The organism is Arthrobacter sp. NPDC080086, assembly GCF_040702285.1.
In genome coordinates this window covers 1-55,728 of sequence record NZ_JBFBKP010000008.1, presented here as the reverse complement: position 1 = coordinate 55,728, position 55,728 = coordinate 1, and the positions used below count along the sequence as shown (strand labels likewise).

Annotated in this window: 53 protein-coding genes and 1 pseudogene (1 of these 54 only partly in view); 35 read left to right on the top strand and 19 right to left on the bottom strand. The window is 70.7% G+C overall.

All coding sequences use genetic code 11. The annotated features are described in order from the left end of the window. The 3 genes from AB0305_RS05185 to pyrE form a co-directional block, all read right to left on the bottom strand. A protein-coding gene (locus AB0305_RS05185; protein ID WP_364136344.1) for a hypothetical protein crosses the window boundary here: on the bottom strand, positions 1 to 175 show its start. 368 nt of this gene lie to the left of the window's left edge; the window shows 175 of its 543 coding nt (coding positions 1–175); its start codon is at positions 173 to 175; its stop codon lies off the left edge, out of view. A gap of 84 nt (positions 176 to 259) precedes the next feature. Then, a complete protein-coding gene (locus tag AB0305_RS05180) occupies positions 260 to 1,033 on the bottom strand; it encodes a GAF and ANTAR domain-containing protein (RefSeq protein WP_364136342.1) in 774 nt (257 codons plus the stop codon). A gap of 107 nt (positions 1,034 to 1,140) precedes the next feature. Beyond that, complete coding sequence (pyrE, locus tag AB0305_RS05175; protein ID WP_364136340.1) at positions 1,141 to 1,725, bottom strand: orotate phosphoribosyltransferase; 585 nt, start codon at positions 1,723 to 1,725, stop codon at positions 1,141 to 1,143. 156 nt (positions 1,726 to 1,881) lie between these two features. Here pyrE and acsA point away from each other — a divergent pair, with 156 nt between their 5' ends. From acsA to AB0305_RS05130, 9 genes are all read left to right on the top strand, one after another. Then, positions 1,882 to 3,705, top strand: coding sequence for an acetate--CoA ligase (acsA, locus tag AB0305_RS05170; RefSeq protein ID WP_364136338.1), 1,824 nt, complete (start codon positions 1,882 to 1,884; stop codon positions 3,703 to 3,705). Further along, entirely contained in the window at positions 3,702 to 4,730 is a 1,029-nt protein-coding gene (pdhA, locus tag AB0305_RS05165; protein WP_364136336.1) for a pyruvate dehydrogenase (acetyl-transferring) E1 component subunit alpha, read from the top strand. The genes acsA and pdhA overlap by 4 nt, the downstream gene beginning before the upstream one ends. After that, entirely contained in the window at positions 4,727 to 5,707 is a 981-nt protein-coding gene (locus tag AB0305_RS05160; protein WP_364136334.1) for a pyruvate dehydrogenase complex E1 component subunit beta, read from the top strand. The genes pdhA and AB0305_RS05160 overlap by 4 nt, the downstream gene beginning before the upstream one ends. Positions 5,708 to 5,714: 7 nt before the next feature. Further along, positions 5,715 to 7,196, top strand: a complete 1,482-nt coding sequence (locus AB0305_RS05155; RefSeq protein WP_364136332.1) for a 2-oxo acid dehydrogenase subunit E2 — start codon at positions 5,715 to 5,717, stop codon at positions 7,194 to 7,196. A gap of 23 nt (positions 7,197 to 7,219) precedes the next feature. After that, complete coding sequence (locus tag AB0305_RS05150; protein WP_364136330.1) at positions 7,220 to 7,462, top strand: phosphopantetheine-binding protein; 243 nt, start codon at positions 7,220 to 7,222, stop codon at positions 7,460 to 7,462. Positions 7,463 to 7,480: 18 nt separating this feature from the next. Next, a complete protein-coding gene (locus AB0305_RS05145) occupies positions 7,481 to 7,753 on the top strand; it encodes an SHOCT domain-containing protein (RefSeq protein WP_290256792.1) in 273 nt (90 codons plus the stop codon). Further along, positions 7,750 to 8,319 (top strand): sulfocyanin-like copper-binding protein, encoded by a 570-nt coding sequence (locus AB0305_RS05140; protein WP_364136328.1) that lies wholly within the window; start codon positions 7,750 to 7,752, stop codon positions 8,317 to 8,319. Before AB0305_RS05145 ends, AB0305_RS05140 begins: the two co-directional genes overlap by 4 nt. Positions 8,320 to 8,387: 68 nt before the next feature. Further along, positions 8,388 to 8,828, top strand: coding sequence for a DUF6153 family protein (locus tag AB0305_RS05135; protein ID WP_364136326.1), 441 nt, complete (start codon positions 8,388 to 8,390; stop codon positions 8,826 to 8,828). Between the two features lie 129 nt (positions 8,829 to 8,957). Next, positions 8,958 to 9,584: a DUF305 domain-containing protein gene (locus AB0305_RS05130; RefSeq protein ID WP_364136324.1), complete on the top strand. Its 627-nt coding sequence runs from the start codon at positions 8,958 to 8,960 to the stop codon at positions 9,582 to 9,584. A 3-nt stretch (positions 9,585 to 9,587) separates the two neighbouring features. On the opposite strand, the gene AB0305_RS05125 is transcribed toward AB0305_RS05130, so the two are convergent. Next, a complete protein-coding gene (locus AB0305_RS05125) occupies positions 9,588 to 10,841 on the bottom strand; it encodes an FAD-dependent oxidoreductase (RefSeq protein ID WP_364136322.1) in 1,254 nt (417 codons plus the stop codon). A gap of 207 nt (positions 10,842 to 11,048) precedes the next feature. On the opposite strand from AB0305_RS05125, the gene nadE reads away from it, so the two are divergent. After that, positions 11,049 to 11,870 (top strand): ammonia-dependent NAD(+) synthetase, encoded by an 822-nt coding sequence (gene nadE, locus AB0305_RS05120; RefSeq protein ID WP_364136320.1) that lies wholly within the window; start codon positions 11,049 to 11,051, stop codon positions 11,868 to 11,870. 7 nt (positions 11,871 to 11,877) lie between these two features. Here the strand turns inward: nadE and AB0305_RS05115 are convergent, their stop codons facing one another. Continuing rightward, the gene (locus tag AB0305_RS05115) at positions 11,878 to 12,651 is read right to left on the bottom strand and encodes an IclR family transcriptional regulator (RefSeq protein ID WP_364136318.1); all 774 of its coding nucleotides are present in this window, start codon (positions 12,649 to 12,651) and stop codon (positions 11,878 to 11,880) included. Between the two features lie 224 nt (positions 12,652 to 12,875). Between AB0305_RS05115 and AB0305_RS05110 the strand changes: the two genes are divergently transcribed. From AB0305_RS05110 to AB0305_RS05095, 4 genes are read left to right on the top strand one after another with little or no spacing between them, the layout of a single operon-like run. Continuing rightward, on the top strand, positions 12,876 to 13,598 hold the full coding sequence (locus tag AB0305_RS05110; protein WP_290256799.1) for a CoA transferase subunit A: 723 nt from the start codon (positions 12,876 to 12,878) through the stop codon (positions 13,596 to 13,598). A 34-nt stretch (positions 13,599 to 13,632) separates the two neighbouring features. Next, positions 13,633 to 14,328 (top strand): CoA transferase subunit B, encoded by a 696-nt coding sequence (locus AB0305_RS05105; protein ID WP_364136316.1) that lies wholly within the window; start codon positions 13,633 to 13,635, stop codon positions 14,326 to 14,328. Beyond that, positions 14,325 to 15,509 (top strand): acetyl-CoA acetyltransferase, encoded by a 1,185-nt coding sequence (locus AB0305_RS05100; RefSeq protein WP_364136314.1) that lies wholly within the window; start codon positions 14,325 to 14,327, stop codon positions 15,507 to 15,509. The genes AB0305_RS05105 and AB0305_RS05100 overlap by 4 nt, the downstream gene beginning before the upstream one ends. Continuing rightward, a complete protein-coding gene (locus AB0305_RS05095; protein WP_364136312.1) occupies positions 15,496 to 15,744 on the top strand; it encodes a hypothetical protein in 249 nt (82 codons plus the stop codon). The genes AB0305_RS05100 and AB0305_RS05095 overlap by 14 nt, the downstream gene beginning before the upstream one ends. A 150-nt stretch (positions 15,745 to 15,894) precedes the next feature. On the opposite strand, the gene AB0305_RS05090 is transcribed toward AB0305_RS05095, so the two are convergent. From AB0305_RS05090 to AB0305_RS05080, 3 genes are all read right to left on the bottom strand, one after another. Further along, entirely contained in the window at positions 15,895 to 16,440 is a 546-nt protein-coding gene (locus AB0305_RS05090; RefSeq protein WP_364136310.1) for an NAD(P)H-dependent oxidoreductase, read from the bottom strand. 91 nt (positions 16,441 to 16,531) lie between these two features. Next, a complete protein-coding gene (locus AB0305_RS05085; RefSeq protein WP_364136308.1) occupies positions 16,532 to 17,392 on the bottom strand; it encodes a 3-hydroxyacyl-CoA dehydrogenase family protein in 861 nt (286 codons plus the stop codon). A gap of 11 nt (positions 17,393 to 17,403) precedes the next feature. Further along, positions 17,404 to 18,615, bottom strand: a complete 1,212-nt coding sequence (locus AB0305_RS05080) for an MFS transporter (RefSeq protein WP_364136306.1) — start codon at positions 18,613 to 18,615, stop codon at positions 17,404 to 17,406. 94 nt (positions 18,616 to 18,709) lie between these two features. Between AB0305_RS05080 and AB0305_RS05075 the strand changes: the two genes are divergently transcribed. From AB0305_RS05075 to AB0305_RS05055, 5 genes are all read left to right on the top strand, one after another. Then, the gene (locus AB0305_RS05075) at positions 18,710 to 19,282 is read left to right on the top strand and encodes a TetR-like C-terminal domain-containing protein (protein ID WP_364136304.1); all 573 of its coding nucleotides are present in this window, start codon (positions 18,710 to 18,712) and stop codon (positions 19,280 to 19,282) included. Between the two features lie 39 nt (positions 19,283 to 19,321). Then, positions 19,322 to 20,377, top strand: a complete 1,056-nt coding sequence (locus AB0305_RS05070) for a zinc-dependent alcohol dehydrogenase family protein (RefSeq protein WP_364136302.1) — start codon at positions 19,322 to 19,324, stop codon at positions 20,375 to 20,377. 122 nt (positions 20,378 to 20,499) lie between these two features. Beyond that, positions 20,500 to 23,313, top strand: a complete 2,814-nt coding sequence (locus AB0305_RS05065; protein ID WP_364136300.1) for a PEP/pyruvate-binding domain-containing protein — start codon at positions 20,500 to 20,502, stop codon at positions 23,311 to 23,313. Between the two features lie 93 nt (positions 23,314 to 23,406). After that, positions 23,407 to 24,426, top strand: coding sequence for an alpha/beta hydrolase (locus AB0305_RS05060; protein ID WP_364136298.1), 1,020 nt, complete (start codon positions 23,407 to 23,409; stop codon positions 24,424 to 24,426). A gap of 45 nt (positions 24,427 to 24,471) precedes the next feature. Further along, positions 24,472 to 25,419: an alpha/beta hydrolase gene (locus tag AB0305_RS05055; protein WP_364136296.1), complete on the top strand. Its 948-nt coding sequence runs from the start codon at positions 24,472 to 24,474 to the stop codon at positions 25,417 to 25,419. Here AB0305_RS05055 and AB0305_RS05050 read toward each other — a convergent pair. Further along, complete coding sequence (locus AB0305_RS05050) at positions 25,403 to 26,152, bottom strand: glycosyltransferase (protein ID WP_364136294.1); 750 nt, start codon at positions 26,150 to 26,152, stop codon at positions 25,403 to 25,405. The genes AB0305_RS05055 and AB0305_RS05050 overlap by 17 nt on opposite strands. 155 nt (positions 26,153 to 26,307) lie before the next feature. On the opposite strand from AB0305_RS05050, the gene AB0305_RS05045 reads away from it, so the two are divergent. Both AB0305_RS05045 and AB0305_RS05040 read left to right on the top strand, forming a co-directional pair. Continuing rightward, complete coding sequence (locus AB0305_RS05045) at positions 26,308 to 26,511, top strand: cold-shock protein (RefSeq protein WP_009357211.1); 204 nt, start codon at positions 26,308 to 26,310, stop codon at positions 26,509 to 26,511. Positions 26,512 to 26,860: 349 nt separating this feature from the next. Next, a complete protein-coding gene (locus AB0305_RS05040) occupies positions 26,861 to 27,466 on the top strand; it encodes a PAS and ANTAR domain-containing protein (RefSeq protein ID WP_364136292.1) in 606 nt (201 codons plus the stop codon). A 48-nt stretch (positions 27,467 to 27,514) separates the two neighbouring features. On the opposite strand, the gene AB0305_RS05035 is transcribed toward AB0305_RS05040, so the two are convergent. Beyond that, positions 27,515 to 29,491, bottom strand: coding sequence for an amino acid transporter (locus tag AB0305_RS05035; RefSeq protein ID WP_290256815.1), 1,977 nt, complete (start codon positions 29,489 to 29,491; stop codon positions 27,515 to 27,517). 386 nt (positions 29,492 to 29,877) lie between these two features. Here AB0305_RS05035 and AB0305_RS05030 point away from each other — a divergent pair, with 386 nt between their 5' ends. The 8 genes from AB0305_RS05030 to AB0305_RS04995 all read left to right on the top strand — a co-directional run bounded on the left by AB0305_RS05030 (position 29,878) and on the right by AB0305_RS04995 (position 40,276). After that, entirely contained in the window at positions 29,878 to 29,976 is a 99-nt protein-coding gene (locus AB0305_RS05030) for a potassium-transporting ATPase subunit F (RefSeq protein ID WP_290256816.1), read from the top strand. Positions 29,977 to 29,983: 7 nt separating this feature from the next. Next, complete coding sequence (gene kdpA, locus AB0305_RS05025; RefSeq protein ID WP_364136290.1) at positions 29,984 to 31,651, top strand: potassium-transporting ATPase subunit KdpA; 1,668 nt, start codon at positions 29,984 to 29,986, stop codon at positions 31,649 to 31,651. Further along, positions 31,648 to 33,774, top strand: coding sequence for a potassium-transporting ATPase subunit KdpB (gene kdpB, locus AB0305_RS05020; RefSeq protein ID WP_364136288.1), 2,127 nt, complete (start codon positions 31,648 to 31,650; stop codon positions 33,772 to 33,774). The genes kdpA and kdpB overlap by 4 nt, the downstream gene beginning before the upstream one ends. 9 nt (positions 33,775 to 33,783) lie before the next feature. Next, positions 33,784 to 34,413 carry a potassium-transporting ATPase subunit C gene (locus AB0305_RS05015; protein WP_364136286.1) on the top strand — a complete coding sequence of 210 codons (630 nt, stop codon included), beginning with the start codon at positions 33,784 to 33,786 and terminating at the stop codon, positions 34,411 to 34,413. A 12-nt stretch (positions 34,414 to 34,425) separates the two neighbouring features. After that, a complete protein-coding gene (locus tag AB0305_RS05010; protein WP_364136284.1) occupies positions 34,426 to 37,086 on the top strand; it encodes a DUF4118 domain-containing protein in 2,661 nt (886 codons plus the stop codon). Then, complete coding sequence (locus AB0305_RS05005; protein WP_364136282.1) at positions 37,083 to 37,757, top strand: response regulator; 675 nt, start codon at positions 37,083 to 37,085, stop codon at positions 37,755 to 37,757. Before AB0305_RS05010 ends, AB0305_RS05005 begins: the two co-directional genes overlap by 4 nt. 65 nt (positions 37,758 to 37,822) lie before the next feature. After that, a complete protein-coding gene (locus tag AB0305_RS05000) occupies positions 37,823 to 38,332 on the top strand; it encodes a MarR family transcriptional regulator (RefSeq protein ID WP_364136280.1) in 510 nt (169 codons plus the stop codon). A 183-nt stretch (positions 38,333 to 38,515) separates the two neighbouring features. After that, entirely contained in the window at positions 38,516 to 40,276 is a 1,761-nt protein-coding gene (locus tag AB0305_RS04995; RefSeq protein WP_364136278.1) for a diguanylate cyclase, read from the top strand. A 27-nt stretch (positions 40,277 to 40,303) separates the two neighbouring features. On the opposite strand, the gene AB0305_RS04990 is transcribed toward AB0305_RS04995, so the two are convergent. After that, entirely contained in the window at positions 40,304 to 41,437 is a 1,134-nt protein-coding gene (locus tag AB0305_RS04990; RefSeq protein WP_364136276.1) for an acyl-CoA dehydrogenase family protein, read from the bottom strand. 266 nt (positions 41,438 to 41,703) lie between these two features. Here AB0305_RS04990 and AB0305_RS04985 point away from each other — a divergent pair, with 266 nt between their 5' ends. The 3 genes from AB0305_RS04985 (at position 41,704) to AB0305_RS04975 (ending at position 44,934) form a co-directional block, all read left to right on the top strand. Next, entirely contained in the window at positions 41,704 to 43,458 is a 1,755-nt protein-coding gene (locus tag AB0305_RS04985) for an AMP-binding protein (RefSeq protein ID WP_364136274.1), read from the top strand. A gap of 5 nt (positions 43,459 to 43,463) precedes the next feature. Beyond that, entirely contained in the window at positions 43,464 to 43,979 is a 516-nt protein-coding gene (locus AB0305_RS04980) for a MarR family transcriptional regulator (protein WP_364136685.1), read from the top strand. A 97-nt stretch (positions 43,980 to 44,076) separates the two neighbouring features. Continuing rightward, entirely contained in the window at positions 44,077 to 44,934 is an 858-nt protein-coding gene (locus tag AB0305_RS04975; protein ID WP_364136272.1) for a LuxR C-terminal-related transcriptional regulator, read from the top strand. A 48-nt stretch (positions 44,935 to 44,982) separates the two neighbouring features. Here the strand turns inward: AB0305_RS04975 and AB0305_RS04970 are convergent, their stop codons facing one another. Next, positions 44,983 to 46,386, bottom strand: coding sequence for an MFS transporter (locus AB0305_RS04970; protein WP_364136270.1), 1,404 nt, complete (start codon positions 46,384 to 46,386; stop codon positions 44,983 to 44,985). 167 nt (positions 46,387 to 46,553) lie between these two features. On the opposite strand from AB0305_RS04970, the gene AB0305_RS04965 reads away from it, so the two are divergent. Further along, complete coding sequence (locus AB0305_RS04965; RefSeq protein ID WP_366171954.1) at positions 46,554 to 47,186, top strand: class I SAM-dependent methyltransferase; 633 nt, start codon at positions 46,554 to 46,556, stop codon at positions 47,184 to 47,186. Positions 47,187 to 47,202: 16 nt separating this feature from the next. Here the strand turns inward: AB0305_RS04965 and AB0305_RS04960 are convergent, their stop codons facing one another. The 7 genes from AB0305_RS04960 to AB0305_RS04930 form a co-directional block, all read right to left on the bottom strand. Continuing rightward, positions 47,203 to 48,609 carry an EAL domain-containing protein gene (locus AB0305_RS04960; RefSeq protein ID WP_366171952.1) on the bottom strand — a complete coding sequence of 469 codons (1,407 nt, stop codon included), beginning with the start codon at positions 48,607 to 48,609 and terminating at the stop codon, positions 47,203 to 47,205. Between the two features lie 215 nt (positions 48,610 to 48,824). Further along, complete coding sequence (locus AB0305_RS04955; protein WP_364136264.1) at positions 48,825 to 49,328, bottom strand: hypothetical protein; 504 nt, start codon at positions 49,326 to 49,328, stop codon at positions 48,825 to 48,827. Between the two features lie 55 nt (positions 49,329 to 49,383). After that, entirely contained in the window at positions 49,384 to 49,914 is a 531-nt protein-coding gene (locus AB0305_RS04950) for a MarR family transcriptional regulator (protein WP_290256831.1), read from the bottom strand. Between the two features lie 187 nt (positions 49,915 to 50,101). Further along, positions 50,102 to 50,878 carry an enoyl-CoA hydratase gene (locus AB0305_RS04945; protein WP_364136262.1) on the bottom strand — a complete coding sequence of 259 codons (777 nt, stop codon included), beginning with the start codon at positions 50,876 to 50,878 and terminating at the stop codon, positions 50,102 to 50,104. Further along, positions 50,875 to 51,855: a 3-hydroxyisobutyrate dehydrogenase gene (mmsB, locus tag AB0305_RS04940; RefSeq protein ID WP_364136260.1), complete on the bottom strand. Its 981-nt coding sequence runs from the start codon at positions 51,853 to 51,855 to the stop codon at positions 50,875 to 50,877. The genes AB0305_RS04945 and mmsB overlap by 4 nt, the downstream gene beginning before the upstream one ends. Then, positions 51,848 to 52,930, bottom strand: a complete 1,083-nt coding sequence (locus AB0305_RS04935; protein WP_364136258.1) for an enoyl-CoA hydratase/isomerase family protein — start codon at positions 52,928 to 52,930, stop codon at positions 51,848 to 51,850. Before AB0305_RS04935 ends, mmsB begins: the two co-directional genes overlap by 8 nt. Then, positions 52,930 to 54,429, bottom strand: coding sequence for a CoA-acylating methylmalonate-semialdehyde dehydrogenase (locus AB0305_RS04930; RefSeq protein ID WP_364136256.1), 1,500 nt, complete (start codon positions 54,427 to 54,429; stop codon positions 52,930 to 52,932). The genes AB0305_RS04935 and AB0305_RS04930 overlap by 1 nt, the downstream gene beginning before the upstream one ends. Before the next feature lie 155 nt (positions 54,430 to 54,584). On the opposite strand from AB0305_RS04930, the gene AB0305_RS04925 reads away from it, so the two are divergent. Beyond that, the gene (locus AB0305_RS04925; RefSeq protein WP_364136254.1) at positions 54,585 to 55,391 is read left to right on the top strand and encodes an exodeoxyribonuclease III; all 807 of its coding nucleotides are present in this window, start codon (positions 54,585 to 54,587) and stop codon (positions 55,389 to 55,391) included. A 31-nt stretch (positions 55,392 to 55,422) separates the two neighbouring features. Next, a pseudogene (locus AB0305_RS04920) lies at positions 55,423 to 55,728 on the top strand (hypothetical protein); the annotation flags it as partial.

Sequence of the window (55,728 nt, the reverse complement as noted above, 5' to 3'; positions counted from 1 at the left end):
AGGGCGAGCGGGAGAGATCCACGCGGATGTGCCAGGTGAAACCGGAGCGGCGGATGCGCTGGATCAGCTGCAGGAGGGCCGGACGGGTTTCGCGGTTAAGGGTGCCAATAACATCGATCCGGACGATGTCGAGACCGACGTCGAGCTTTACGTGAGCGTTCAGGGATTGGTCCATAGGTACTCCAAAGAAGGTATCTTTGGCCGACGGCTCAACCTCGCTCAGACTATCGGCCGAATACTAGCGGCACAAGTTCCCGGATCAGCCCGCGGCTTGCCGGCCCGGCTCCTGATAGTGGGTCCGGGTGCCGGAACCACCCACGGACTTCACCAGCGAGGTCGCCACCTCACGGAGTTTGATGTTCCCGTGGTTGGAGGCGTCCGTCAGGATCCGCACCGCGGTCTCCTGGTCGCAGCGGTTCTGGGCCATGACGATGCCGATGGCCATGTCGATCACCGTGCGGGACTCCAGGGTGGCGCGCAGGTTGCTGGCGCTGTCCGCATGCAGCGAGCAGCGCACGGCCATGCGCAGCGCCTGGCTGATCTGCCGGGTGTAGTGGCGGGCCTTGTCGGCTGCCTCGCCGTCGAACTTGCGCGGGACGTCGGAGTAGAGGTTCAGCGCCGCCTGCGCCTCGCCCTGCAGGTGGAACGGGACGGAGAGCACCGAGCGCAGGCCGAACGAGGCGACGGCGTCGGCGTATTCGGGGCCCCAGCGCTCCTCGTCCAGCAGGTCGGGGACGTAGACCTCGCGTTCCTCCTGCGCCGCCGTCAGGCAGGGACCCTGGGCCAGCCGGTACTGGATCTCGTCGATCGCCCGGGCGTCGTCGCTGCTCCAGCCGATCGTGGCGGCCTTCCGGTCGCGCAGCAGGGTGATCCCGCAGAGCGCGTCCTCGCCGTCGCCGGCCACTTGGTGTGCGGAGAACCGCGCCAGGTCGTTCAGGAACTCCTCGAAGTCACTGCTGTCGAGGATGAGGTCCTGGACCTGGTCTACCAGCGTTCCAAGGTCGGTCTGGGTGTGGTCATGGGAAGGGGGCATGGGCGGTGTTCTCCGGCTGCAGGCGCCGGCATGCCGGCGCGGGTGTTGAGGAAATGATAAGTCGGGCCCCAAACCCGGTCCAGAGGATTCCGCTGCAGGGAAAACCCTTAGTCCAGGCCCAGTTCGTCCTTGCCGAAGGCAAACAGGTAGGGCACGCCGGCCTCGGCCTCGATCTTTTCCTTGGCACCGGTGGCCCGGTCCACGATCACGGCGACGGCCACCACGTTGCCGCCAGCCTTCCGCACACCCTCGACCGCGGTCAGCGCGGAGCCGCCGGTGGTGGAGGTGTCCTCCAGGACCAGGACATTGCGGCCCTCCACGGAGGGGCCTTCCACCTGGCGGCCCATGCCGTAGGACTTCTGCGCCTTGCGGACCACGAACGCGTCCACCGGGCGGCCGGCGTCGACGGCGGCGTGCATCACCGCGGTGCCCACAGGGTCTGCGCCCATGGTCAGGCCGCCGGCGCACTCGAAGTCGATGCCGGCGTCGTCGAGCAGGGACAGCATGACCTGGCCCACCAGGCGGGAGGCCTCATGGTGCAGGGTGATGCGGCGCAGGTCGATGTAGTAGTCGGCCTCGGCGCCGCTGGAGAGGATGACCTTGCCGCGGACGACGGCGAGTTCCTTGATCAGTTCCAGGAGGCGGGCGCGGGCGGCGGCGGCGTCGGCCGCGGTGTCAGTGGAGGCTGTCATGGCACCCAGTTTAGTGGCAGTACAGGCTCGGACGTGCCGCCCCGACCGGCCCCACGCGGCGCCGCTCGGCCCCCGCATTGTCCGCTCCCGGCCCCCGCTCTGGCGCCGGGACTAACGGCTCTTGGCACCGGCGGGGAGCGGGCGTCCGATGTAACCATGACGGCAGGAACCGCGCCCTCGCTCCGCTGGCCGGCCATCGGGAAAGATCCCGACAGCTTCCGGGTCCGCCCCCATCTGGCCGATTACGATGCCGCCCGCGCCGCGTTCAGCTGGGACGAGGCCCGGCGGCAGCTCTCGGGGCTGCCGGGCGGCCGGGGCCTGAACATCGCGTACGAGGCGGCGGACCGGCACGTGGCGGCCGGGCTCGGCGGCCGGGAGGCGCTGCGGTTCATCCGGGCCGACGGCGGCGCCCACGCGCTGACCTACGCGGACCTGGCCGAGCGGAGCAACCGGTTCGCCGCGGCACTGCGGGGACTCGGCGTCGGCCGCGGCGAGCGCGTCTTCTCACTCCTGGGCCGCAGCCCCGCCCTCTATACCGCCATGCTGGGCACGTTCAAGAACGCCAGCGTCTTCTGCCCCCTGTTCTCCGCGTTCGGCCCCGAACCGGTGCGGCAACGCCTGCAGCTGGGCGGTGCCCGCGCCCTGGTCACCACCCGGGCGCTGTACCGGCGGAAGATCGCCCCGCAGCGGGACGCACTGCCGGAGCTGCGGCACGTCCTGCTCGCTGACGCGGACGGCCACCCGGAACCGGGCACGCTGGACCTGGCCGCGCTGCTGGCGGAGGCGCCCGCGGACGAGGAGATCGCCGCCACGCAGCCGGAGGACATGGCGCTGCTGCACTTCACCTCCGGGACCACCGGAACGCCCAAGGGTGCCATCCACGTCCACGACGCCGTCACCGCCCACCACGCCACCGGCACCTTCGCCCTGGACCTGCACCCGGAGGACATCTACTGGTGCACCGCGGACCCGGGCTGGGTCACCGGCACCTCCTACGGCGTCCTCGCCCCGCTCAGCCACGGCGTGACGAGCATTGTGGACGAGGAGGAAATGGACGCGGACCGCTGGTATCGGATCCTCGCCGGCGAGCGCGTCTCGGTCTGGTACACGGCGCCCACGGCCCTGCGGATGCTGATGAAGGCCGGGGCGGAGCGCGCCGCCGGCCATGACCTGTCCGCGCTGCGGTTCGTCGCCAGCGTGGGCGAGCCGCTGAACCCGGAGGTGGTCCTCTGGGGCCGGGAAGCCTTCGGCCAGCCCGTGCACGACAACTGGTGGCAGACCGAGACCGGCGGGATCATGATCGCCAACTTCGCCGCGACGGAGATCCGGCCCGGGTCGATGGGGCGGCCGCTGCCGGGCATCGAGGCGGCCCTGGTGCTCAGGGACGAGGCGGACAGGCCGGTGGTCCGGGACGGGGCCGCGGTGCTGGTCACGGACCCGGATACCATGGGCGAACTGGCGCTGCGGCCGGGCTGGCCCTCGATGTTCCGCGGCTACCTGAATGAGGAGGAGCGGTACCGGAAGTGCTTCGCCGGCGGCTGGTACCTCACCGGCGACCTGGCCCGGTGCGACGCCGACGGCTACTACTGGTTCGTGGGCCGCGGCGACGACGTGATCAAGTCCTCCGGGCACCTGATCGGCCCCTTCGAGGTGGAGAGCTCGCTGATGGAGCACGACGCCGTCGCCGAGGCGGGGGTGATCGGCGTCCCGGACCCGGTGGCCGGGGAGGTAGTGAAGGCGTTCGTGGAGCTCCGCCCCGGCGTCGAACCCTCCGAGGAGCTGCGGCTGGACATCATCGCCTTCGCCCGGAAGCGGCTGGGGCCGGCCGTGGCGCCGCGGCTGCTGGACTTCACCACGGCGCTGCCGAAGACCCGCAGCGGCAAAATCCTCCGCCGGCTGCTGAAGGCCCGCGAGCTGGGCCTGCCGGAGGGCGACACCTCCACCATCGAGTCCGGTCCGGCGTCCAGGGACCCGGCGTGAGCGGCCCGGACGCCGTGGAGCTGCTGCGGCAGATGCTCCGGGTGCGCCGGCTCGAGGAGAAATGCGTCGAGCTCTACAGTGCCGCCAAGATCCGCGGGTTCCTGCACGTCTACATCGGCGAGGAGGCGGTGGCCGCCGGGGTGCTGTCCGCGCTGGGTCCGGAGGACGCCGTCGTCGCCACCTACCGCGAGCACGGCCATGCCCTCCTGCGCGGGGTGTCCGCCGGCGCCATCCTGGCCGAGATGTACGGCAACGTCGAGGGCTGCTGCCGGGGCCGGGGAGGGTCCATGCACCTGTTCGACGCCGCCACCCGCTTCTACGGCGGCAACGCGATCGTGGCCGGCGGGCTGCCCCTGGCGGTGGGCCTGGCGCTCGCGGACAAGCTGGCCGGCCGGCCCCGCGTCACCGCCTGCTTCTTCGGCGAGGGCGCCGTCGCGGAGGGAGAATTCCACGAAAGCATGAACCTCGCCGCGCTCTGGCAGCTGCCGGTACTGTTCTGCTGCGAGAACAACCTCTATGCGATGGGCACCGCGCTGGGCCGCTCCGAGTCGCAGACGGACATCGCACTCAAGGCCGCCGGCTACGAGATGGCCGCCTGGGCGGTGGACGGGATGGACGTGCTGGCGGTGGAGGACACCGCCCGCCGCGCGGTGGACGCGGTCCGGGCCGGCGGCGGGCCACACTTCCTGGAGCTGCGCACCTACCGGTTCCGGGCCCACTCGATGTTCGACCCGGAACGCTACCGGGACAAGGCCGAGGTGGCGCGGTGGCAGGAGCGGGACCCGATCACACTGTTGCGCACATCCCTGGCGGGTTCCGGCGATCTTCCCGACGCGGACTGGGAGCAGCTCCAGGCCGACGCCGACGCCGAGATCGCAGCCGGCGTCGCGTTCGCGGAGGCCGGGACGCCCGAACCGGTCGCGGACCTGGAACGGTTTGTCTACAGCGAGGCCGGCGCTTCCGGGGGTTCCGAAGCCGGCGCTTCGGGGAGTTCCGGCGCCGATACTTCCGGGAGCCGGCCATGAAGTCCAGCTACCGTGAGGCCCTCCGCGCCGGAATCCGGGACGCGCTGCAGCGGGACAGTCGGGTGTTCCTGATGGGTGAGGATGTGGGCGCGTACGGCGGTTCGTTCGCCGTCAGCCTGGGCCTGCTGGAGGAGTTCGGGCCGGAGCGCATCCGGGACACCCCCCTCTCCGAGTCCGGGTTCGTGGGCGCCGGGATCGGGGCGGCCCTGGGCGGGATGCGTCCGATCGTCGAGATCATGACGGTCAACTTCAGCCTGCTGGCCCTGGACCAGTTGATGAACAACGCCGCCTCGCTGCTGCACATGTCCGGCGGGCAGTTCCACGTCCCGCTGGTGGTCCGGATGACCACCGGGGCGGGCCGGCAGCTCGGCGCCCAGCACTCGCACAGCCTCGAGGGCTGGTACGCGCACATCCCGGGGCTGCGGATCCTCGCCCCCGCCACCCTGGAGGACGCCTTCGGCATGCTCTGGACCGCGCTGGGGGACCCGGATCCGGTGCTGATCTTCGAACACGGCTCGCTCTACAACGTCCAGGGCGAGCTCGCCGAGGATGCCGGCGCCGTCGACATCACCACCGCCGCCGTCCGTCGGCCCGGCACGGACATCACCCTCATCACCTACGGCGGGACGCTGCCGCTGACCCTGGAGGCGGCGGACCGGCTCGCCGGGGACGGGATCGACGCCGAGGTGCTGGACCTGCGCACCCTCCGCCCGCTGGACGAGGCCACCATCCTCGCCGCGGTGCGACGGACCCGCCGCGCCGTCGTCGTCGATGAGGGTTGGCGCAGCGGCAGCATCTCCGCGGAGATCTGCGCCCGGCTTGGCGAGCAGCTTTTCTACGAGCTCGACGCCCCGGTGGCCCGGGTGTGCAGCGCCGAGGTGCCCATCCCGTACTCCAAGCATCTGGAACTGGCGGCCCTCCCCTCGGCCGAGCGGGTGGTGGCGGCCGCGCGCGGGGCGGTGGGGGCGCGTGGGTGACTTCCTGATGCCTTCCCTGGGGGCGGACATGGACCACGGGAAGATCGTCGAATGGCTGGTCAAGCCCGGGGACTACGTCCGCCGCGGCGACCTGGTGGCCGTGGTGGACACGGACAAGACCGTCATGGACATCGAGTCCTTCCAGGAGGGGGTGGTGTCGGAGCTGCTGGTGGGGCTGAACCAGACCGTGCCGGTGGGAACACCCGTGGCCCGGATCACCCAGACCCCGGCCGAGGTCCCCGGGCCGACGCCGGAGGCTCCCCCGGCGTCCGTGGCCCGGCCTGGCGCTGTGATACCACCCCCCTCAACGCCGCCGGTCCGCTCTTCCACGGAACCGGTACCTGCCGCTAGGCCGCCGGCCCCGGCACCGGTCGCGCCGCCGGTCCGGCACCTGGCCCACCGGCTCGGCGTGGACACGGACCGGATCCACGGGACCGGCCGGGACGGCGCCATCACCCGGGCCGACGTCGAACACGCCGCAGCGGCAAGACCCGGCCCTGCCCGAGCTACGGCCGGCCCGGTGCGGCGTGGCCGGGCGGAGCCTGACCGGGAGGAGTCCGGCCGGGTTCGCGCGGCGCCACGCGCCCGCCGCCTGGCCGCGGAGCTCGGCGTCGACCTTTCCACGCTCGCCGGGACCGGCCCGGACGGCGCCATCACCGCCCAAGACATTCAACGCGCCGTCCAAGCGCGGCAGACACCGCCCGCTGCTCCCCCGCCGGAGCCGCCCGCGGCGCCCGCCGCTCCCGAACAAGGCGGACAGCTACAAGCCGTGCCGGAGCCGGCCGCCTCCGCACAGTCCGGCACCGAAACCCCGGCGACGGACCGGACCGCGGCGCTCCGGCGGGCGATCGGCTCGCTGATGTCACGCTCCAAACAGACCATCCCGCACTACTACCTCAGCGCCACGCTGGACCTGCGCGCGGCCATGGACTGGATGCAACACGTCAACGCGCAACGGCCCGTGGCGGCCCGGCTGGTCCCCTCAGCCTTGCTGCTCAAGGCCGCGGCGCTCGCCGCCCGGGACGTACCGGAGGTCAACGGCTTCTATGTCGACGACGAATTCCGGCGCAGCCCCGCGGTTCACCTGGGCGTGGCGGTTGCCCTGCGGCAGGGCGGCCTGGTGGCGCCGGCCCTGCACGACGCGGACACCCTCACCCTGGACGAACTGATGGCCCAGCTGCGCGACCTGGTGGGCAGGGCCCGGGCCGGGCGGCTGCAGCGGGCCGAAATGGCGGACCCCACGCTCACCGTTACCAACCTGGGCGACCTCGGCGTCGACAGCGTCTTCGGCGTGATCTACCCGCCGCAGGTGGCGCTGCTGGGACTGGGCCGGGTGCAGGAACAGCCGTGGGCGGAGAACGGGATGCTGGGCGTGCGGCACGCGGTGACCGCCACCCTCTCGGCCGACCACCGGGTCAGCGACGGCCTTCGCGGCGGCCGCTACCTGGCCCGGATAGGGGAACTGCTGCAAACGCCCGAAGAGCTTTGACCACGAGCTGGAACGGAGAGGCCATGAACGAACAGGACGCCCGGGAGGCGGTCCGCGCGGCGTTGCGGAAGGTGGCGCCCGACGTCGAACTGGACGACGTCGACGGCGGCGCACGGCTGCGCCAGGACCTGGAGCTGGACTCGCTGGACTTCCTCCGGCTGGTGGAAGTGATCGACACGGACACCGGGGTGGACATCCCCGAGCGCGACTACCCGGCCGTCGCCACGGTGGACGGACTGGTCGGCTACCTCGGCAGCCACGGGTAGGGATAGAGAGGCACTGTCATGATGAATGGTTGGTACGGAAACGGGTGGGGCCTCGGCGGCTGGATCGTCATGGCCTTGCTGATGCTGATTTTCTGGGGCGGCGTGATCACGGTGGTGGTGCTCCTCCTGCGGCGGCCCCACCACCCCGGCCACGGCTTCCCGGAGCGCGGCTTCCCGGAACAGCCCGCGCACGATGACGCCGAGCGGATCCTCAACGAGCGCTTCGCCCGAGGGGAAATCGACGAGCAGGAGCTCACCGCGCGGCGGGCGGCCCTGAGGCGCCGGGAGTGAGCGGGCTCTCCCGGCGGGGCCAGAACCTTGTGGCGGGCGCCGCCGTCGTCCTCTTGACCGTGCTGAGCCTTTTGGCCGTCGGACTCTTGGGCACCCCGGCCGGGCACGGCCCCGGCGGGCGGCCCGCGGCCGGCTGTACCGTCCCGGCCCTGACCGGAACCCAGATCAACGTCACGTTGACGAACATGGGCGGACCGGTCATGCGCCCGCGGAACGGCATGATGGGCGGGGCGATGCGGCTGCGGGCCGACCGCGGCACCGTCACCCACGGCACGGTCTCCTTCCTGGTGACGAACGCCGGGAGCATCAGCCACGAGATGGTGATCCTCCCCCTGCCCGACAACCAGGTCCCCGGAACCCGTCCGGTCGGGCCGGACGGCACAATCGACGAAAGCGGCAGCCTCGGGGAGGTCTCCGCCAGCTGCTCCGAAGGCTCCGGTGAGGGAATCCTGCCCGGCACCTCGGGCTGGGTGACCCTCACTCTGCCGCCGGGCCGGTATGAGCTGGCCTGTAACCTCCCCGGCCATTACGAGGCCGGCATGTACACCCAGCTCACCGTCCCCTGAGCCCGGCCCCGGCGAGATAGCCGCCGGTGGTAAAGGTAGCCTTGGATCAGCAGCTTCCACCAGGAGGGATGATCGCCGTGACCGGACGGGCCGCCAGCATGATGGCCGTCCTGCACCGTGCCCGGATGGTCCTGCTGTCCGTGGCCCTGATGGCCGGCATCCTCGGAATGCACGTCATGTCGCTCGCACCGATGGACGGGCACGGCACCCCGGCGGAGGCCTCCGCCGGGGTCCACAGCGCCGCAATGCCCGACCACAATCACGGTGGCCAGCAGCAGCCGGGGACGGCACCCGACGACCATTGCACCGGCCCGCACGGCGGTACCGGCATGCACACCATGGATCCCTCCTGCACTCCTGCCGCGGCGTCGGCGTCTTTCGCGGCCCCGCCGCCGGGCACCGGTGTCGCCGTCGCCACCCCGCCGTCCGGCGTCTTCGTGGCGGCCCCGCGCTGGTCCTATCTTCCCGGGAGCCCATCCCCCGGGGACCTTTGCATCAGTCGCACGTAAAAGAAGAGAGCGCGCCGTGAAGCCCCCGGCGCCCGCCCCGCCGGCCACCCATAGGGCCTGGCCGGCGCGTCAACGACGCGTACCTCTTCCGCGGGCGCCCGAGCGCCCGAAACGATCCGAAGGACCCCGATGAAAGCCCAGAAGTACCTTGCCCTGTCCGCCACCGCCGTCGCGGCCGCCCTTGCCCTCGCCGGCTGCGCTTCCGGCTCCAGTACAGGCTCCGCCCCGATGAATTCCATGAACGGCATGGATCACGGAAGTATGTCCGGCAGCGCACCCGCCAGCACCGCGCCAGCCGCCTCGGACCACAACGCCGCGGACACGATGTTTACCCAAGGCATGCTCCCCCACCACCAGCAGGCCGTGGAGATGAGCGACCTGATGCTGGGCAAGAGCGGCATCCCCGCGCCGGTCAAGGACCTCGCCTCCAGGATCAAGGCCGCCCAGGGCCCGGAGATCGCCACCATGACCGGCTGGCTCAAGGGTTGGAACGAGTCCGCCACCATGGCGCCCGGCCACACCATGGAGGGCATGATGGGCGACGACGACCTGAACGGCTTGAAGGCCGCCCAGGGCACCGAGGCGGCCAAGCTGTTCCTAACCCAGATGATCGCCCACCACCAGGGCGCCGTCACGATGGCCAAGACCGAGATCGCCCAGGGGAAGAACGCCGACGCGGTGGCACTGGCGAAGAGCATCGTCACCGCCCAGGAGGCCGAGATCAAGGAGATGCAGGGGCTGTTGCCGACCCTCTAGGCGCTAGGTCCGGGCCTGCGGGCTTGCCCCGGCGCGGCGCGCAAACGCCGGGGCATGCTCGGGCAACGGTCCGAAGCCGATCAGCCGTGGCATCAGGCCGCGGATGGCCGGGAGCCGGCGGGCCAGCAGGATCACGATGCCCGGGATCCGGGTCCGTTTCCCGGCCATCACCGGCCCAAAAATCGCCCGGTGCATCAGGCGTTGCGCGGTCTGCACGATCACGGTGGGCGGGCGGCGCCGTCGTTCCACCTTCTCCAGGTCCTCGGCACTGACGGTTCCCCGCAGCAAGGCGGGGGCCAGCAGTTTCGCGGCGGCGACGGCGTCCTGGATGGCGAGATTGATGCCGACGCCGCCCGCCGGGGACATCGCGTGGGCCGCATCGCCGATGCAGAGGAGCCCGTTCAGGTGCCAGGACCGCAGCCGGTCCAGCCGGACGTCCAGCCAGTGCAGGTCGTCGAGGGAACCGATGGCATCCACGCGGTCGGCGAGGTCGGGCCGCAGCGCCGCGATCCGCCGTCGGAAGCCCTCCACCCCCTCGGCCCGGATCCGCGCGTCCGCTCCCTTGGGGGCCAGGTACGCGATCTGGTAGTAATCGGTGCGGTTGAGGGCGATCAGGGCCTCGCCGGGGCCGAGCGCCGGGATCAGTCCTGCCACCTCGCCGGCTTCCTCGGCGTGGCGCGGGAGCCTGAACCACCAGGTGTCGAACGGGACGGGAAACTCCACGGGGGCGAGCCCGGCCGCGGCCCGGAGTGCCGAATGCCGGCCGTCGGTCGCCACCACCAGGTCCGCCCGCAAATCCTCCTCGACACCGTCCGGGCGGCGCAGGCGGATGCCGCGGACCCGGCCGCCGTCGCGGATCAAGCCGGTGGCGGAGTGGCTCATCAGCAGCGTGAAGCCCGGTTCCTCGGCCGCGGCGGCCGCCAGGAAGTTAAGGAAATCCCACTGCGGCATCATGGCGATGTAGTCATAGGGGGGCTTCAGCAGTCCGAAGTCGCCCAGGGTCACCGGCGGCCCGCCCGGTACCGGCAGGACCACGCTCCGCAGCTTGCTCTGTGGCAGCCGGCGGAACTCCTCGCCGAGTCCCAGTTCGTCGATCAGCCGGACCGTGGAGGGGTGGACGGTGTCGCCGCGGAAGTCGCGGAGGAAGTCTGCGTGTTTTTCCACCACCGTCACGCGCACGCCGGCCCGCGCCAGCAACAGGCCCAGCATTAGGCCGGCCGGACCGCCGCCCGCCACCACACATCCCGTGGACTCCATGGCCATACGCTACGCCGGTCCGGACCCTGGCGGCAGGGCCTTAACGGGCGCATTTCCGCGCCGGTTCCGGACCGCCGCGGCGGAAACGGACCGGCGCACCCCGGGTCCGCGGCGCACCGGTCCGGAAGCTCCGCGGAGACCGCGCCGGGAGCTCAAGTAGGCGGCAACAGTTGAGCCCGGGGGACGCCGCTGACTAGGCTGAGGGACATGCGTGAACTCCAGGCGAAGATCATCGAGGAAATGGGCGTGCAGCCCCGGATCGATCCGGCCGGGGAGGTGCGCAAACGCGTCACGTTCCTGAAGGAATACCTCAAGGCCAGCCACACCAAGGGCTTCGTCCTGGGCATCTCCGGCGGACTCGATTCCTCGCTGGCCGGCCGGCTGGCGCAGCTGGCGGTCGAGGAGCTCGAGGACGAAGGCACGGAGGCCGACTTCGTGGCGGTGCGGCTGCCCTACGGCGTCCAGCACGACGAGGAAGACGCCCAGGCCGCACTCGACTTCATCCGGGCCAAGACCGAGTGGACCTTCAACATCTCGGCCGCCGTCGACGGCTTCGAGGACGAGTTCGAGAAGACCACCGGCGACGGCATCTCCGACTTCCACAAGGGCAACACCAAGGCCCGCACCCGCATGACAGCCCAGTACGCCCTGGCCGGCGAGCGCAACTACCTGGTGATCGGCACGGACCACGGCGCCGAATCCGTCACCGGTTTCTTCACCAAGTTCGGCGACGGCGGCGCGGACATCCTCCCGCTGTTCGGCCTGAACAAGCGCCAGAACCGGGCCCTGCTGGCCGAACTCGGCGCCCCGGCGCGGATCTGGGAGAAGGTGCCGACGGCGGACCTGCTCGACAACACGCCCGGCCGCACCGACGAGGACGAGCTGGGCCTGAGCTACGACACGATCGACGACTACCTCGAGGGCCGGGACGTCCCCGAGGCGGCAGCCGAGGCGATCGAGAAGCGCTACCTGCAGACCCGGCACAAGCGGACCGTGCCCGTCTCCATCTTCGACACCTGGTGGAAGTAATAGCCTCCTAGGCTCCCTGTAGCTGCAGCGAGATCCGGTGGGCCTCGTCCAGCAGCAGGCGGCCCAGCTGCTCGCCCCGCTCGCCGCGGAAGCGCGGTTCGATGCCGGTCAGGGACAGTGCCCAGGCCGGGCGGCCCCGCCGGTCGAACACGGCCGCGCCCATCCCCCAGCTGCCCTCCAGGACCAGCCCGGGATTGACCGAGTAGCCCGTGGACCGGGTCAGCTCCAGGTTGGCCCGGACCCGTTCCTCCGTGTGCCCGGCGGCGAAGCTGCCCGCGTGGGCCTCCCAGTCCGACAGGATCTCCTCCTGCTCCTCGTGCGGCAGGAACGCCATGATGGCCGTCCCGGCGGAGGCCACCCCCAGGGGGAAGCGGACCCCCTCGTGCAGGACGAAGGACCGCACCGGGAAACTGCCCTCCTCCCGGAGCAGGCAGACGGTCTCGGCGCCGCGGCGGATAGAGAAGAAGGCGCTCTCCCCCGTCTCCTCGGCCAGCCGGCGCAGGCTGGGCCGGGCGATGTCCTCCAGCGGGAACCGGGCCGAGGCCACGGACCCAAGCAGCAGGATCTCCGGGCCCAGCACCCAGTGACCGCTGACCGGATCCTGATCCAGCAACCCCTCCGCGGCGAGCGAGCTCAGCAGCCGGTGCACGGTGGGCCGGGTCAGCCCGGACTCGCGGACCAGCTCGGCCAGCCCGGACCCCTCCGGCTTCCGCCCGACGATCCGCAGCAGCGCCGCCACCCGGCTGACCACCTGCGCGCCCTGCACCGGAACAGCACTCATCTGAACCCTCCAACCGCTCAAAAGCATCCTAATCATCCACAATATGGACAGCTCATAGCCTACCGTCCACACTGTAGAAGTCCACGGAATTCCGGGAATTTCCCGCGTTGACAGTGTTCCACGCCACACTCTAAGCTCCTTCATCAGGTCACCAGTCCACAAAGTGGATGGCGGCTTCGGCCCCGCCGGCCGCCAACAGCTCGAACGCTCAACGAGGAGATGCCATGTCCAAGCTCAGAACCAGCGCAGCCGCCGCCCTGCAGGATGTCCTGCGGGACGGCATGACGCTCGCCGTCGGCGGCTTCGGCCTCAGCGGCATCCCGGCGGACCTGATCGAGGCCGTGCGGGACTCCGGTGTCAAGGACCTCACTGTCGTCTCGAACAACATGGGCGTGGACGGCAAGGGCCTGGGCCTGCTGATCGAGGCCGGCCAGGTCCGCAAGGTCATTGCCTCCTACGTGGGCGAAAACAAGCTCTTCGCCGAGCAGTACCTGGCCGGCAAGCTGGAGGTCGAATTCACCCCGCAGGGCACGCTCGCGGAGCGGATGCGCGCCGGCGGCGCAGGCATCCCCGCCTTCTACACCAAGACCGGCGTCGGCACCCTGGTGGCCGAAGGCAAGCCGCTCGCGGAGTTCGACGGCGAAACGTACGTCCAGGAGCGCGCCATCAAGGCCGACGTCGCCCTGGTCCACGCGCACACCGCGGACACCGACGGCAACCTGATCTACCGCTACACCGCGCAGAACTTCAACCCCGTCGTCGCCACCGCCGGCGCCGTGACCATCGCCGAGGCCGAGGTGATCGTCGAACCCGGCCAGCTGGACCCGAACCACATCGTCACCCCCGGCGTCTTCGTCCAGCGGCTGGTCCAGGCCACCGACCGGGTCAAGGACATCGAACAGCGCACCGTCCGGCCCCGCGCCGAAGCCGCCCCCGCCGCGGTCTGATCCGCCCCACCGACACTTTTCCAGGAGACTCACCATGGCTTGGACCCGCAACGACATGGCCGCCATCGCGGCCGAAGAACTCAACGACGGCGACTACGTCAACCTCGGCATCGGCATCCCCACCCTCGTGGCCAACAACCTGCGCGAGGGCGTGCGGGTGGTGCTGCAGAGCGAGAACGGCCTGCTCGGCATGGGCCCGTTCCCCTACGAAGGTGACGAGGACGCGGACCTGATCAATGCCGGCAAGCAGACCGTCACGGTCCTGCCCGGCGGCAGCATCTTCGACTCCGCCACCTCCTTCGGCATGATCCGCGGCGGCCACGTCAAGGTCGCCATCCTCGGCGCCATGCAGGTTTCCGGTGCCGGCGACCTGGCCAACTGGACCATCCCCGGCAAGATGGTCAAGGGCATGGGCGGCGCCATGGACCTGGTGGCCGGCACCCCGCGCGTCGTCGTCCTCACCGAACACAACGCCAAGGACGGCACCGCCAAAATCGTCAAGGAATGCACGCTGCCGCTGACCGGCCTGAGCTGCGTGGACCGCATCATCAGCGACTTGGCCGTCTTCGACCTGGTAAAGAACGAAGACACCGGTAGCCGCCGGCTCACGCTCACGCGCCTCGCCCCCGGCGTCACGGTCGAGGAGATCCGCGGGAAGACCGAGGCGGAGTTCGACGTCGATCCCGCCCTGGAAGAGACCACTGACGCGCTTGAGGAGGCCCGGGCATGAGCCTGAAGGACCAGTTCGGCAAGGACGTCCTGCTCACCGGGTGGGGCCACAGCCGCTTCGGCAAGCTGACCGAGGAGACCCTGGAGTCCCTGATCGTGCAGGTCGCCACCGAGGCGATCGGCAACGCCGGGATCGAGCCGGGCCAGATCGACGAGGTCTACCTGGGCCAGTTCAACTCCGGCATGATGCCGCTGGCGTTCCCGTCCTCGCTGGCTCTGCAGGTCTCCGAGCAGCTCGCCAATGTGCCCTCCACCCGGGTGGAAAACGCCTGCGCCTCCGGTTCGGCCGCCTTCCAGCAGGGCACCAAGTCGCTGCTGGCCGGCACCGCCAAGACCGTCCTGGTGATCGGTGCCGAGAAGATGACGCACGCCGGGGCCGACGTCGTGGGCGCCGCCCTGCTGGGCGCCGACTACGACATGGCCGGCAAGCCCTCCACCACCGGCTTCACCGGGCTCTTCGCCGAGGTCGCCAAGCACTACGAGAAGCGCTATGGCGCTGTTTCCGACGCCCTGGGCACCATCGCGGCGAAGAACCACCGCAACGGCGTCGATAACCCCTACGCCCAGCTCCGCAAGGACCTCGGTGAGGAGTTCTGCCGGACCGTGTCGGATAAGAACCCGATGGTCGCCGATCCGCTGCGCCGCACCGACTGCTCCCCCGTCTCCGACGGCGCCGCCGCCGTCGTGCTCTCCGTCGCCCCCACCGGCGGGGCCACCGCCCCGGTCCGGCTTGCCGGCTTCGGGCAGGCGAACGACTTCTTCCCCGCCGAGCGCCGGGACCCGACGGCGTTCGCCGCGACCCGCGCCTCCTGGCAGCGGGCCCTCGGCATGGCCGGCGTCGGGTTGGAGGACCTGGACTTCGCCGAGGTGCACGACTGCTTCACCATCGCCGAGCTGCTGATGTACGAAGTGATGGGCCTGACCGAGCCGGGCCAGGGCGCCCGGGCGATCGAGGAGGGCTGGGTCTTCAAGGACGGCAAGTTCCCGGTCAACGTCTCCGGCGGCCTCAAGGCCAAGGGCCACCCGGTCGGCGCCACCGGCGTGTCCCAGCACGTCATCGCGGCGATGCAGCTCACCGGCACGGCCGGGGACATGCAGCTGGCGGCGCCGCGCCGGGCAGCGGTACAGAACATGGGCGGCGTCGGCATTGCGAACTATGTCAGCGTGCTTGAAGCCGTCTAAGCCGGCGCCCGCCGAACTGGTCTGGGCCACCAATTGGCTGGGCCTGCCGGCCGGGGCACCCGTGATGGTGCTCCGGCCCGGCGGTGTGCCGGTCCCCGCCACCGTGGAGCTCGCCACCCCGGACGGGAAGATCCTCTGGGTCCGCTACCAGTCCACGGGCGAGCGCACCATGCTGTTCAAGTCCGACGGCACCCAGATCTGGTGCGCGAACCCCGATGCCCCCGCCAACCATTGAGGCGGGAACCCCACAGGCTGGTGGTGGGGCACCGGACGATCACCCGGATCGTCAACCTATCGCAACGTTGCGGTGCCCCACCCCATTTATAGGTCTCCGGCCGGAGCCGTGACGGCCATCCCCGTGCAGTCCCCCCGCCAGCCCCTTAGGTCAGTTGGCGGCGGCAGGGACGGCGGAGAGGAGCTCCCGGTAGCGGGCGGCATGGTCCGCCACGTCCTCCCGGGTCGCCCGCGGCGCCCCGTGCAGGACCAGCGGTTCGGCCATCTCCAGCCCGCAAAGATGTGCGGTGGCCTCCAGCGGACGAAGCAACTCCGCCATGGTGAAGCGGTTGTGCCCCGTCGGCGTGTACGCAGCCTCGGGGCCGCCGGTGGAGATGACCAGCTGCAGGCGCTTGCCGTGCAGGGCGTCCCCGCCGGCACCGTAGGCGAAGCCGTAGGTGAGGACCTGGTCCATCCACTCCTTCAGGACTCCGGGGACGGAGTACCAGTGCCAGGGGAACTGCAGGACGATGGTGTCGTGCCGGCGCAGGCGTTCCTGCTCCGCGGCGGCGTCGACGCGCCGGTCCGGATAAACGGAGGCGATCTCCCGGACGGTCACGCCGTCGATGTCCCTGATCGCCGCGGCCAGCTGCGCGTTGATTCCGGATGTGGCCAGGTCGGGGTGGGCGACGACGACGAGGGTGCGGTGCGTGCTCATGGAGGGGGGTGCTTCTCTCAGTAGACAGGTCTGTCTGTTACGACATCGAAGGTACCAGACAGACCTGTCCGTTCACAACCGAACAGGCGGCTCAGGCGTAGTCGCTGTAGAAGCCGCGCCCGGACTTGATTCCGAGCCAGCCCTTGCCGATGTATTCCTGCAGCAGCGGGGCGGACTTGTTCTCCATGCCGGCCAGCTCGCAGTAATGGTTCTCGATGTCGAGCACCACATCCAGGCCCACCTGGTCCATGAAGCGGAACGGTGCCGTGTCCGCCTTGAAGACGTCCACGAACAGGGCATCCACGTCCTCCGGCTCGGCCACGCCCTCGGCCACCACCAGCAGCGCCTCGCGCTTGATCGCGGCCCAGACCCGGTTGAAGATGAAGCCGGTGCTTTCCTTCCGGACCAGGTGCGGCGCCAGCGCGTAAGCGGGCAGTTCGGTCATCAGCAGGTCCAGGACGGCCGGGTCGGTCCGGCCGCAGGACATCAGTTCCACCGAGCGGACGGCAGGCGGCATGTAGAAGTGCATGTTCAGGACCCGCTCCGGGCTGGCCACGCCGCCGATGAACTCCGAGGACGCGAACGACGACGAGTTGCTGGCCAGCAGGGCATCCGCCGGGGCCAGCCGGTCCAGGTCGGCGAAGATCCCGCGCTTGAGCTCGAGCTTTTCGGGCGCCGCCTCGACCACCAGCCAGGCGTTGTCCAGGGCTGCGGCGAGATCGTCGCCGGAGGTGATCCGGCCGGCCGGCGCGGCGCCGTGCTCGGCCGCGACGGCGGGGCGCTCGGCCTCGATGAAGTCGACGGCGGCCCGGCCCACGGCCGGGTTGAGGTCGAAGATGCGCACGTCGGCGCCGCGCAGCGACAGCATCAGGGCCACGCGGCGGCCCAGGGTGCCGCCGCCGATGACGGTGATGGGCCGGACGGCGGTGTCGGCGGGGAGGGTGAAGGTCATGGCGTTTCCTTTCAGGATGCTGCCGGGGAACCGGCAGCGAGGGTGGGACGGTGGGCGGGGTTTTTCCGGAGGGTGCGGAGCAGGGCCGGAATGGCGGCGAGCACCAGGGCCGCACCGTAGATCAGCGTGGTTCCCTTCATGCCGGCCACGGCCACCAGCAGCCCGGCGGCCACGGCGGGGACGCTGAAGCCGAGATAGCAGATCAGGTAGATGCTCGAGAGCATGCCCACCCGCTCGTGCGGTCCGCAGAGCGGCAGGGTCATCCGCATCGCGCCGAAGTACCCGCTGCCGAAGCCGACGCCGGCCACGACGGTGCCCGCGAAGTACAGCGGCGCGGATCCGAGCTGGACGGCCAGCACGGTCAGGGAGATGCCGGTGATCAGGGAGACGACGCCTGTCAGCAGCGTGGTCCGGTCCGAGCGGCGGCGGACCACCAGGATGGCCAGGGCGCCGGGAACGAAGAGGGCAAACAGGGCGAGGCCGCCCACCAGCACCGAGTTGTCCCGGGTAATGGCGTGCGCCAAGGCCGGGCCCAGCGAGAGGTAGAACCCGGCCAGGGCCCAGGTGGCCGCGGCCACCGGCATGGTGGCGGCCATGGTTTTCCGGGCGGAGCCGGGGATCCGGGCCTCGGGCATCAGGGACCGCAGCCAGCCCGGGGCCACCTGCCCGGCGCTCGGCAGCCGGAGTAGCGCCACACCGAGGACCAACAGGAGCGCGGCGAGGAAGAAGTAGACGGTCTTGGTCGGCTCGGGGAGGAACCTGACGACGGAGGCGGACCCGAGCGCGCCGATGGAGAGCCCGATCGGCGAGGCGGCGCTGTTGACCAGGGACCCGCGGCCGCGGCGCTTCGGGCCTTCGAACGCCAGCAGCGCGGCGCCCGCGGCACCCATCGCGGCGCCGGTCGCCACGCCCTGGAGTGCCCGGGCGGCCAGCAGCACCTCCGGCCCCGGAGCGAAGGCGAAGGTCATCATCGCGCCGATCTGCAGCGCCACCGCTCCCAGGAGCACCGGCCGGGTGCCGAGGTGGTTGGCCAGCGAGCCGACCACCAGCAGGGTCAGCAGCACGGCCACGGCGTAGACGGCGAAGATCACCGTGACCGCCGCGGAGCCGAGGCCCCACTCGCGGGCGTAAAACTCGTACAACGGCGACGGCGCCGACGAGGCGCCGATGAAAACCGTCAAGAGCGCCGCGTGAAGCCAGAACGCGGTACCGGTGTTCTTCACAACTGATCCTGCCTACTCGAAACAACCAAACGCACAATCTGTGCATTAAGAGGCTATACCCGCTAAAGCGGATAATTTGCCTTAGGCTGGTGTGATGATGACGACAGCGACCCCCCGCCCCGGCGGCCGGAGCGCCCGCGTCCAGCAGGCCGTGCACCAGGCCGTGCGCTCCCTGCTGGCGGAGAACGAGGGCGACCGGACCGCGCTGTCGGTCCCGCTGGTGGCGGACCGGGCCGGCGTGAACTCCTCCACCATCTACCGCCGCTGGGGGGACCTCCCCCGGCTGCTCGCCGCCGTCGCCTCCAACCAGATGCTCCCCGAGCAGGTGGAGGACACCGGTTCGCTCCGCGGCGACATGGAGGCCTGGTTCATCCCGTACGTGGAGGAGTTCTCCTCCGAACTGGGCCGGCAGGTGCTGTTGGACATGCTGGCCGACGGTGCGGTGACCCGGGACTACTTCGCCCTGATGCAGGGCCACGTCGAGGAGCTGCGCAGGCTGGCCCGGGCGCGCGGGGAGACGGCGCCGGACGCCCGCGAGATCGTTGACGCCGTCGTCGCCCCGGTGATCTACCGGATCCTGTTCAACCACGAATCCGCCGCGGAGCTGGACGTCCGGACCCGGATCGGGCGTCTCCTCGACGGACCACGGACCGCTGGCCGGGACTAAAATCGGTCCATCCCCATCACACCCAGAGCAAGGAATCCCATGCGCGCCACCATCATCCACGGTCCGGGCGATATCCGGGTCGAAGACCGCGACTACCCCACCGTCCAGCAGCCCACCGACGCCGTCGTCAAGGTCACGGCAGCCTGCGTCTGCGGCTCCGACCTCTGGCCCTACCGTGGCGTGAAGCCCACCCACAAGCCCTCCGCGATCGGCCACGAGTTCATCGGCACCATCGAGAGCCTGGGCGACGAGGTCACCGGCCTCGCCGTGGGCGACCTGGTCATTGCGCCGTTCGTGATCAGCTGCGGCGAGTGCCCGCAGTGCCGCAACGGAGTGACCGTCGCCTGCGACCGGCTGGCCGGCTGGGGCGGCACCGACGACGCCGGCCACCCGGTCGACGGCGGTCAGGGCCAGGCCGTCCGCGTCCCGCTGGCCTCCTCCACGCTGGTCAAGGTCCCCGGCATCACCGAACCCGACGACGCCCTCCGCGCCAGCCTGCTCACCCTCTCCGACGTCATGGCCACCGGCCACCACGCCGCCCTCGCGGCGCAGGCCGGCCCCGGCCGGACCGTCGTGGTGGTGGGCGACGGCGCCGTCGGCCTCTGCGGCGTGCTGGCCGCCAAACGGCTGGGTGCCGAGCGCATCATCGCAATGTCCCGGCACGCTGACCGGCAGGCGATCGCCCGCGAATTCGGCGCCACGGACATCGTGGCCGAGCGCGGGGACGAGGGCATCGCCAAGGTGCGCGAACTCCTGGGCGGCGTCCTGGCGGACTCCGTGCTCGAATGCGTCGGCACCAAGGAATCGATGGACCAGGCGCTGCGCAGCGTCCGTCCCGGCGGCGCCATGGGCTTCGTCGGCGTCCCCACCGGGGGCGCCGAAATCCCGGTCCGCTACCTGTTCGACACCAACATCACCATCGGCGGCGGCATGGCCCCCGCGCGCACCTACATCCCGGAACTGCTGGCCGACGTGCTCAACGGCAGCATCAATCCGGGCCGGGTGTTCGACGCCGTCATGCCACTGGAGGAGGCACCGGAGGCCTACCGCGCCATGGACGAACGCCGCGCCATCAAGGTGCTCCTCACCCCGTAACATCCCGATCCGCGGCGGGGGCCGACCGGCCCTTGCCGCACCGGAACCGCCGGGGCTAGCGTGTGCCCACGGGCAGCCCGCCCGCACCCGCCCGCATCGCCCTCCCGTATCCAGGAGCCGTCATGGCCTCACCGTCCGCGCCCGGACCTGCCCCGGAGCCGCACGCACCCGGGGGGCACGCCCTGGACCTGGTGGAGGCGGCCACCGCACCGCTGTCACTGGTGGGCGGCAAGGCCCTGAACCTGGGGCGGATGGTGGCCGCGGGACTGCCGGTGCCCCGCGGTTTCTGCCTCACCACGGACGCCTACCGCCTGGCTGCCCCGCCGGAGCTGGCCGACCTGTCGGCCGCGCTCGACGCCGGAATCCCGCGGGCCGGACTCTCCCAGTCCGCTCCTGACACCGGGGCCGGGCCCGACACCCGGATGGAGGCGGCGGCGCAGGCGGCTCGGGCCCGGGACCTGGTCGGCGCCGCCCCGATCCCGCCCGCCGTCGAGTCCGCGGTACGCGCCGCCTACGCGGACCTTGGGCCGGACACGCCCGTGGCGGTGCGGTCCTCCGCCACCGCCGAGGACCTTCCCTTCGCCAGCTTCGCCGGCCAGCAGGACTCGTTTACCGGAATCGTCGGCGCGGACGCGGTGCTGGACGCGGTCCGCCGCTGCTGGGCCTCCCTCTGGACCGACCGCGCCGTCGCCTACCGCACCGCGAACGGCATCAGCCATACCGGGGTGGGGCTCGCCGTCGTCGTCCAGGACATGGTGGAGGCGGCCACGGCGGGAGTCCTGTTCACAGCGAACCCGGTCACCGGGACCCGCACCGAAATGCTCGTCAACGCCAGCCCGGGCGCCGGCCAGGCGGTGGTTTCCGGCGCCGTGAACCCGGACCAGTTCACCGTGCAGACGGCGACGGCGGAGGTGCTGCACCGGGTGGCAGGCGACGACGACCCGGACCGGGGCTGGAGCCTGGACGACGCCGGGCTCGCCGAGCTGACCCGGCTGGGCGCGTCCGTCCAGAGGCTTTTCGGTTCGCCCCAGGACGTGGAATGGGTGGTCGACGCCGCCGGCAGGACCTGGCTGACGCAATCCCGGCCGATCACCACGCTGTACCCGCTGGAGGACCCGATGACCGGCGAGCCGCTGCCGGTTCCGCCGGAGGGACAAACCCGGGTCTACCTCTGCGGGACGCTGCTCCAGGGCCTGACCCGGCCCATCACCCCGATGGGCCTGACCGCGCTGGAACTGCTCCGGAACCAGCAGGGACTCTGGCGCTACGTGAATCCCGGCCTGCGGATGTTCGTGGACCTGACGCCCCTGACCCGGAGCCGGTGGGGGCGCCGCTACCTGACCCGGGTGCTGCCGCTGGCCGACAGCCGGTCCGCGGCGCTCGTCCCCGGCCTGCTCGCCGACCCGCGATTCGCCCCCGGGGAGGGCCCTTCCGCGGGTACTGACGTGGGCCGCGTTGCCCGGCGCCTCCTGCCCGGACGCGGTCGCGCCGACCATCCCCGCATGGACCGGTCCGCCCCGGCAGAGATCCCGGCCCCGGGAGAGGGACCAACTCCGGCAGAACGCCCCGCCCGGGTCGGCACCAGCCTGGGCATGCTGGCGGACCAACTCCCCCGGCTGGCCCGCGCCATCCTGGATCCCCGGGGCGAGCTGCGCCGCACCGACGCCTACGCCCGCCGGCTCGACGCCGTGGTGCAGCTGCCGGGCCCGGCGACGGCAGAGGAGCGCCTGCACTTCGCGGAAAACCTGGGACTGCGCACCACTGGGGGGCTGCTCAAGGCCACCCTGCCCGGGTTCTCCGCCGGCTACTTGATGCTGGCCGCAGCCCGCCGGCTGCTGCGCGGAATCGCCCCGCCGCGGGAGCTCGAGGCGGTGCTGCGCGGGTTGCCGCACAACGTGACCACCGAGATGGACCTGGAACTCTGGCGGCTGGCCGTCACACTCCGGGACGATCCCGAGTCCCGGGACGCCTTCCTGGCCACCGGGCCGGCCACCCTCGCCGCCAGGTACCGCGCCGGCACGCTGCCGGACACGGCCCAGTCCGCCGTCCGGGATTTCCTGGCCCGCTACGGACACCGCGCCGTGGCCGAGATCGACCTCGGCATGCCGCGCTGGGCCGAGGAGCCCGACCACATCCTCGGCGTGATCTCGAACTACCTGCGCCTGGACGATCCGGACCAGGCGCCGGACCGGCAGTTCGGCCTGGCGGCCGCGCACGCGGAGGAACGGATCCGGAGCCTGGTGGACCGCGCCGCCGCCCACGGGCGCTGGCGGGCCCGGCTGCTGGGGCTGGCCCTTCGCGAGGTCCGGGAATTGGCCGGCCTGCGCGAACTGCCCAAGTTCCACATCGTCCGGATCCTGGCCGAGGTGCACCGCCAGCTGCTGCTGGTGGGCGAGGACCTGGTGCGCCGCGGCGCCGTGGCCGCCGCGGGGGACGTGTTCTTCCTGGACTTCGGCGAGCTGCGGACCGGCTTGCGCGGGGCCCGGCTGCAGGAGACAGTGGCCGCCCGCCGCCGCCTGTACGACGTCGAACTCAGGCGCCGCCACATCCCCCGCCTGCTGCTTTCCGACGGCACGGACGTGGAGGCGGCCGCCCTGGCCGCGGCGCCGCCGTCGGGCGCCTTGGCCGGCACCCCCGCGTCCGCCGGCTCCGCCACGGGAACGGTCCGGGTGGTCCTGGACCCGGTGGGGGCACGGCTGGAACCCGGGGAAATCCTGGTGGCGCCGTCGACGGACCCGGGCTGGACGCCGCTGTTCCTCACCGCCGGGGCGCTGGTGATGGAGATGGGCGGGGTGATCTCCCACGGGGCGGTGGTGGCGCGCGAGTACGGCATTCCCGCGGTGGTGGGCGTCCCGGACGCCACCACCCGGCTGCGGACCGGGCAGCTGGTGACGGTCGACGGCGCCGCGGGCACCGTCCGGGTAGTGCCGAACTGAGGCTGCGGCCGCAGTCGGCGGGGCGGCCGTCTTCGGGGCGACGGGGCCGGGCACCCGGCGGTTCTAGCACGGGCGTGCCAGTAGAATGGAGGGATGACTTCGGCGGCTGCCTCCCGGCCCCGGTCGGGCCACGGAGCGTTCGGCCTCGCCCGGCGCGCCCGGCGTGTCCTGCGCCGTGTACCGGTCTGGGCGTGGCGCGCCCTGATGAGGATCGTCGGCCCCGCCGAGAAGGCCCGGTTCAATGCGGACCCGGTGACCGGCGTCGACTACTTCCACGACATCGACTTCGCCGGTGACGGCATCCGAGCGCACCGGCTGGACGTGATCACCCCCGCCGGAACGGCCGAAACCACCGGATCCACAGACTCCGGGCTACCCGTCTACGCCTACTTCCACGGCGGCGGCTGGACCTCCGGGGACAAGGCGGCGCTGACGAAATACTGCGCCAGCCAGGCCGCCGCCGGCATGGTGGTGGTCAACGTGAACTACCGCCACGCCCCGCGCTTCCACATGGGCCACGTCCTGCAGGATGCCAACGCCGCGCTGGCCTGGGTGCGGGCCACCATTTCCGGGTACGGCGGGGACCCGGACCGGATTGTGCTGGGCGGGGACTCCGCCGGCGGCCAGATCGCCGCGCTGCTGACGGCGTCGACGTTCCACACCGACCTGGCGGAGCACTACGGGCTGGAACCCGCGGCGCCCGCCGCGAGCCTGCGGGGGCTCGTGCAGCACTGCAGCGTGGTGGACTTCTCCGTGTTCTTCGAGCGCGGCTTCGTCCTCAGCCTTGCGTTCGTGAGGATGCTGCTCCCCCGCAGCGCCGGCCCGGGCGCAGAGTCGCTGCGGCGGGCGGCCCGCCACCTGTCCCCCATCGAATGGCTGGATTCGCGGCACCCGCCCGTGTTCGTGACCACCTCGGAGCGCGACTTTTTCTACACCGCCAACCTGAACTTCCTCGACCGGCTTCGGCAGCACCGGGTCCCGGCGGATGCGCTGGTCTACGGCTGGGAGGCCGCCAACGCCGAGCACACCTGGCAGCAGGACGCCCGCTTCCCCGAGTCCCAGGAGGTCTACCGCCGGCTGCACGCCTTCGTGGCGCGGGTGGCCGGAACCTAGCAGCGGTTCAGCCGGCCGGGCCGGGCTGGGGGCTATCGTTGACCCATGGCGAGAACCGGCCGCCGGAACCCCGGCGTTCCCGAACCGGACCCAGGAGTCTTTGGCTCCGGGCTAGTCGACGAGGCCGCCCGCCTGGACGCCGCGCAGCCCGACGTCGACTGGTCCGTCCCGCCGCCCGGCGCCGTCCGCGGGGTCTTCGAGGCGCCAAGTGGAACCCTGGCCACCCTTGCCATGGGCAACCCTGACGCTCCACGAGTACTGCTGATCCCGGGCGCCACCGGGTCCAAGGAAGACTTTGCCCTGATGCTTCCCCAGCTTGCCGAGGCCGGCTATTACGCGCTCAGCTGTGACATCGCGGGCCAGTACGAGTCCGCCGGGGCCGGCCCGGAAAACCTCGTACCGCCGCGCAAACACTACGACTACGCCCTCTTCACCGACGACTTGCTCGCCCTGCTGGAGTCCGGCGGGGGGCCGGCCCACGTGGTCGGGTATTCCTTTGCCGCGATTGTCGCGCAGCTGGCCTTCGAGCGGCGGCCGGAGCTGTTCCGCACGCTGACGCTGCTCAGTTGCCCGCCGGAACCGGGGAACAGCTTCCGCGGGGTGCAGCGGATCGGCCGGTTCAGCGGGCTGGCCAGCCCCCGGGTGGGCGCGGCACTGATGATCTGGGGCATCCGCAGCAACGTGGTCAAGGTGGCCCCGAACCGGATCCGCTTTGTCCGCTCCCGGTTCCGGCTCACCCGGCGGCAGTCGGTCCGGGATATCTTCGGCCTGATGCAGCACGCCCCGGACCTCCGGCCGGTCCTGGCGGCGGCCACGCTGCCCAAGCTGGTGGCCGTCGGGGAGCACGATCTCTGGCCGCTGGCCCTGCACCGCCGGTTCGCCCAGGCGATCGGCGCGAAGATCGCCGTCTATCGCGGCGGCCACAGCCCCAGCGAGACCTCCCCGCACCAGATGAGCCGGGACCTGATCGCCCTCTTCAGTTCGGCCGGGTGAGCCCCCGCCGGTAGTCGCGCCGCCGCCGTCGTCGGGCCAGCGGCGGGTCCGCCGCGAATTCGACGGCGAACGTCGTCCACGCCATCGCCAGACGCCGCCCCACCGCCCCGGCGCTCTCGAACGGCCGGGCGGAAACCCCCACCCGCAGGGTCGGCTCCCAGATCACGGCTACCTGGGGCGGGAGCTGGTAGGAGATGTCGAGATCGTCATGCACGGCCGGCAGGCCGCGGTGCACCGTGTCCCGGATCAGCGCCCACGCCGCCGAATGCATCGCGAAGTTGGAGCCGAAGAGCGGCGGGTGTCCCAGGAGCAGCCCCACCACGCGGTGGTACCCGGCGATCCAGATGCTCCGGCCCGCCCACCGGGCCAGCGCCGTGCCGCCGTAGAAGTCGCCCGGGCCGCTGACGGCGGCGGGCGGGGCGGCCCCGGCGAGGAGGGTTTCGACCCGCTCCAGCCAGTTAGCCGGCGGGATTGAGTCGGTATCCAGGCGGGCGATGATGTCCGTGTCCGCGGCGTCAAAACCGAGGGCCGTGGCGGCCGCGATACCCGCGACATCGGCGGGGATCCGGTGCACCCCGGCGGCGGCGCAGACGGCGTCGGTCCCGTCAGTGCTGCCGTTGTCCACCACGATTACTGCGTCCGGACGGCGGCTCTGGCGGGAGAGGGCGGCGAGGCACACGGCCAGCGGCCCGGCGTCGTTGCGGGTGGGGATCACCACCGTGATGGTTGCCATGGTGGGCAGACTATAGCCTCGGGCCGGGCAGAACTGCCCCGCGTGGCTCTTGCACCCTGGCCCCGCGCCCCGTACGTTGGGGACAGCGGACGAATGTCTCCGCAGCCGTTGGCCTTGCGTGGCCGCCGGAGATCAGCATTTCAGAAGGATAAAGCATGGCTACTGGCACAGTTAAATGGTTCAACGCCGAAAAGGGTTTTGGCTTCATTGCCCCGGATGACGGGTCCGCTGACGTTTTCGCCCACTACTCGGCAATCGCCACCAGCGGCTACCGCTCGCTGGACGAGAACCAGAAGGTCGAGTTCGACGTCACCCAGGGCCCCAAGGGCCCGCAGGCCGAGAACATTCGCCCGCTCTAAGCTTTCGGGAAAGCCCGGCCAGCCGGACTGCTTCTCCTAGAAAACACAAGCCCCTTCGGGTCTCCCGGAGGGGCTTTGTTTTGCCGTCCGGCCGTTTGGATCGGACGGACGGTACCGCACCCGCCTAAGCTCGGCCTCCACGAGCGGGTGGGATTCCGCAAGGTGGGCCGCAACGGCGGCTCGGACACCCTCCTGCTCGAACTCCCCCGGGACTCCGCCGCCGGGTAACAGATCCGGGGATCCGGCTTAGGCACTCCATGCTTTCCACTGAGCGTGGCGGACGGATATTCTTGTCTTTTCAGGCCCTGGCGCGGTGACGCCGGGCGCAGCACGTCGATCGGCCCCGCCCATGTCTGTGAACCACAACCATCGCGGACCCCTTTCGGGCGGGGACGCCCAGGATGGATTCCTGGACTGCCCCACCGGATTGGTGGAGCACTACTTCGCCGACGGGATCTTCCGCTGGTCCGACGGCCTCTACCGGATCTACGGCTACGAGCGGGGCGAGGTGGTCCCCTCGATGGAGATGGTGATGCCCCACATCGAGCCCGAAGATCGGCCCCGTGTGCTGGCGTACTGGGAACGGGTGGCCTCGCGCGGCGGTCCGTCCTCCCTCTACCTCTCGATCCGGGACAAGAAGAACCGGCAGCACAAGCTGCTGTACTCCGCGGATTACATTATGGACGGGAACGTCCCCGTCGGTGTCTGGGGTGTGGTGGTGGATCTGACCCAGTCGATCCACACGGACCGGCATCGGCTCGCCAACGAATCGGTCGCCGCAGCGTCCCGCACCCGGGCCGTCATCGAACAGGCCAAGGGCATCCTGATGGGCCGCACCGGCGTCAGCGCCGAGGACGCGTTCGAGCTGATGAGCAAGTTGAGCTCGGAGACGAACCGAAAGGTTGCCGTGCTCGCCAAGGACATCGTCGCCGGCGCCACCGACGTGCAGCGCTAACACCCCGGCCGGGAGGCGCCAGGCACCCGGCCCCGCAAACCCGGCGGATCAGCCCACGTGCACCCAAGGCCGCCGGGTCACGTCCGGCTCGGCCTCCCGCAGCACCTCACGGGTCACCGGGGCGATCTCGCCCTCGCCGAACGCCAGGAAGCGGAGCAGGTTGGTCACCGGGTTGCCCTCGGTCCAGCGGAAGTAGATGTGCGGCATCAGCCCGGTCACGTCGCGGATGTGCAGCAACACCGAGGCGATCGTGTTCGGCACCACCGGCCCGTGCACCTCCAGGATCCGGTACCCGTGGCGGGTGATGCCCTTGACCTCGAGTTCGGTTTCGAAGTCCGAGGAGTCGTCCACCACCACCTCGAGGAACACGGCCTGGTAATCCAGCGGCAGGTGGCTGACCTCGATCGCGGATTCCAGCTTCTCCCTGTACGCCTCAGGGCTGAGCCGCAGCGGTTCGTGCGCCACGATGCTCAGCGGGCCGTCCAGTTCGGCGGACAGGAACTCCAGCGCCTGCCGGTCCAGGTGGACGTGGGTGGCGTGCAGTTCGAACGACCGCCGAGCCCGGGACAGCAGCGAGATGACGATGATCCCGAGGATGAAGATCGACGCGATCCGGATGCCCTCGGGGCGTTCGACGACGTTCGCCACCGTGGTGTACACGAAGACCACGGCGATCACGCCGAAGCCCACCGTGCGCTTGCGCTGCCGCTTCCGGCGGGCGGACAGGGTGACGGCGATCGCCGCGGAGGTCATCAGCACCAGCACGCCGGTGGCGTACGCGCCGCCCTGCGCATCGACGTCGGCGTCGAAAATCCAGGTGATCAGGAAGCCCACCAGGGTGAAGACGAGCACCAGCGGACGCACCGCACGGGCCCAACCGGGGGCCATGCCGTAGCGGGGCAGGTAGCGGGGCACCAGGTTCAGCAGCCCGGCCATCGCGGACGCCCCGGCGAACCAGAGGATGGCAATGGTGGAGATGTCGTAGACGGTGCCGAAGCCGATGCCGAGCTGTTCGTGGGCGAGGAACGCCAGGGCGCGGCCGTTGGCCTGTCCGCCGGGCTGGAACTCGTTTTCCGGGATCAGCACCACGGTGGTGAAGCTGCTGATAATCAGGAACGTGCTCATGATCAGGGCCGCCGTGGTCAGCAGCTTCCGGGCGCCCTGGATCCGGCCGGCCGGGTTCTCCTCGGTGTCGTCCGGGTGGCCCTGGATCTGCGGCATCACCGCGACGCCGGTCTCGAAGCCGGAGAGGCCCAGGGCCAGCTTGGGGAAGACCAGCAGCGCGAAACCGACGGCCAGCAGCGGATTCCCATGCGATGTGGCGATCGCCGCCCACCAGTTGCCGACGGCCAGCGGGTGCGTCAGCACCTCCCAGAGTGAGACGCCGACGACGACGACGTTCAGGGCCAGGTAGACCCCGACAATCGCGACGGCGACGCCGATCGCCTCCTTGAAGCCGCGGAGGAAGACGGCGGCCAGCAGGGCCAAGAGAAACAGGGTGATGGCGACGTTCTGGCCCTGCATCCAGCCCGGGCTGATGGGGTTCTCCACCAGGTGGGCGGTGGCGTCCGCGGCGGAGAGGGTCATGGTGATCATGAAGTCCGTCGCGGCGAAGCCGAGCAGCACCAGCACGAAGAGCTTGCCGCCCCAGCGCGGCATCAGCCGCTCCAGCATGGCGATCGATCCCTCGCCGCGGTGGCTCTCGCCGGCCACCCGGCGGTAGACCGGGAGCGCGCCGAACAGGGTGATGGCCACCAGGACCAGGGTGGCCAGCGGCGAGATGACGCCGGCGGCGAGCGCCGCGATGGCCGGCTGGTAGCCCAGGGTGGAGAAGTAGTCGACGCCGGTCAGGCACATCACCTGCCACCAGGTGTGCTTCTTTTCCTCCGCGGCCCGCACGCCGTGCGGACCCTGGTGGGCGCCCTTGCTGTCCTGCAGCCCCACCAGGAGCCACTTCCGGAGTGCTGTGCTGCGGGCCGGCCGGGGTGCCGAGGGGTCGGCCGGGGGCCTGCTCAGGGTGGTCATGGGGTGCCTTTCCTCGCGGCACGCCGCGGCGCACCGCATTGCGATCACCCGCAAACGTAGCACCGGGCGGAGCCCGGATCCGGCCAAATCCGCGGATCTTGACGAATCCTTGACGCACCCTCCGTGCCGGCCGGGGACCCCCGCGTCAAGGATCCGTCAAGATCCGCCCCGCCCGCATCAAGGAACCGTTAGCACCTGCCGCGGAGCCCCGGCGAGGGTCTTCACTGGTCTCAGGCCCCGCAGACGGGGCGCAGATGAAAGGAACCTGTGATGGCCGACGCGGCTGTGATCGGAATCCTCATGGTCTCCATGGGGTTCGTGATGTGGGTCGGGCAACGCCTGGCCCGGGTGCTCGGCGACGACGCCGGGCGGACGGAAGGTGGACGGTGAACGCCGAGGCCGTGATGTGGGTGGTCCTGTTCCTGGCCGGACTGGGCCTGACGGGCTACCTCCTGGCCGTCCTGATCAACCCCGAGAAGTGGTGACCGCCCAATGACCTTCAACACTCTCTCCTTCTTGCTCCAGGCCGGCGCCCTGCTGGTGGCGCTGGCCGCGGTGCACAAGCCGCTGGGGCTCTACCTGGCCCGGGTGGTCGCAGGCACCCGCACCGCCCGCGCCGAGCGCCTCCTCTACCGGCTGACCGGCGTCGACGCCGGCACGGAGCAGACCTGGCCGGTGTACCTGCGCGGCGTGCTGGCCTTCTCCGCCGTCTCGATCCTGCTGGTCTTCGCGCTACAGCGGCTCCAGGGCGTCATCCCGGGCACCGGACCGCTGACCGGCGTGGACCCCTGGGTGGCCATGAACACGGCCATTTCCTTCGTGACCAACACCAACTGGCAGGCGTACGCCCCGGAGGCCACGGTGGGCATCTTCGTGCAGATGGGCTTGCTGGCGGTGCAGAATTTCCTCTCCGCCGCCGTCGGCATCGTGGTCGCCGTCGCCCTCATCCGCGGCCTGGTGCGGGTGCGCACCGACCGGCTGGGCAACTTCTGGGTGGACCTGACCCGCGTGACCTACAGGGTGCTGCTGCCCCTGGCGTTCGTTTCCGCCGTCCTGCTGGTGCTGGGCGGGGTGGTGCAGAATTTCTGGTCCACCGACGTCGCCAACCAGGCCATGGGCGTGAACCAGACCATCCCCGGCGGCCCGGTCGCCTCGCAGGAGGCCATCAAGGTCCTTGGCACCAACGGCGGCGGCTACTTCAACGCCAACTCCGCCCACCCCTTCGAGAACCCCAACGCCGCGGTCAGCCTGTTCCAGGTCTTCCTGCTGCTGCTCATCCCCTCCGCGCTGCCGTACACCTTCGGCCGGCTGGTGGGCGACCGGCGGCAGGGCTTCACCGTTGCCGCGGTCATGGGCACGCTCTGGCTGGCCTCCACCCTGCTGACCGGCTGGGCGGTGTCCTCCGCGCAGGGCACGGCGACGGCGGCGGCCGGCGGGCTCGGGGAGGGCTTCGAACAGCGCTTCGGCCCGGTACCGGCCGCGCTGTACGCCGCGTCCACCACCCTGACCTCCACCGGCGCGGTCAACGCCGCCCACGACTCGCTGCCGCCCCTGGCCGGCGGGATGACGATGATCAACATGATGCTGGGCGAGGTGGCCCCCGGCGGCACCGGTTCGGGGCTGTACGGGCTGCTGATCCTCTCGATCATCGCCGTGTTCATCGCCGGCCTGATGGTGGGCCGCACCCCCGAATACCTGGGCAAGAAGATCGGCCCCACCGAGATGAAGCTCGCGGCCCTGTACATCCTGGTCACCCCCACCCTGGTCCTGGCCCTCGCCGGGGTGACCGTGCTGCTGCCCGACGCCGTCGCCAACGCCCCGGCCACCGGACCGCACCAGTTCAGCGAGGTCCTGTACGCCTTCACCTCCGGGGCGAACAACAACGGCTCCGCGTTCGGCGGCATCACCAGCTCCGGGCCCCTGCTCTCCACCCTCCTGGGCCTCGCCATGCTCCTGGGCCGGTTCCTGCCGATCGTCCTGGTCCTTGCCCTGGCCGGTTCCCTGGCCCGGCAGGGCAAGATCCCGGTCTCCGCCGGCACCCTCCCCACCCACGGCCCCCTGTTCGCGGTGCTGCTGCTGGGCGTGACGGTTATCCTCACCGCCCTCAGCTACTTCCCCGCCCTCGCCCTGGGCCCCCTCGCAGAAGGATTGATCCGATGACCCCGTCCCCCGCGGACACCTCCAGCCGGACCTACGCCGACGGCAACCCCCTCGGCACCCCCGGCGAACACAAGCACCACACCAAGACCCCGGCCAAGCTGACCCTGGCCACCGTGGCCGCCGCCCTGCCGCTGGCGGTGCGCAAGCTCGCCCCCCGCCAGATGGTCCACTCCCCGGTGATGTTCACCGTGCTGGTGGGCGCCGCACTGTGCACCGTCATCTGCGTGCTGAAACCCTCCGTCTTCGGCATCGCGGTCACCGCGTGGCTATGGCTGACCGTCCTGTTCGGCACCCTGTCCGAGTCGATCGCCGAGGGCCGCGGCAAGGCCCAGGCGGACAGCCTGCGCGCCAGCCGACAGGGCGTGGAGGCCACGCTGCGGCTGCCCGACGGCGGCACCCGCCGCGTCCCGGGCACGGATCTGTCGCTCAACGACGTGATCATCTGCGAGGCAGGGGACGTGATCGCTTCCGACGGCGAGATCATCGAGGGCGTCGCCAGCGTCGACGAATCGACCATCACCGGCGAATCTGCCCCCGTCATCCGCGAATCCGGCGGCGACCGGTCCTCGGTGACCGGCGGCACCCGGGTGCTCTCGGACCGGATCGTCATCCGGATCACCGCAGAGGCCGGCCAAACCTTCGTGGACCGGATGATCAAACTCGTGGAGGGCGCCGTCCGGCAGAAGACCCCCAACGAGATCGCCCTGCACGTGCTGCTGGTGTCCCTGACCATCGTCTTCCTGATCGTCACCATGGCGCTGGCCCCGTTTGCCGCCCTCGCCGGTGCCACCCCGTCCCCGATCGTCCTCGTGGCGCTGCTGGTCTGCCTCATCCCCACCACCATCGGGGCACTGGTGCCCGCCATCGGCATCGCCGGCATGGACCGGCTGGTCCAGCACAACGTCCTGGCCACCTCCGGCCGGGCCGTGGAAACGGCCGGGGACATCACCACCCTGCTGCTGGATAAGACCGGCACCATCACCTACGGAAACCGCCGCGCGGTGGAATTCCACCCCGCGGACGGGGTGGGCATGGACCGGCTGATCGAGGCGGCCCGGCTCTGCAGCCTGGCCGACGAGACCCCGGAGGGCCGGTCCGTCGTGGACCTGGCCGCCGAACGCGGCGTCGCCGGGGCGGACCTGGCCGCCCTGGAAGCCGGGAGCCGGGACGTCGCCGTCGTCCCGTTCAGCGCCGCGACCAGGATGTCCGGGCTGGACCTGGACGGGCGGATGATCCGCAAGGGCGCCGCCTCCACCGTGGGCACCTTCGTCGAGGAACATGGCGGCCGCACCGGCGCGGGGGTGGATGCCCGGGTGCGGGAGATCGCCGCGCACGGCGGCACCCCGCTGCTGGTGGCCGAGGTGGCCGCCGACGGACGCCCCGAGGTGCTCGGCTGCGTCCACCTGGCCGACGTCGTGAAGCCCGGCATGCACGCCCGCTTCGCCGAGCTGCGCCAGATGGGCATCCGCACGGTCATGATCACCGGCGACAACCCCATCACGGCCAAGGCGATCGCCGCCGAAGCCGGCGTGGACGACTTCCTGGCCGAGGCCACCCCGGAGGACAAGCTCGCCGTCATCAAAAAGGAACAGTCCGCCGGCCGGCTGGTGGCCATGACCGGGGACGGCACCAACGACGCCCCGGCTCTGGCCGCCGCGGACGTCGGCGTCGCGATGAACTCCGGGACCCCGGCGGCCAAGGACGCCGCCAACATGGTGGACCTGGACTCGGACCCCACCAAGCTGATCAACATCGTGGGCATCGGCAAGCAGCTGCTGATCACCCGGGGCGCGCTGACCACCTTCTCGGTGGCCAACGACGTCGCCAAGTACTTTGCGATCGTCCCGGCACTGTTCGCGGCCACATTCCCGGGCCTGGGCCTGCTGAACATCATGGGCCTGACGACGCCGGCCTCCGCGATCCTCTCGGCGGTGATCTTCAACGCCCTGATCATCATCGCCCTGGTCCCGCTGGCGCTGCGCGGCGTGAAGTACCGCGCCGTCACCGCCAACCGGGCGCTGTCCCGAAACCTGCTGATCTACGGCCTCGGCGGCCTGGTAGCACCCTTCATCGGCATCAAGATCATCGACCTCGTGATCTCCCTCATCCCCGGAATCGGCTAGGAACACCCCATGACCACCATCTTCGGATACCTCCGGCAGGCCGGCACCGCCCTGCGCTTTCTCGTCGCCGCCACCCTGGTGCTCGGCTTCGCCTACCCCCTGGCCGTGTTCGGCGCCGGGCAGCTGATCGCCCCCGACCAGGCCAACGGCTCCATCCTCCGGGACAGCGCCGGGCGCCCGGCGGCCTCGGCCCTGATCGCGCAGGCCTCCGCCGGCGACGGCGGGGCCCAGGACCCGCGCTGGTTCCATGCCCGGCCCTCAACGGTGGCGTGGGACCCGGCGTCATCCTCGGCCAGCAACCTCGGTCCGAACGACGCTAAACTGCTGGACTCCGTGCAGCAGGGCCGCGCCGCGGTGGCGGCGGCGGAGCATGTCTCCGTGGACCAGGTCCCGGCCGACGCCGTCACCGCCTCGGCCTCGGGCCTGGACCCGGACATTTCCCCGGCCTACGCGAAGCTCCAGGTGGCCCGGGTTGCCGCCGCGCAGGGGCTGGACCCGGCCGCCGTTGAGGAGCTGGTCCGCGGAAACACCCGCGGCGGGGTCACGGCGTTCCTCGGCCAGCCCTCGGTCAATGTCACCGCCCTGAACCTGGCCGTCGCGGACGCTGCCGCGGCGGCGCAGCCGGGCCGAACCAAGTGAGAGAATGACGGCATGGCACGAGGAACGCTGCGGATCTTCCTGGGGGCCGCGCCCGGCGTCGGGAAAACCTACGAGATGCTCGAAGAGGCCCACCGGCTGGCGCAGCGCGGCATCGACGTCGTCGTAGCCTTCGCCATGGACCACGGCCGCAGCGAGACCCGTGCCCTGCTGGACGGCCTGGAAATCGTGCCGCCGCGCCGCCTCCCCTACCGCGGCACCGAGTTCGAGGAAATGGACCTGGACGCGGTCCTGGCCCGCGCCCCGGAAACCGCGATCGTGGACGAGTACGCCCACTCCAACATCCCCGGCAGCCGCAACCCGAAGCGCTGGCAGGACGTCGACGCGCTGCTGGAGGCCGGCATCGACGTCCTCTCCACCGTCAACATCCAGCACCTGGCCTCGCTCGGGGACGTCGTCAGCGCCATCACCGACGTCCGCCAGGCCGAGACGGTGCCCGACGACGTCGTCCGCCGCGCGGACCAGATCCACCTCGTGGACATCTCTCCGGAGCTGCTGCGGCAGCGGCTGGGCGACGGCAAGATCTACGCCCCGGAGAAGATCGACGCGGCGCTCTCGAACTACTTCCGGGTGGGCAACCTGACCGCGCTGCGGGAACTGGCGCTGCTCTGGCTCGCGGACCGGGTGGACGAGGGGCTGGCCAAATACCGGGCCGAACAGGGCATCGAGGAGAGCTGGCCGGCCCGGGAACGGATCGTCGTGGGACTGACCGGCGGCCCAGAGGGCGAGGTACTGATCCGCCGCGGCGCCCGGATCCTCAACCGGGTCAACGGCGGGGACCTGCTGGCCGTGCACGTCCGGGTGGCCGACGGCGTCGCCAGCGAATCCCCGCAGGCCCTCGAGGCGCAGCGGCACCTGATCCAGGACCTGGGCGGCAGCTACCACACGGTCGCCGGGGAGGACCCGGCCGCGGCGCTGCTGGACTTCGCCCGCAGCGTCAATGCCACCCAGATCGTCGTAGGGATCTCCCGGCGCCGGAAGATCGACTCCCTCGCCGGCTGGCTGCTGGGCGGCGGCGTCGGCACCCGGGTGGTCCGCGACTCCGGCGACATCGACGTTCACATGGTCTCCCACCCGCTGGTGGGCCGCGGCGCCCGCCCGGTCCGGCCCCGGGACCTGGGCCGGATCCGGGTGCTGGTGGGCTTCGCCTTGGCGCTGCTGCTGCCGCCGGCGGTCCAGGCGCTGCTGGTGCTCGACCCGGAGCGGAACGTCGCCACCGTCATGCTGGTCCAGCTCAGCGGCTCCGTGGCCGTCGCCTTGGTGGGCGGCCTGTGGCCGGCGATCCTCGCCGCCGTGCTCAGCAGCCTGCTGGTCAACTACTTCTCCACCCCGCCGGTGGGCACCCTGACCATCAGCGACTCGCAGAACCTGCTGGCGCTGCTGGTGTTCGTCGGGGTCTCCGCCGCGGTCGCCGTCGTCGTCGACGTCTCCGCCCGCCGCTCCAAGGAGGCCGCCCGGGCCCGCGCCGAGGCCACCACCCTGGGCGACCTGGCCCGCAACGCCGCCGGTTCGGAGGACACGCTCGCGGCCCTGCTGGAGCAGGCTCTCAGCGTCTTCCAGGTCCGCGCCGCGGCGCTCTACGTCCGGCCCGCACCCGCGGAGGGCGGCGGAAGCTCGGGCGAGTGGGAGCTGATCGCGACGGCCGGATCGCCGGGAAGCGCCGAGACGGCCGACGGCGGTGCGGCCGGCGACAACGTCGAGGAAGTCGGCTCCGGTGCCCGGCTGGTGCTCTACGGCAGGGTGCTCCCGGCGAGCGACCGGCGGCTGCTGGCCGCGTTCGGCGTCCACCTCGAGGCGCAGCTGGAACGCCAGCAGCTGGTGGCCAGCCGGCGGCAGATGCTGCGCCTGGCCGAGAGCAACACCATCCGCACCTCCATCCTGCGCGCCGTCTCCCACGACCTGCGCACGCCTTTGGCCGGCATCAAGCTGGCCGTCGGCGGCCTCCGCCACGACGCGGACCGCTACCGCCCCGAGGAAAGGGAAGAACTGCTGGCCACCATCGAGGAATGCTCGGACCGCCTGGACGCCCTGGTGGGGAACCTGCTGGACATGTCCCGGATCAGCGCCGACGCCGCCCACCCCCTGCTCCGCCCGGTCCGCTGGTTCGACGTCATTCCCGGGGCGCTGCGCGCCGTTCCGCCGGGCCGGGTCCGGGTGGAGCTGCCGCCGAACATGCCCGAGGTCGACGCCGACCCCGGCATGCTGGAGCGTGTGGTGGCAAACGTCGTCGAGAACGCCGTGAAATACGCGCCGGAGGCGGACATCGTCCTGGTCGGCGCCGGCGGCGGACTGAGCCCGGTGGCCCTGGGCGGCCGGCCCGCCGGGGAGCTGCGGATCATCGACCACGGCCACGGCGTCCCGGCCGAACGCGTGCTGGAGATGTTCCGGCCCTTCCAACGGCTCGACGACGCCCCGCAGGCCACCGGAATCGGCCTGGGCCTGGCCGTGGCGAAGGGCTTCACCGACGCGATGGGCGGCAGCCTTACCGCCGAACCGACCCCCGGCGGCGGCCTGACCATGGTGATCCGGCTGCCGCTCTCTACCGGCGCCCCCTTCGAGCCCGGCCACCGGCAGGCCCCGCTGGAACCGCAGTCCACCCTGGACCACCGGGCACACCGCCTGCCCGCCGCCCCGAACCGGACGGAGGCCGGATGACCGCCGTCCTCGTCGTCGACGACGACCCGCACCTGCTCCGGGCACTGCGCATCACGCTGCAGGCGCACGGCTACGACGTCACCACCGCCGCGGACGGGCACTCCGCCCTACTGGCCGCCACCCAGCACCCGTTGGCGCTGGTGATCCTGGACCTGGGCCTGCCGGACCTGGACGGTACCGAGGTCCTCCGCGAGCTCCGCACCTGGAGCCAGGCGCCGGTGCTGGTACTCTCGGCCCGGCACGGCTCCGAGGACAAGGTGGAGGCGCTCGACGCCGGCGCGGACGACTACATCACCAAGCCGTTCGGGCTGGACGAGCTGCTGGCCCGGCTCCGCGCCCTGCTGCGCCGCACCGCCGACGTCGATGTCCAGCCGGTGGTCGCCACCGAGACGTTCACCGTGGACCTCGGCAAGCACCGGGTCACCCGCGGCGGGGAGGACATCCGCCTGACCCCCACCGAGTGGAAGATGCTGGAGGTGCTGGTCCGGAACCCGGAGAAGCTGATCCCGCAGCAGCAGCTGCTCTCCGAGGTCTGGGGCCCGGCGTACGCGAAGGAGACCAATTACCTACGGGTCTATATGGCGCAGCTGCGGCGCAAGCTTGAGGCGGACCCTGCCGCCCCGCGGCACCTGCTTACGGAGGCGGGGATCGGCTACCGGTTCGTGCCGTAGGCACCGGACCGGGTGATACGTTTAGGGCCTACGCATGCTTGCCAGTGCGCTACCAAGGGATTCCGATGGATACGCACGACGCAGGCCCCAGTTCCGTTCCCGTACCCGCTGGTGACACGGGTCCCCGCGCACTCAGCGTTCTCGAGGCACTGAGGGAGTACCGGGTTGCCGAGGCCGCCATGCAGCGCCGGACCCGCCCGACCAGGGACATGAACGAATCGGATCTCCTTGCCCTCCGGCATCTTCTGGACGCCGAGGCGGACGGCGCCCAGGTGCGGCAGAAGGACCTCGCCGTTCGCCTGGGAATGAGTTCCGCCGCCGCTACCTCGCTGGTGGACCGCCTCGTCAGGTCCGGGCACATCACCCGCGAACCGGATCCGGCCGATCGCCGGGCGGTCAACCTCCTGCCGATGCCTTCCGCCAGGGTTGTCGTCCGGGAAGCCCTGGGAAACATCCACCCGCTCCTGATCCGTGCCGCGGCGGAGCTGACCCAGCAGGAAGCCGAGACGGTCAAGCGGTTCCTGACGCGGATGCGCGAAGCCGCCGACGCCGTCGCTCCTCCCCTGCGGGGATAGCCGCTACCCGGCCAAACCCCGTGGCTGCACCGGCGACATCGGCGGGGAGCGGGATGCCCATCCCGGCCCGGGCTGCGCGGCGAGGCCAACGACCATGCCGGGATGGTCGTCCCGGAACTTTCCTTCACCCGTTTTCGTTGTGCCGGTTTTTCGCGGGACCGCACCGCCATAGATACTTGGGCAATGAATATTCACAGCGCTCTCGACCGTGAGAACGCGAACCATCCGCCGGCGATGCCGGAGGTCCCCGCCCAGATGCGCGCGGTGCTCAATGGAATTCCGGCGATGGTGGCCTACTGGGACGCGGAGCTGAGGAACCGGCTGGCCAATGATGCCTACCTGTCCTGGTTCGGCGTCGAGGCTCAGCAGCTGTACGGGATGCACATCCGCGAGCTGCTGCACGAGGACGTCTACGCGGCGAACCGCGGGTACATCGACAAGGTTCTTGGCGGCGAGCCGCAACTGTTCAAGCGCACGCTCAACGACGCTGGCGGCGGCACCCGCCACGCCGAGGTCTCCTACATGCCCGATGAGCGCGACGGCGCCGTTCTGGGCTTCTTCGTCATGATCACCGATGTCACGGATCGGGTCCTCGCGGAGCACCGGCAGCGCCGCGACACGGACCGCTACCGCGCCCTGGCCGGCAGCATCCCCGGCGTCTTCGTCCTGCTCTTCGATGCGGATCTCCGCTATCTGATCGCCGAAGGCCAGGAGTTGCACGCCTTCGGTTACCGCCCGGAGGAGCTGGAGGGCCGCCGCATCCACGATGTGCTGGAGGGCTGGCTGGCCGAGGAACTGGAACCACGCTACCGGGCGGCCCTGGCCGGCGAGGAGGTCGCCTGGACCCGGCGGATCGGCCCCCGCACCTACCGGCTCAAGGCCGGGCCGGTCAACTCCGACGGTGCCACCGCCGGAATGGTGGTGGCCGTGGACGTCACCGAGCGGCTGCAGCAGGAGCAGACCTGGGAGGCGCTGCACGAGATCGCCACGGCCGTGGCCCGCAACGCGGCGCCGGAGGACATCTCGGTGCAGCTCGCGTTTATCCTCAGGGACCTCTTCGCCGTCGACTCCGCCGCCGTCGTCCGCTACACCGGGCCCCTGTCGGCCGAGATCGTGGCCATGGCCCCGGCTATGCCCTCGACGCTGAGCCGGGAGCATGTCTTCGCTCTGACCGACAATTCCGCCACCGTTCGGGTGGCGGTGACGGGGAAGCCCGCCCTGGTTGTGTACGGCACCAAGAGCGGTGGCGTCGCGGAGGGGCAGATGCTCGCCGGCGGCTTCCGATCCGCCGCGGCCGCCCCGATCCGGGTGCACGGCAGCCTCTGGGGCGTGGTGAGCCTGACGTCCAAGTCCAGCACCGGCGTCACCGCGGCCATGTTGGAGCGGCTGGCGCAGTTCGCGGAACTGGTGGAAATCGCCATCGGAAACACCGAGGCCCGGGCCCAACTGGAGCGCCAGGCCACCACGGACGAGCTCAGCGGGCTGCCCAACCGCCGCTCCCTGGAGCAGCACCTGGCCCACGAGATCGAGCGGGCCGCCGCCCGCGGCACCCACCTCAGCGCCATCGTGCTGGACATTGACCACTTCAAGAATGTCAACGACACCTTCGGGCACCTGATGGGCGACGTGGTGCTGGCCGACGTCGCCGCCCGGCTCCGGGCGGTGGCGCGAAAGGATGAAATCGTGGCCCGCTTCGGCGGCGAGGAATTCGTCTGGCTGCTCCCGGAAACCGACGGGGTGGAGGCGTTGCTGGCGGCGGAACGGGCCCGGGTGGCGATCGGCTCCGAACCGTTCGGCGATGTCGGGCACATCACCGTCTCGGCGGGCGTCTGCGAACTGTCCGACGCCGGCAGCCGGGGCCTGCTGGCCTGCGCGGACCGGGCACTGTACGCGGCCAAGCACGCCGGCCGCGACCGCAGCGAACGCTACGGCGCGGCCGGCTGACCGCCGGCCCGCCGTCGTCAGCAGGCGTTAGACGAACGCGGATTTCCCGGTGACGGCCCGGGCCACGATCATCGAATTGATCTCGTAGCTGCCCTCGTAGGTGTAGAGGATCTCGGCGTCGCCGAAGAGCTTGGCCATCTCGAAATCGGTGGTGATGCCGTTGCCGCCCAGCAGCGCGCGCCCCATCGCCACGGAGGCGCGGGCCAGGCGGGTGGTGGTGGATTTGGCCATGGCGGCCTGTACCATTTCCAGCTTCCCGTCCTGCTGGATCCGCGCCAGCTGCGCCATCAGGGCCAGCGAGACGCTGGCGTTGCCCAGGATTTCGGCCAGCTGCTGCTGGACCAGCTGGAACCGGGCCAGTTCGCGGCCGAACTGGAACCGCTCCAGCGCGTAGGCACGCGCGATGTCGAAAGCCGCGAGCTGGATGCCGGCGCCCTGCCAGCCCACCCAGGCCCGTGAGTCGCGCAGCAGGTCGTTGGCGCGGGAGAAGCTGGTGGCCCCGGGCAGCAGGTTTTCGGCCGGGATACGGACCTCGTCGAGGACGATGTCCGCGTTCTGCATGATCCGCAGGCCGATCTTGTTGGCGATCTTGGTGGCCGTGTACCCGGGCCGGTCCGTCTCGACGATGAAGCCCTTGATCTGCTGGTCCGCTTCGTCCCGGGCCCAGACCAGCGCGAAGTCGGCGATTGTGCCGGCGCCGATCCAGCGCTTGGCGCCGGTGATCACCCATTCGGACCCGTCCCGCCGCGCCGTCGTCGCCAGTCCCCCGGCGATGTCCGAGCCGTGGTCCGGCTCGGTCAGGGCGAACGCGCCCAGCTGGGTGAAGGCGGTCAGCCCGGGCAGCCAGCGGGCCTTCTGCTCCTCAGAGCCGAGCTCGTCGATCATCCCCACGATTAGTTCGTTGTGGATGCCCACCAGCGCCGAGAGCGAGACGTCCGCCCGGGCCACCTCCACGTACATCAGGCCCTTGAACAGCTTCGAGGTCCCGTCCGTCTGGATCCCGCCGAGGCCGTGCTTGCCCAGTTCGGAGAGCAAGCCGAAGGGGAACTCCTCCCGGTTCCAGAAGTCGATCGACGCGGGCCGGATCCGGGTCTGCAGGAACTCCCGGATCTCCTCGTAGCGGCTCCGTTCCGCCGGGGGCAGGAGGTCAGCGATGTACATCAGGTCCGCGTCCGGAAACGGGGGAGCTCCGATGGCTGGTCCGTCGACACTTCGTTGTGGCTGCACGGGCAGGTATCCCTTCGTCGGGTGCCGCCGGCGGCGGCGCAGGCTCTTCCAAACCCTTGGATGTCCTAGTATATTGCACAGTGATATTCGTCACTAGGGGGCGCCGGCAATCACGGACCTCCCGGTGGCGGTGGATATGCCCGGCCAACGGCGGCCGCCACTGGACCGCCGGGCCGCAACCGGCTGTGAAAGGTGCACCCATGACCGTGACTGACGAATTCCGGGCCGCGAGGGACAGGCTGCTCGCCCTGCGCGGGGATTACGAGGCCGCCCGGGACGAGTTCGAATGGCCACGGTTCGAGGAATTCAACTTCGCCCTGGACTGGTTCGACCAGATCGCCGCGGACCCGGAGCGCGGCGCGAAGCCGGCGCTGGTGATCGTGGAACAGGACGGCTCCGCCACCCGCCGCAGCTTCGCCGACCTCTCGGCCCGCTCCGCCCAGGTGGCCAACTGGCTCCGGGCGCAGGGCATCCGCCGCGGGGACCGGATGATCATCATGCTGGGCAACCAGGTGGAGCTCTGGGAGCTGATGCTGGCCGGGATCAAGCTCGGGATCGTCATGATCCCCACCACGACGCTGATGGGCCCGGCGGACCTGCGCGACCGCGTGGAGCGCGGCGGGGCCGGCTGGGCCGCCGTCGGCAGCGCCAACATCGGCAAGTTCGACGGCGTCCCCGGGGACTACCGGCTCATCGAGATCGGCGCGGGCACGGCAGGCACGGGCACCGGCGACGGGACCACCGACGACGGGAAGAAGGACGTCCTGCGGTACGCCGACGCCGACGGCGCCCCGCTGGAGTTCACCCCGGACGCCCCCACCCGGGCCGACGAGACGCTGCTGCTCTACTTCACCTCCGGCACCACCTCCAAGGCCAAGCTGGTAGAGCATACCCACACCTCTTACCCGGTGGGGCACCTGTCCACCATGTTCTGGATCGGCATGGAACCGGGCGACGTGCACCTGAACGTCGCCTCCCCCGGCTGGGCCAAGCACGCCTGGTCCAACGTCTTCACCCCGTGGATCGCCGAGGCCTGCGTCTTCATCTACAACTACGACCGCTTCGACGCCAAGGCCCTGATGGAGCAGATGGACCGCGAGAAGGTCACCAGCTTCTGCGCGCCGCCCACGGTCTGGCGGATGCTGATCCAGGCCGACCTGACCCTGCTGCAGAACCCGCCCACCAAGGTGGTCTCCGCGGGCGAACCGCTCAACGCCGAGGTCATCGACCAGGTCAACCGGGCCTGGGGCCAGACCATCCGGGACGGCTTCGGCCAGACCGAAACCACCGTGCAGATCGCCAACACCCCCGGCCAGCCGATCAAGATCGGCGCCATGGGCAAGCCGCTGCCGGGCTACGACGTCGTCCTGGTCGACCCGGCCACCGGCGAGGAGGGCGACGACGGCGAGCTCTGCCTGCGCCTGGATCCCCGCCCGGTGGGCCTGATGAAGGCCTACTACGGCGACCCCGAGAAGACCGCCGAGGCCTTCCGCGACGGCTACTACCACACGGGCGACATGGCCAGCCGGGACGAGCGCGGGATCATCACCTACGTCGGCCGCGGCGACGACGTGTTCAAATCCTCGGACTACCGGCTCTCCCCGTTCGAGCTGGAGAGTGTCCTGATCGAACACCCCGCGGTGGCCGAGGCCGCCGTCGTCCCCTCCCCCGACGCGCTCAAGCTCTCCGTCCCCAAGGCGTTCGTAGTGCTGGCCTCCGGCCACGAGCCGGGGCCGGAGCTGGCCGAGGACATCCTGCGCTACTGCCGCGACCACCTGGCCCCCTTCAAGCGGATCCGTCGGCTGGAGTTCGCCGAGCTGCCCAAGACCATCTCCGGCAAGATCCGTCGGGTGGAGCTGCGGCACAGCGAAGAACTGCGCCACGGCAACGGGACGCCGCCGGAGGGACTGGGCACGGAGTACTCCGAGGCGGACTTCCCGGGGCTGAAGGGCTAGCCGTGGTGGGCGCCCCACTGCCGCGCGATCCGATTGCCGACGCCCGGCGGAACTGGGAGCGGCACGGTTGGTCCGACGTCGCCGCTCCCATGGCGGCGATCACCGCGATCATGCGCACCCAGCAGATCCTGCTGGCCCGGATCGAGGCAGTACTCAAGCCGTTCGGGCTGACGTTTGCCCGGTACGAGCTGCTGGCCCTGCTCAGTTTCGCCCGCAGCGGGGCGCTGCCCATGAACAAGGCCAGCGCCCTGCTGCAGGTCCACCCCACCTCGGTGACCAACGCCGTGGACCGGCTGCAGGAAGCCGGCCTGGTACTCCGCTCACCGCACCCCACCGACGGGCGTACCACCCTGATCGAGCTCACCTCGGGCGGGCGGACGCTGGCGAAGCGGGCGACGGCGGCACTGAACGGCGAGGTGTTCGCGCAGTCAGGCTTCGGCACCGAGGACGTGGACGCGCTGATCCGGATCCTGGGCGACTTCCGGCGCGGGGCCGGAGACTTCGCGGACGAGGCGGACTAGGCCGCACCGCCGCCCCGGTGGCAACCAGCCACACACCATCGACCACACAACCCCATGAGAGCGCGGCGGCAGCCGGCGCGGCACCAGGAGACGACTCATGCAGCCGAACCCCTACTCGCGGCCGGACGACCGGGAGCTGCTCCGCGCCTCCCTGCGAGCGCTCTCGGGCAGGTTCCGGCCGGCCGTGCTCTTCGCCGGGCTGGCCAGCGGTGAGCGGCTGCAGCTGACGGACTTCCTCGGTACGGCGACCTCCAGCCTGCATCGGGTGGTGGTGGTTCCCGGCGCGGGCCTCGGCGGCCGGGTCTTCGCCCAGCAGCGGCCGTTCCTGGTCGCTGACTACCTTGCCTCGGACGGCATCACCCACGAGTACGACGTCGCCGTCAGCCGGGAACGCCTGTCCTCGGTGGCGGCCGTGCCCGTCGTGGTCAGGGGAACGTCGCGGGCCGTCCTGTACCTGGCCAGCCGGGACAGCTCCCCGCTGGGCGAACGCGCCGTCCGGGAGGCGATGGAGGCCTCCGCCGGGATGGCCGAGGAACTCCGGGTCCGGGATGAGGTGGACCGCAGAGTCTCGATCATCGCGAGCGCCGGAACCGGAACCGCCCCGACGCAGGACCCCAGCTGGCTGGAGCACGTCCGCGAGGCGCACGCCGAGCTCCGCTCGCTGGCCGGAACCGTCGCGGACCCACACCTGGCCCGGCAGCTGGAGATCATCGGCGACTACCTCTCACCCCCTGCGGCGGCCCGGGCGCTCCCGGTGGGCGCCAGGCTGGCCCGCCGGGAGCTGGACGTGCTGTCCCTGCTGGCGCTGGGCTGTTCTTACCAGGAGACCGCCGACCGGCTGGGGCTCAAGCCCGCCACGGTGAAGAGCTACCTGCAGAACGCGATGGCCAAGCTCTCCGTGCACAACCGGCTCGAGGCCGTGTCCGCGGCCCGCCGGCTCGGCCTCATCCCGTGAGAAAGGGGGCTGCCGGCGTCCGCCGTCAGCCCCCTTGGGTTCTGGTTCCTAACGTCGAGCCGCAGGGGCCGCGTCCGCCGCCGTCGCGGGTTCCGCCGCGGCGTGTACCGTGGCGCCCTCCAGTCCACGGTTCTCCCGGTTGGGCAGGGCGAGGCTGCAGAGGACGCTGAACACGCCGATCCCGGCGAGCAGCACCCCGACGGACCAGGCCCCGGAGGTCCCGGCCAGCTGGGCCGCGACCAGCGGCACGATGCCGCCGCCCACCACGCCGGCCAGGTTGTAGCCCATGCCGGCGCCGGTGTATCGGTACCGGGTCTCGAAGAGCTCGGGCAGCAGCGCCCCCGCCGGACCGTACGCGACGGCGAAGATCACCAGGGTGACGGTCAGCCCGACGCCGAAGGCCAGCACGGTGTTGGCGCTGAGAATCGGGAAGAGCACCAGCGACCACGGCACGGCGAGCAGGCAGGACGCGGCGATGACCTTCTTGCGGCCGAAGCGGTCCGAGAGGATGCCCGAGGCGAGGGTGGCGGCGGCGACAAACACGGAGGCGACCATGCCGGCACTGAGGACCTCCACCCGGCCCAGCTTCATGCCGGCGGGGCTGGTGGCGAAGCTGGTGAGGTAGGCGGTGCCCATGTAGAAGAAGGCGAAGAGCAGCGTCAGGGCGCCGCCGGCCAGGAGGATCTCCCGCGGCTGGCGGCGCAGGGACTCAAGGACGGGCAGGCGTGTGGTGGTTGCACTGGCGCGGGCCGCGTTCTTGAAGACGGGGGTCTCCTCGATGCTCAGCCGGACCCAGAGGCCCACCAGGACCAGGACGGCGCTGAGGACGAACGGGACCCGCCAGCCGATGGAGATGAAGGCCTCGGACTTGTCGCCCAGGGTGAGGTTGGTCAGCAGGAAGGTGCCGCTGGCCAGGAAGAAGGCCACCGAGGGGCCGATCTGCGGGAAGGACCCGAAGAGTCCCCGTTTGCCCTGCGAGGCGTACTCGGCCACCAGGAGGGTGGCGCCGGCCCACTCCCCGCCGACGGCGAGGCCTTGCACGAAGCGGAGCACCACCAGCAGGATCGGGGCGGCCACGCCGATGGTGCTCGCGTCCGGGATGAAGCCGATCAACACGGTGGCGGTGCCCATCATCAGCAGGGTGGTGATGAGGGTCTTCTTCCGGCCGATCCGGTCGCCGAAGTGGCCGAAGTGGCCGAACACGATGGCGCCGAGGGGGCGGGCGAAGAAGGCTACGGCGAAGGTGCCGAAGGAGGCGACGGTGCCGGCCGCGGCCCCGAGCGCGGGGAAGAAGACGACCGGAAAGACCAGCGCCGCGGCGGTGCCGTAGATGAAGAAGTCGTAAAACTCGATAGTGGTTCCGGCGAAGCTCGCGAACGCCACCCGGCGCAGTGTCTTGCGGCTTGGCGCCGCCTGCCGTCCCGCCGGGGAAATGGGTGTTGCTGAGGTCATGGCAATCTCCTTTGATGTCAGCCTCGAGGCACGCTGTTGTGACCTGGCTCACTGTAAGAAGATTTGCGGACCGCAAACTACCTCCTAAAAGAGGTAGTGCCGCGGACCCCTACACTGGATTGACCACCGGATTCCGCCCCCGCGACGAGCAGCCCAAGGAGAGCCGCATGGACTACGACGAATCGTTCTGGGACGAACGGTACCGGCAGCACGGCCTCCACGGTTCGGTCTGGAGCGGGCAGCCCAATCCCCAGCTCGTCGCCGAGGTGGCGGGGCTGGAACCGGGGTCAGCGCTCGACGTCGGGGCGGGTGAGGGGGCCGACGCCGCCTGGTTGGCCCGGCGCGGCTGGCGGGTCACCGCCGTCGACATCTCCTCCGTGGCACTCTCCCGCGCCGCCGACGCCGTGCGGGACGATCCGGCCGCGGCGTCCCGCATCACTTGGCAGCACGCGGACCTGACCGTGGCCCCGCCGCCGGCCGGGACGTTTGATCTGGTCACCGCCCAGTACCTTCACCTGCCGCCGGAGCAGCGCCCGGACGTGTACCAGCGCCTCGCGGCGTCGGTGGCGCCCCGCGGGACCCTGCTGATCGTCGGCCACCACCCCTCCGACCTGGAGACCACCGTCCGCCGGCCGTCCCTGCCCGGCCTGCTGTTCACCGCCGAGCAGATCGCCGCGGAACTGGACGGGGAGGACTGGGAGGTCGTCACCTGCGCGGCCCGGGCCCGGGCGGCCTCCGACGCCGAGGGCACGCCGGTAACGGTGCACGATGCGGTGCTGCGCGCGCGCCGGAGGCCCTGAGACCTTGCGGGCAAGGTCAGCGGGACAGTGCGCCGCCGGGCCCGAGGTCCCCGGAGCCTGAGTCACCGGAGCCACGGTCCCCGGCGTCTCGCCCGGACGAGCCGCTCCATTGTTCCCAGTCCCCCGGATTCACGGACGGCCTGCCCAGATGGTAGCCCTGGGCGGCAGCCATGCCGAGTGCGGTGACGGTCCGCAGTTCGGCGTCCGTCTCCACCCCCTCGGCCAGCAGGGATGCTCCAATCTCGGCCGCGAACCCCGCCATCGCGGCGCCCAGGGCACGGTGGGCGGTCTCCGTGTCGATGTCCCGCACAATGGCGCGGTCCAGCTTGATCAGGTCAGGGGTGAGCTTGATGATGTGCCGCATCGAGGCGAAGCCCGAGCCGGCGTCGTCGATGGCCACCCGCAGTCCCGCCGCCCGCAGCGGGGCGAGTGCGTTGGAGAGCGCGGCGTAGTCGTTGACCTCCTGGCGCTCGGTCACCTCGATCACCACCCGTGCGGGGGCGATGGGCGCCTGCCAGAGGACCTCGTGCACCTCGGGGTCGAGGCAGGCTTCCGGGGACAGGTTAAGCGCCACGTACAGCTCCGCCGGGAGGCGCCGGGAGGCGCGCAGCGCGGTGCGCAGCGCCAGCAGTTCCAGCTGCACGCCGAGCCCCACGGAGGAGGCCTGGACAAACCACGCCTCGGGTGAGGTTCCTTCGGAGGCGGGGAAGCGGCTGAGGGCCTCGACGCCGATCACCCGGCCGGAGGCGAGGCAGCGGATGGGCTGGAAGGCGGTGACGAGGCGGGCCGCGGCGAGCTGCTCGGAGACCCGGCGGCGGACCTGTTCGGTCTCGTACGCGGTGGATGGCAGGTCCTCGACGGCGCGCGCCATGCCTTCGAAGCCGGCGAGGTTACCGTCGTCGTCGAGGATTGCCTCCCCGGTGACCTCCATCAGGACGCCGGTGCCGTTGCGATGCCGGCAGACCAGCACCAGCCCGGTGAAGGTCCTGTCGTCCCCGGCCGACGGCTGGGTGCGCAACGCGGCGGCCAACTCCGACGGGTCCAGGACCAGCCCAATGGGGCTGCCGACCAGCTCCTCCGGTGCGTAGCCGGTGAGCTGTTCACACATCGGGCTGGAGAAGGTGATGGAACCGGTATTGTCGACGGCCCAGAGCCATTCGCGGCTGGCCCTGAGCATTGTGTGGACCTGCCGGGAGCTGCGGCTGGCCTGCAGACGCTCGGTGCGCCGCTGGCGGGTCAGGCGGACGGCGGAGTAGACGACGATCGGCACGAAGGAAAGCATCACCGCGTCGAGGACCCACTGCCAGCGCTCCGTGTCCCCCAGCGGCTCAATACCCAGCAGGGAGGGAATGCGTACCGCCAGGGCCAGGACCAGGTCGATGGTCACGATGAGGCCAAGCCACGCACCGGGCGGCAGCCCCATCCGGGTTTGCGGCCGTGACCGGTGGTGCACCTGATCCGGCTGCCTGACCATAGCTATGACGTCCCCTCCAACCCAAAAGTTGCGGCAATCTTGTCACATATAGGCAAGATTTCCGGAATGGCGCGGCCGGGTTCGGAAAACGTTCACCAACGCGGTCCGGCCTGACCCCATCGATGGCGACGGGCCGTCAGGCCGGATACGTGGTGTTAGGGCGTTTAGGCCAGCATGTCTTCGAGCTCGGCGGCGCTGATGGCGGCGGCGACGCCGAGGCTTGAGCGCTCGGCACCGGCCTGGTCCGCGGCACGGACGGCGGTGGCGAGGGCCGCCTGAGCGGCGTCCATCTCCCACTGCAGGCTCTCCAGCCGGCCGGAGGCGGCGCGGACGGCGGCCAGCGGATCCGCAACCGGGGCGACGTCCTGGCGGAAGCCGCACGGGCAGACCCACTCGCCCAGGCCGGTGTGGAACTGCGCCCAAGGCAGGGACGCATCCGGATCAGGCGACATGGTCATCTCAGCGCCGCAGTGCGACGGGGCTACGGACGAGGCGGTGCGCTCCTTGTCCTTCGGGGTGCCATGCCCGGCGAAGGACTCATCCAGGTTCACGGTAAAGTCAGCCACCGGGGCCTGGGTGGCCTTCGGGGCCGACGCCGTTCCGTCTGCCGCTGCGCCGCGGCCGGAGTCCGGTTCTTCGGAGGTCTTGCGTTCGATTACAGCAGTCATTCGATCCATCGCCTCTAGATAGCTAGCTAATTACCTAGCTAGACTATCTAGTTTTCTAACTTTGTCCAGCGGAGACGAGATCGGGGTGTTCGGCATCCACCGTATCAACCGCCTCGCGCATCCGCTGCAGGAAGAAGGTGACCGCTTCGGCCTGTTCCGGCGTCAGCGATTCGGCCACCTCGATCATGCGCTGGTGCATTTGGCTGAGCGTGTGCCGCACCTCTTCGTCGGCCCCGGGAGTGGGCCTCAGGATAATGGCCCGGCGGTCCACCGGATGCGGCTCACGGGTGACGAACCCGCCGCTCACCATCCGGTCCACCAAAGCCGTCATGGACGCCGACGTCATGCCCAGGCGTGCGGCAAGTTCCTTGGGGCGGATGCCATGTCCGGCCTTTTCGGCGTCGAGCAGGTAGCGCAGCGCCAGCAGGTCCGTCTCCCCCATGGCCATGGAGGAGCGGGTCCGGCGGCGCATGGCCGTCTCGGAGGCCCGGTATTCCCTGAGCGCATTCAAGACCCGCACGGCGGTGGCTCGTCGGCTCTCGTCGGGCGGGTACCAGTAACCTTCTCCGGTACCTAGAGGTTTCATTGCGAAATTCCTTGATCGCCTAGATGTACGACAGTCTAAGGAATAGATGGTATCCGAGATCGGCCGCGTGTTCCAGACCGTGCCGGCCCGCGCGTGTCCGGGAACGCGAAAGCCGCCCCGCGTGGGCTGCGGGGCGGCTTCGACCGCGGTGTGGAGAGTCGCGGTGTGGAGAGTCAGGTGTGGAGCGTCAGCGGTGGGTAAAGTCCGGCTGGCGCTTCTCGCTGAACGCCGCCATGCCCTCCTTCTGGTCTGCCGTGGCGAAGAGGGAATGGAAGATGCGGCGTTCGAACAGGACGCCCTGGGCCAGGCCCGTCTCGAAAGCCGCATTGACCGCCTCCTTGGCCACCATCGCAACCGGCTTGGATTTCGCCGCGATGACCTCGGCGGCCTTCAGGGCCTCCGCCACGACGTCGTCGGCGGGTACCACCCTGGAGACCAGCCCGGAGCGTTCGGCCTCGGCGGCATCCATCATGCGGCCGGTGAGGACCATATCCATGGCTTTGGCCTTGCCGACCGCACGGGTGAGGCGCTGAGAGCCGCCCATCCCCGGGATCACGCCCAGATTGATCTCCGGCTGGCCGAACTTGGCGTTGTCCCCGGCGATGATGATGTCGCACATCATGGCCAATTCGCAGCCGCCGCCGAGCGCGAAGCCGGAGATGGCGGCGATCAGCGGGATCCGCAGCCGGGTCAGGTCCTCCCAGCCGCGGAACCAGTCGGAGGCGTACATGTCCATGTAGTCCTTGGACTGCATCTCCTTGATGTCGGCGCCGGCGGCGAAGGCCTTGGCGGAACCGGTGAGCACGACGGCACCGACCTCCGGGTCGGTATCCATCGCGGAAACCGCCGCGACGACCTCGTCCAGGGTGGCTTTGTTCAGGGCATTGAGCGCCTGTGGCCGGTTGAGCGTCACGAGGCCCACGCGGCCGCGGCGCTCCACCAGGATGTTTGCGTAGTCGGTCATGCCTGTCCCCTCGGCTGTTCTGATTTGTCCCGGATGTCGGTGATGATGCCGGAGAAGTCCCGCCCGGCACCGCCTTCCGCGGCAAAAGTATCGTAGATTTCGGAGGCCATCGGTCCCAGCCGGGCGGCCACGCCGGTGCTCTCGAGGGCGTTCAGGGCCAGTTTCAGGTCCTTGGCCATCAGCGCTCCGGCGAATCCGGGCTGGTAGTCCCGGTTGGCGGGGCTGGTGGGCACCGGGCCGGGCACCGGGCAGTTGGTGGTGAGCGCCCAGCACTGCCCGGAGGCCGCTGACGCCACGTCGAAGAGGGCCTGGTGTGTCAGCCCGAGCTTCTCCCCGAGGACGAAGGCCTCGCTGACGGCGATCATGGAGATGCCCAGGATCATGTTGTTGCAGATCTTGGCGGCCTGGCCGGCGCCGTGGGCACCGCAGTGCACCACCCGCTTGCCCATCACCTCGAGCATCGGCCGCACGGCCTCAAAGTCATCCGGGTCGGCGCCCACCATGAAGGTCAGCGTCCCGGCTTCGGCGCCCACGACGCCGCCGGAGACGGGGGCGTCGACGGCCCGGTGGCCGGCCTCGACCGCCAGGGCCGAGGCTTCCCGCGCCTCGTCGACGTTGATGGTGGAGCAGTCCAGGAACATGGTCCCCGGCGCCGCCGCGGCCAGGAGACCGTCCTGCCCCGGCTGTCCCGGTCCGTCAGGGGTGCCCCGGTAGGCGTCCAGGAGGTGCTTGCCGCTGGGCAGCATGGTCAGCACGACGGCGGCCCCGGCGACGGCGTCCGCCGCGGTGTCCGCCGTGGCGATGCCGTGCGCCCGCGCCGCTTCCAGGGCGGCCGGGACGACGTCGTAGCCTGTCACCGTGTACCCGGCCTTGACCAGGTTCACCGCCATCGGGCCGCCCATGTGCCCAAGGCCCAGGAAGGCAATGGGGCCGATGGGCGCGCCTGGCTGCACCCCGCCGGTCGGTGTTTCAGACATTGTCGCGCTCCTTCGTCAGTTCCAGTTCGCGGTCGCCCAGCGGGGCGAAGCAGGCGTCGACGTCGGCGTCGCTCACCTCGTCCAGGCTGGCCGGCTGCCAGTGCGGGGTCCGGTCCTTGTCGATGACCTGGGCCCGGATGCCCTCGCGGAAGTCAGGTCCGTCCAGGAAACGGAGGCCCACCCGGTATTCCTGTTCCAGCGCGCCCGCCAGGTCCAGTCCGGCGGCGCGGCGCAGCGACGCGAGCGTGACCTTGACGGCCATCGGGGATTTCGTCTCGATGGTGTCCGCGACGTCGACGGCCTCCCCGCCGACGGTGCGAAGCCGGCGGACGATCTCCCCGGCGTCGTTCCCGGCGTAACACGCGTCGATCCACTCGCGCTGCGCGGCCAGCACCGAGGCCGGTGCAGGCTCGGCGACGCGGGCGACCGCGTCGGCCACTGGCCCGGTTTCCAGCGCGGCGGCGAGCTCGTCCAGCCGGTCCGACGGGACGAAGGTGTCCGCAAGGCCCAGGAAGATCGCGTCAGCCCCGTTCAGGTGGGCCCCGGTCAGGGCCGCATGAGTACCGGTCTCCCCCGGCGAGCGGGAGAGCAGGAACGTCCCGCCGACGTCGGGGACGAACCCGATGGTGGTCTCCGGCATGCCGGTGCGGGTCCGCTCGGTGACGATCCGGACCGAACCGTGCGCGGAGATGCCCACGCCGCCGCCCAGGACCAGGCCGTCCATGAACGCGATGTAGGGCTTGGGGTACTCCGCGATCAGCAGGTTGAGCCGGTACTCGACGGCCCAGAACTCCGCGGTGGCGCGGCCGGCGTCGGCCATGTCCCGGTAGATGGCCACGATGTCCCCGCCGGCGCAAAGTCCGCGGTCACCGGCGCCCCGCACCAGGACGGCGGCGACGTCGTCGTCCGTCGCCCAGTCGGTGAGCGTCTCCAGCATGGCCGCGGCCATCCCGGCGGTGAGTGCGTTGACGGCCTTGGCCCGGTTCAGGGTGACGACGCCGAGCCGGCCGCGGCGCTCGAACAGGACCTCTGCGGCCGGCTCAGTGGTTGCCCCGGCGGCCGCCTGCTCAGCCATCAGCTGCCTTCCGGCATCACGAAGCTGGCGCCCTGGCGGATGCCGGAGGGCCAGCGGGTGGTGACTGTCTTGGTCTTGGTGTAGAAGCGGAACGCGTCGGCGCCGTGCTGGTTGAGGTCGCCGAAACCGGAGGCCTTCCAGCCGCCGAAGGTGTAGTACGCGATCGGGACCGGGATGGGGACGTTGATGCCCACCATGCCCACCTGGACGCGGCTGGCGAAGTCGCGGGCGGCGTCGCCGTCGCGGGTGAAGATGGCCACGCCGTTGCCAAACTCGTGCTCGCTGCAGAGGCGCAGCGCCTCGTCGTAGCTCTCCGCGCGGAGCACGCTGAGGACCGGTCCGAAGATCTCTTCCCTGTAGATCGACATGTCCTTGGTGACGTTGTCGAACAGGGTGGGGCCCACCCAGAAGCCGCCCTCGTAGCCCTCCACCGCGAGGCCGCGGCCGTCGGCCAGCAGGGTGGCGCCGGATTCGACGCCGGCGGCGATGTAGCCCTCGATCCGTTCCTTGGCGGAGGCGGCCACGACGGGCCCGAAGTCGGAGTCCTTGGCCAGGCTGTGGCCCACCTTCAGATCGGCGATCCGCTCCTGCAGCTTGGCTACCAGTGCATCGCCGGTTTCCTTGCCGACGGGCACGGCGACGGAGATGGCCATGCACCGCTCGCCCGCGGAACCGAACCCGGCACCGATCAGGGCGTCCGCGGCCATGTCCAGGTCAGCGTCCGGCATGATCACCATGTGGTTCTTCGCGCCGCCGAAGCACTGGGCGCGCTTGCCGTGCGCCGCGGCGGTGGCGTAGATGTACTGGGCGATCGGGGTGGAGCCGACGAAGCCGATGGCCTGTACGCGCGGATCCTCCAGCAGCGCGTCCACCGCCTCCTTGTCGCCGTTGACCACGTTGAACACGCCGTCGGGCAGCCCGGCCTCGGTGAAGAGTTCGGCCAGCCGCAGCGGCACCGAAGGGTCCCGTTCGGAGGGCTTGAGGACGAAGGAGTTGCCGGCGGCGAGGGCGGGGCCGGACTTCCAGAGCGGGATCATGGCCGGGAAGTTGAACGGGGTGATCCCGGCGACGACGCCGAGCGGCTGGCGGAGCGAGTGGACGTCGATGCCGGTGCCGGCGCTGTCGGAGAACTCGCCCTTGAGCAGGTGCGGGGCCCCGGCGGAGAACTCCACCACCTCGATGCCGCGCTGGATGTCCCCTTTGGCGTCCAGGAAGGTCTTGCCGTGTTCGGAGGAGAGCAGGGTGGCCAGTTCGTCCATGTTCTCGTTCACCAGGTCCACGAACTTCAACAGGATCCGGGCCCGGCGCTGCGGGTTCATGGCCGCCCACTCCAGTTGGCCCTTCTCGGCGTTGGCCACGACGTTGCGGACCTCCTCCGCGCTGGCCAGCGGCAGCCGGCCCTGCACCTCGCCGGTGCAGGGATCGTAGACGTCGCTGAAACGACCGGACGTGCCGTCGACGTGCTGGCCGCCGACGTAATGGGAAAGCTCACGAACCATGAGGGAATGCTCCTTTGCATGTGACCTAGATCATCTCGAACCCGAATATACTCGGACTTCCTAGTAATCTCCAGAGCCTCCGCGGGCCGCGCTGCGGCGTCGTCGGGCGCCCCGCCCCGCCCCCGCCGTCGGCCGCATTGGGTAAGTTAGGGTCTGTGAAGATTGCTACCTGGAATGTGAACTCCCTCCGTGCCCGCGCCGACCGTGTGGAGGCCTGGCTGCAGCGCAACGACTGCGACGTGCTGGCCATCCAGGAAACCAAGTGCAAGGACGAGAATTTCCCCTGGGAGCTCTTTGAGCGCATGGGCTACGAGGTGGCCCACTTCGGCCTTAGCCAGTGGAACGGCGTGGCCATCGCCTCCCGGGTGGGCCTGGACGACGTCGAACGCACCTTCATGGACCAGCCCGCCTTCGGCAAGGGCGGCAAGGATGAGACGCAGGAGGCCCGCGCGATCGGCGCCACGTGCGGCGGCGTGCGGGTCTGGAGCCTCTACGTCCCCAACGGCCGCGCCCTCGACGATGAACACATGCCCTACAAGCTCAGCTGGCTGGACACGCTCCGGTCCCACGCCGAGGGCTGGGTCAAGGCGGACCCGGCCGCACAGATCGCCCTGATGGGTGACTGGAACATCGCCCCGCGCGATGAGGACGTCTGGGACATCGACTACTTCCGCTCCGCGGGTCTCACGCACGTCAGCGAGCCCGAGCGCGCCGCGTTCCGCGCTTTCGAGGACGCCGGGTACACCGACGTCGTCCGCCCGCACACCCCCGGCCCGGGCGTCTACACCTACTGGGACTACACGCAGCTGCGCTTCCCGAAGAAGGAAGGCATGCGGATCGACTTCGTCCTGGCCTCCCCCGCGCTGGCCGCCCGCGTCACCGGCGCGGCGATCGACCGCGAGGAACGCAAGGGCAAGGGCGCCTCCGACCATGCGCCCGTGCTCGTGGACCTGGCCGACTGATGACCGGGCGCCGGGGAACCGCGGGACAGCGATGACGGGCAACCTCTACCGCGGCCAGGCCGGGTTGCCGTTCTCCTCGGCGCTACGCGTCTACGAGCCCTTGGAGGCCTTCCCCGCCGCGCAGCGCGAGGCCCTGCAGCAGGCCGGCGAGCGGGGCGAGACCCGTGCGGCGGTGGAAAACGCCGAACTGCAGGCCTCCCTGGGGCGGATCACCCGGGCCGACGGGGATCCCTTCCCCACCGGGCAGACGGACCTGGTGCGCGTGCTGGCGGTCACCGCCTCCGGTGCCGCGCCCCGCGGCGCCGGGAGCCTCGACGGCGGCGCCGCGGCCGCCTCC

What these genes read in the sequence shown, in the direction of transcription:
- AB0305_RS05180 (WP_364136342.1), bottom strand. Translation starts at nt 1,033, where the DNA reads ATGCCCCCTTCCCATGACCACACCCAGACCGACCTTGGAACGCTGGTA.
- pyrE (WP_364136340.1), bottom strand. Translation starts at nt 1,725, where the DNA reads ATGACAGCCTCCACTGACACCGCGGCCGACGCCGCCGCCGCCCGCGCC.
- acsA (WP_364136338.1), top strand. Translation starts at nt 1,882, where the DNA reads ATGACGGCAGGAACCGCGCCCTCGCTCCGCTGGCCGGCCATCGGGAAA.
- AB0305_RS05160 (WP_364136334.1), top strand. Translation starts at nt 4,727, where the DNA reads ATGAAGTCCAGCTACCGTGAGGCCCTCCGCGCCGGAATCCGGGACGCG.
- AB0305_RS05155 (WP_364136332.1), top strand. Translation starts at nt 5,715, where the DNA reads ATGCCTTCCCTGGGGGCGGACATGGACCACGGGAAGATCGTCGAATGG.
- AB0305_RS05150 (WP_364136330.1), top strand. Translation starts at nt 7,220, where the DNA reads ATGAACGAACAGGACGCCCGGGAGGCGGTCCGCGCGGCGTTGCGGAAG.
- AB0305_RS05145 (WP_290256792.1), top strand. Translation starts at nt 7,481, where the DNA reads ATGATGAATGGTTGGTACGGAAACGGGTGGGGCCTCGGCGGCTGGATC.
- AB0305_RS05135 (WP_364136326.1), top strand. Translation starts at nt 8,388, where the DNA reads ATGATCGCCGTGACCGGACGGGCCGCCAGCATGATGGCCGTCCTGCAC.
- AB0305_RS05130 (WP_364136324.1), top strand. Translation starts at nt 8,958, where the DNA reads ATGAAAGCCCAGAAGTACCTTGCCCTGTCCGCCACCGCCGTCGCGGCC.
- AB0305_RS05125 (WP_364136322.1), bottom strand. Translation starts at nt 10,841, where the DNA reads ATGGAGTCCACGGGATGTGTGGTGGCGGGCGGCGGTCCGGCCGGCCTA.
- nadE (WP_364136320.1), top strand. Translation starts at nt 11,049, where the DNA reads ATGCGTGAACTCCAGGCGAAGATCATCGAGGAAATGGGCGTGCAGCCC.
- AB0305_RS05115 (WP_364136318.1), bottom strand. Translation starts at nt 12,651, where the DNA reads ATGAGTGCTGTTCCGGTGCAGGGCGCGCAGGTGGTCAGCCGGGTGGCG.
- AB0305_RS05110 (WP_290256799.1), top strand. Translation starts at nt 12,876, where the DNA reads ATGTCCAAGCTCAGAACCAGCGCAGCCGCCGCCCTGCAGGATGTCCTG.
- AB0305_RS05105 (WP_364136316.1), top strand. Translation starts at nt 13,633, where the DNA reads ATGGCTTGGACCCGCAACGACATGGCCGCCATCGCGGCCGAAGAACTC.
- AB0305_RS05100 (WP_364136314.1), top strand. Translation starts at nt 14,325, where the DNA reads ATGAGCCTGAAGGACCAGTTCGGCAAGGACGTCCTGCTCACCGGGTGG.
- AB0305_RS05090 (WP_364136310.1), bottom strand. Translation starts at nt 16,440, where the DNA reads ATGAGCACGCACCGCACCCTCGTCGTCGTCGCCCACCCCGACCTGGCC.
- AB0305_RS05085 (WP_364136308.1), bottom strand. Translation starts at nt 17,392, where the DNA reads ATGACCTTCACCCTCCCCGCCGACACCGCCGTCCGGCCCATCACCGTC.
- AB0305_RS05075 (WP_364136304.1), top strand. Translation starts at nt 18,710, where the DNA reads ATGATGACGACAGCGACCCCCCGCCCCGGCGGCCGGAGCGCCCGCGTC.
- AB0305_RS05070 (WP_364136302.1), top strand. Translation starts at nt 19,322, where the DNA reads ATGCGCGCCACCATCATCCACGGTCCGGGCGATATCCGGGTCGAAGAC.
- AB0305_RS05065 (WP_364136300.1), top strand. Translation starts at nt 20,500, where the DNA reads ATGGCCTCACCGTCCGCGCCCGGACCTGCCCCGGAGCCGCACGCACCC.
- AB0305_RS05060 (WP_364136298.1), top strand. Translation starts at nt 23,407, where the DNA reads ATGACTTCGGCGGCTGCCTCCCGGCCCCGGTCGGGCCACGGAGCGTTC.
- AB0305_RS05055 (WP_364136296.1), top strand. Translation starts at nt 24,472, where the DNA reads ATGGCGAGAACCGGCCGCCGGAACCCCGGCGTTCCCGAACCGGACCCA.
- AB0305_RS05050 (WP_364136294.1), bottom strand. Translation starts at nt 26,152, where the DNA reads ATGGCAACCATCACGGTGGTGATCCCCACCCGCAACGACGCCGGGCCG.
- AB0305_RS05045 (WP_009357211.1), top strand. Translation starts at nt 26,308, where the DNA reads ATGGCTACTGGCACAGTTAAATGGTTCAACGCCGAAAAGGGTTTTGGC.
- AB0305_RS05040 (WP_364136292.1), top strand. Translation starts at nt 26,861, where the DNA reads ATGTCTGTGAACCACAACCATCGCGGACCCCTTTCGGGCGGGGACGCC.
- AB0305_RS05035 (WP_290256815.1), bottom strand. Translation starts at nt 29,491, where the DNA reads ATGACCACCCTGAGCAGGCCCCCGGCCGACCCCTCGGCACCCCGGCCG.
- kdpA (WP_364136290.1), top strand. Translation starts at nt 29,984, where the DNA reads ATGACCTTCAACACTCTCTCCTTCTTGCTCCAGGCCGGCGCCCTGCTG.
- kdpB (WP_364136288.1), top strand. Translation starts at nt 31,648, where the DNA reads ATGACCCCGTCCCCCGCGGACACCTCCAGCCGGACCTACGCCGACGGC.
- AB0305_RS05015 (WP_364136286.1), top strand. Translation starts at nt 33,784, where the DNA reads ATGACCACCATCTTCGGATACCTCCGGCAGGCCGGCACCGCCCTGCGC.
- AB0305_RS05010 (WP_364136284.1), top strand. Translation starts at nt 34,426, where the DNA reads ATGGCACGAGGAACGCTGCGGATCTTCCTGGGGGCCGCGCCCGGCGTC.
- AB0305_RS05005 (WP_364136282.1), top strand. Translation starts at nt 37,083, where the DNA reads ATGACCGCCGTCCTCGTCGTCGACGACGACCCGCACCTGCTCCGGGCA.
- AB0305_RS05000 (WP_364136280.1), top strand. Translation starts at nt 37,823, where the DNA reads ATGGATACGCACGACGCAGGCCCCAGTTCCGTTCCCGTACCCGCTGGT.
- AB0305_RS04995 (WP_364136278.1), top strand. Translation starts at nt 38,516, where the DNA reads ATGAATATTCACAGCGCTCTCGACCGTGAGAACGCGAACCATCCGCCG.
- AB0305_RS04990 (WP_364136276.1), bottom strand. Translation starts at nt 41,437, where the DNA reads ATGTACATCGCTGACCTCCTGCCCCCGGCGGAACGGAGCCGCTACGAG.
- AB0305_RS04985 (WP_364136274.1), top strand. Translation starts at nt 41,704, where the DNA reads ATGACCGTGACTGACGAATTCCGGGCCGCGAGGGACAGGCTGCTCGCC.
- AB0305_RS04975 (WP_364136272.1), top strand. Translation starts at nt 44,077, where the DNA reads ATGCAGCCGAACCCCTACTCGCGGCCGGACGACCGGGAGCTGCTCCGC.
- AB0305_RS04970 (WP_364136270.1), bottom strand. Translation starts at nt 46,386, where the DNA reads ATGACCTCAGCAACACCCATTTCCCCGGCGGGACGGCAGGCGGCGCCA.
- AB0305_RS04965 (WP_366171954.1), top strand. Translation starts at nt 46,554, where the DNA reads ATGGACTACGACGAATCGTTCTGGGACGAACGGTACCGGCAGCACGGC.
- AB0305_RS04960 (WP_366171952.1), bottom strand. Translation starts at nt 48,609, where the DNA reads ATGGGGCTGCCGCCCGGTGCGTGGCTTGGCCTCATCGTGACCATCGAC.
- AB0305_RS04955 (WP_364136264.1), bottom strand. Translation starts at nt 49,328, where the DNA reads ATGACTGCTGTAATCGAACGCAAGACCTCCGAAGAACCGGACTCCGGC.
- AB0305_RS04950 (WP_290256831.1), bottom strand. Translation starts at nt 49,914, where the DNA reads ATGAAACCTCTAGGTACCGGAGAAGGTTACTGGTACCCGCCCGACGAG.
- AB0305_RS04945 (WP_364136262.1), bottom strand. Translation starts at nt 50,878, where the DNA reads ATGACCGACTACGCAAACATCCTGGTGGAGCGCCGCGGCCGCGTGGGC.
- mmsB (WP_364136260.1), bottom strand. Translation starts at nt 51,855, where the DNA reads ATGTCTGAAACACCGACCGGCGGGGTGCAGCCAGGCGCGCCCATCGGC.
- AB0305_RS04935 (WP_364136258.1), bottom strand. Translation starts at nt 52,930, where the DNA reads ATGGCTGAGCAGGCGGCCGCCGGGGCAACCACTGAGCCGGCCGCAGAG.
- AB0305_RS04930 (WP_364136256.1), bottom strand. Translation starts at nt 54,429, where the DNA reads ATGGTTCGTGAGCTTTCCCATTACGTCGGCGGCCAGCACGTCGACGGC.